The sequence below is a fragment of the Bradyrhizobium elkanii WSM2783 genome (assembly GCF_000472865.1).
GTDB lineage: Bacteria > Pseudomonadota > Alphaproteobacteria > Rhizobiales > Xanthobacteraceae > Bradyrhizobium > Bradyrhizobium elkanii_A.
The window spans coordinates 1-57055 of sequence record NZ_AXAP01000020.1; the positions used below are offsets into that span (position 1 = coordinate 1).

Annotated in this window: 57 protein-coding genes, 1 tRNA gene and 1 pseudogene (1 of these 59 cut by a window edge); 45 read left to right on the forward strand and 14 right to left on the reverse strand. The window is 64.0% G+C overall.

The window, feature by feature from the left end:
- The 5 genes from YY7_RS0118805 to YY7_RS0118830 all read right to left on the reverse strand — a co-directional run.
- A partial coding sequence (locus YY7_RS0118805; protein ID WP_196237293.1) for a transposase occupies window positions 1-260 on the reverse strand: 260 nt, incomplete at its 3' end.
- A gap of 90 nt (window positions 261-350) precedes the next feature.
- Window positions 351-635, reverse strand: coding sequence for a DUF2158 domain-containing protein (locus YY7_RS52165; protein ID WP_035690457.1), 285 nt, complete (start codon window positions 633-635; stop codon window positions 351-353).
- Window positions 636-747: 112 nt separating this feature from the next.
- Window positions 748-1662, reverse strand: a complete 915-nt coding sequence (locus YY7_RS52170) for an RNA polymerase factor sigma-32 (protein WP_080663775.1) — start codon at window positions 1660-1662, stop codon at window positions 748-750.
- Window positions 1663-2222: 560 nt separating this feature from the next.
- Window positions 2223-3590, reverse strand: a complete 1368-nt coding sequence (locus YY7_RS0118825; RefSeq protein ID WP_028164567.1) for a PQQ-dependent sugar dehydrogenase — start codon at window positions 3588-3590, stop codon at window positions 2223-2225.
- On the reverse strand, window positions 3587-4057 hold the full coding sequence (locus YY7_RS0118830) for a DUF2231 domain-containing protein (RefSeq protein ID WP_245287327.1): 471 nt from the start codon (window positions 4055-4057) through the stop codon (window positions 3587-3589). The genes YY7_RS0118825 and YY7_RS0118830 overlap by 4 nt, the downstream gene beginning before the upstream one ends.
- Window positions 4058-4552: 495 nt before the next feature.
- On the opposite strand from YY7_RS0118830, the gene YY7_RS0118835 reads away from it, so the two are divergent.
- Window positions 4553-5266 (forward strand): STN domain-containing protein, encoded by a 714-nt coding sequence (locus tag YY7_RS0118835; RefSeq protein WP_028164569.1) that lies wholly within the window; start codon window positions 4553-4555, stop codon window positions 5264-5266.
- Between the two features lie 272 nt (window positions 5267-5538).
- On the forward strand, window positions 5539-6093 hold the full coding sequence (locus YY7_RS0118840) for an RNA polymerase sigma factor (RefSeq protein WP_028164570.1): 555 nt from the start codon (window positions 5539-5541) through the stop codon (window positions 6091-6093).
- A 41-nt stretch (window positions 6094-6134) separates the two neighbouring features.
- Here the strand turns inward: YY7_RS0118840 and YY7_RS60475 are convergent, their stop codons facing one another.
- A complete protein-coding gene (locus YY7_RS60475) occupies window positions 6135-6314 on the reverse strand; it encodes a hypothetical protein (RefSeq protein WP_155255240.1) in 180 nt (59 codons plus the stop codon).
- A gap of 172 nt (window positions 6315-6486) precedes the next feature.
- Between YY7_RS60475 and YY7_RS0118850 the strand changes: the two genes are divergently transcribed.
- From YY7_RS0118850 to YY7_RS0118955, 22 genes and pseudogenes are all read left to right on the forward strand, one after another.
- Window positions 6487-7485: a FecR family protein gene (locus YY7_RS0118850; protein WP_245287328.1), complete on the forward strand. Its 999-nt coding sequence runs from the start codon at window positions 6487-6489 to the stop codon at window positions 7483-7485.
- 179 nt (window positions 7486-7664) lie between these two features.
- Window positions 7665-8468: a S1 family peptidase gene (locus YY7_RS52175; protein WP_051396799.1), complete on the forward strand. Its 804-nt coding sequence runs from the start codon at window positions 7665-7667 to the stop codon at window positions 8466-8468.
- A gap of 10 nt (window positions 8469-8478) precedes the next feature.
- The gene (locus tag YY7_RS0118860) at window positions 8479-8925 is read left to right on the forward strand and encodes a hypothetical protein (RefSeq protein ID WP_245287329.1); all 447 of its coding nucleotides are present in this window, start codon (window positions 8479-8481) and stop codon (window positions 8923-8925) included.
- 231 nt (window positions 8926-9156) lie between these two features.
- On the forward strand, window positions 9157-10896 hold the full coding sequence (locus YY7_RS0118865; protein ID WP_028164573.1) for a ShlB/FhaC/HecB family hemolysin secretion/activation protein: 1740 nt from the start codon (window positions 9157-9159) through the stop codon (window positions 10894-10896).
- Window positions 10896-12920 carry a DUF2341 domain-containing protein gene (locus tag YY7_RS0118870; RefSeq protein WP_028164574.1) on the forward strand — a complete coding sequence of 675 codons (2025 nt, stop codon included), beginning with the start codon at window positions 10896-10898 and terminating at the stop codon, window positions 12918-12920. The genes YY7_RS0118865 and YY7_RS0118870 overlap by 1 nt, the downstream gene beginning before the upstream one ends.
- Before the next feature lie 6 nt (window positions 12921-12926).
- Entirely contained in the window at window positions 12927-13331 is a 405-nt protein-coding gene (locus YY7_RS0118875; RefSeq protein ID WP_028164575.1) for an ExbD/TolR family protein, read from the forward strand.
- Between the two features lie 167 nt (window positions 13332-13498).
- A complete protein-coding gene (locus tag YY7_RS52180; protein ID WP_051396804.1) occupies window positions 13499-13831 on the forward strand; it encodes a hypothetical protein in 333 nt (110 codons plus the stop codon).
- Complete coding sequence (locus YY7_RS0118885) at window positions 13828-14565, forward strand: TonB C-terminal domain-containing protein (RefSeq protein WP_028164576.1); 738 nt, start codon at window positions 13828-13830, stop codon at window positions 14563-14565. Before YY7_RS52180 ends, YY7_RS0118885 begins: the two co-directional genes overlap by 4 nt.
- Before the next feature lie 47 nt (window positions 14566-14612).
- Window positions 14613-16490 carry a putative porin gene (locus tag YY7_RS0118890; protein ID WP_028164577.1) on the forward strand — a complete coding sequence of 626 codons (1878 nt, stop codon included), beginning with the start codon at window positions 14613-14615 and terminating at the stop codon, window positions 16488-16490.
- Window positions 16491-16492: 2 nt separating this feature from the next.
- Window positions 16493-17095: a hypothetical protein gene (locus YY7_RS0118895; protein WP_028164578.1), complete on the forward strand. Its 603-nt coding sequence runs from the start codon at window positions 16493-16495 to the stop codon at window positions 17093-17095.
- On the forward strand, window positions 17092-18150 hold the full coding sequence (locus tag YY7_RS0118900; RefSeq protein WP_028164579.1) for a peptidylprolyl isomerase: 1059 nt from the start codon (window positions 17092-17094) through the stop codon (window positions 18148-18150). The genes YY7_RS0118895 and YY7_RS0118900 overlap by 4 nt, the downstream gene beginning before the upstream one ends.
- An 8-nt stretch (window positions 18151-18158) precedes the next feature.
- Window positions 18159-18911 carry a hypothetical protein gene (locus YY7_RS0118905; RefSeq protein ID WP_028164580.1) on the forward strand — a complete coding sequence of 251 codons (753 nt, stop codon included), beginning with the start codon at window positions 18159-18161 and terminating at the stop codon, window positions 18909-18911.
- Between the two features lie 113 nt (window positions 18912-19024).
- Complete coding sequence (locus YY7_RS0118910) at window positions 19025-19561, forward strand: YbjN domain-containing protein (RefSeq protein ID WP_028164581.1); 537 nt, start codon at window positions 19025-19027, stop codon at window positions 19559-19561.
- 15 nt (window positions 19562-19576) lie between these two features.
- Window positions 19577-20071 carry a hypothetical protein gene (locus YY7_RS56655; protein ID WP_051396800.1) on the forward strand — a complete coding sequence of 165 codons (495 nt, stop codon included), beginning with the start codon at window positions 19577-19579 and terminating at the stop codon, window positions 20069-20071.
- Window positions 20072-20394: 323 nt separating this feature from the next.
- Window positions 20395-20502, forward strand: a pseudogene (locus YY7_RS65085) (transglycosylase SLT domain-containing protein); the annotation flags it as partial.
- 52 nt (window positions 20503-20554) lie between these two features.
- Window positions 20555-20857 (forward strand): hypothetical protein, encoded by a 303-nt coding sequence (locus tag YY7_RS65090; RefSeq protein ID WP_433994512.1) that lies wholly within the window; start codon window positions 20555-20557, stop codon window positions 20855-20857.
- 254 nt (window positions 20858-21111) lie between these two features.
- A tRNA-Gln gene (locus tag YY7_RS0118925) sits at window positions 21112-21185 on the forward strand.
- Between the two features lie 447 nt (window positions 21186-21632).
- Window positions 21633-22886: an ABC transporter substrate-binding protein gene (locus tag YY7_RS0118935; protein ID WP_028164582.1), complete on the forward strand. Its 1254-nt coding sequence runs from the start codon at window positions 21633-21635 to the stop codon at window positions 22884-22886.
- A 183-nt stretch (window positions 22887-23069) separates the two neighbouring features.
- The gene (locus YY7_RS0118940; RefSeq protein ID WP_028164583.1) at window positions 23070-23933 is read left to right on the forward strand and encodes a branched-chain amino acid ABC transporter permease; all 864 of its coding nucleotides are present in this window, start codon (window positions 23070-23072) and stop codon (window positions 23931-23933) included.
- Window positions 23933-24928 carry a branched-chain amino acid ABC transporter permease gene (locus YY7_RS0118945; RefSeq protein ID WP_028164584.1) on the forward strand — a complete coding sequence of 332 codons (996 nt, stop codon included), beginning with the start codon at window positions 23933-23935 and terminating at the stop codon, window positions 24926-24928. The genes YY7_RS0118940 and YY7_RS0118945 overlap by 1 nt, the downstream gene beginning before the upstream one ends.
- A complete protein-coding gene (locus YY7_RS0118950; RefSeq protein ID WP_028164585.1) occupies window positions 24918-25685 on the forward strand; it encodes an ABC transporter ATP-binding protein in 768 nt (255 codons plus the stop codon). Before YY7_RS0118945 ends, YY7_RS0118950 begins: the two co-directional genes overlap by 11 nt.
- Complete coding sequence (locus YY7_RS0118955; RefSeq protein WP_028164586.1) at window positions 25682-26398, forward strand: ABC transporter ATP-binding protein; 717 nt, start codon at window positions 25682-25684, stop codon at window positions 26396-26398. The genes YY7_RS0118950 and YY7_RS0118955 overlap by 4 nt, the downstream gene beginning before the upstream one ends.
- 106 nt (window positions 26399-26504) lie before the next feature.
- On the opposite strand, the gene YY7_RS0118960 is transcribed toward YY7_RS0118955, so the two are convergent.
- Window positions 26505-29651: a multidrug efflux RND transporter permease subunit gene (locus YY7_RS0118960; protein WP_028164587.1), complete on the reverse strand. Its 3147-nt coding sequence runs from the start codon at window positions 29649-29651 to the stop codon at window positions 26505-26507.
- Entirely contained in the window at window positions 29648-30817 is a 1170-nt protein-coding gene (locus tag YY7_RS0118965; RefSeq protein ID WP_028164588.1) for an efflux RND transporter periplasmic adaptor subunit, read from the reverse strand. Before YY7_RS0118965 ends, YY7_RS0118960 begins: the two co-directional genes overlap by 4 nt.
- 168 nt (window positions 30818-30985) lie before the next feature.
- On the opposite strand from YY7_RS0118965, the gene YY7_RS0118970 reads away from it, so the two are divergent.
- The 7 genes from YY7_RS0118970 (at window position 30986) to YY7_RS0119000 (ending at window position 37536) form a co-directional block, all read left to right on the forward strand.
- A complete protein-coding gene (locus YY7_RS0118970) occupies window positions 30986-31444 on the forward strand; it encodes a MarR family winged helix-turn-helix transcriptional regulator (RefSeq protein WP_028164589.1) in 459 nt (152 codons plus the stop codon).
- Between the two features lie 104 nt (window positions 31445-31548).
- The gene (locus YY7_RS0118975) at window positions 31549-31785 is read left to right on the forward strand and encodes a hypothetical protein (RefSeq protein WP_028164590.1); all 237 of its coding nucleotides are present in this window, start codon (window positions 31549-31551) and stop codon (window positions 31783-31785) included.
- A gap of 236 nt (window positions 31786-32021) precedes the next feature.
- Window positions 32022-34574 (forward strand): TonB-dependent receptor, encoded by a 2553-nt coding sequence (locus tag YY7_RS0118980; protein ID WP_028164591.1) that lies wholly within the window; start codon window positions 32022-32024, stop codon window positions 34572-34574.
- A gap of 11 nt (window positions 34575-34585) precedes the next feature.
- Window positions 34586-35275 (forward strand): Fe2+-dependent dioxygenase, encoded by a 690-nt coding sequence (locus YY7_RS0118985; protein ID WP_028164592.1) that lies wholly within the window; start codon window positions 34586-34588, stop codon window positions 35273-35275.
- Window positions 35272-36261 (forward strand): tonB-system energizer ExbB, encoded by a 990-nt coding sequence (gene exbB / locus YY7_RS0118990; protein ID WP_028164593.1) that lies wholly within the window; start codon window positions 35272-35274, stop codon window positions 36259-36261. Before YY7_RS0118985 ends, exbB begins: the two co-directional genes overlap by 4 nt.
- Window positions 36262-36264: 3 nt before the next feature.
- Window positions 36265-36735 (forward strand): TonB system transport protein ExbD, encoded by a 471-nt coding sequence (gene exbD / locus YY7_RS0118995; RefSeq protein ID WP_028164594.1) that lies wholly within the window; start codon window positions 36265-36267, stop codon window positions 36733-36735.
- Between the two features lie 12 nt (window positions 36736-36747).
- On the forward strand, window positions 36748-37536 hold the full coding sequence (locus YY7_RS0119000; protein ID WP_028164595.1) for a TonB family protein: 789 nt from the start codon (window positions 36748-36750) through the stop codon (window positions 37534-37536).
- 129 nt (window positions 37537-37665) lie between these two features.
- Here the strand turns inward: YY7_RS0119000 and YY7_RS0119005 are convergent, their stop codons facing one another.
- From YY7_RS0119005 to YY7_RS52195, 3 genes are all read right to left on the reverse strand, one after another.
- A complete protein-coding gene (locus tag YY7_RS0119005) occupies window positions 37666-38073 on the reverse strand; it encodes a hypothetical protein (RefSeq protein ID WP_130227807.1) in 408 nt (135 codons plus the stop codon).
- Between the two features lie 43 nt (window positions 38074-38116).
- Entirely contained in the window at window positions 38117-38797 is a 681-nt protein-coding gene (locus YY7_RS0119010) for a site-2 protease family protein (RefSeq protein ID WP_028164597.1), read from the reverse strand.
- A 111-nt stretch (window positions 38798-38908) separates the two neighbouring features.
- Window positions 38909-39826 carry a DMT family transporter gene (locus YY7_RS52195; RefSeq protein ID WP_051396801.1) on the reverse strand — a complete coding sequence of 306 codons (918 nt, stop codon included), beginning with the start codon at window positions 39824-39826 and terminating at the stop codon, window positions 38909-38911.
- 94 nt (window positions 39827-39920) lie between these two features.
- Between YY7_RS52195 and YY7_RS0119020 the strand changes: the two genes are divergently transcribed.
- Window positions 39921-40769, forward strand: a complete 849-nt coding sequence (locus YY7_RS0119020) for a LysR substrate-binding domain-containing protein (protein ID WP_028164598.1) — start codon at window positions 39921-39923, stop codon at window positions 40767-40769.
- Here YY7_RS0119020 and YY7_RS0119025 read toward each other — a convergent pair whose 3' ends face one another.
- From YY7_RS0119025 to YY7_RS0119035, 3 genes are all read right to left on the reverse strand, one after another.
- Window positions 40770-41516 (reverse strand): SDR family NAD(P)-dependent oxidoreductase, encoded by a 747-nt coding sequence (locus tag YY7_RS0119025; protein WP_028164599.1) that lies wholly within the window; start codon window positions 41514-41516, stop codon window positions 40770-40772. It lies immediately after the preceding gene.
- Window positions 41517-41533: 17 nt separating this feature from the next.
- Window positions 41534-42268, reverse strand: a complete 735-nt coding sequence (locus YY7_RS0119030) for an SDR family oxidoreductase (RefSeq protein ID WP_028164600.1) — start codon at window positions 42266-42268, stop codon at window positions 41534-41536.
- 153 nt (window positions 42269-42421) lie between these two features.
- Entirely contained in the window at window positions 42422-44230 is a 1809-nt protein-coding gene (locus tag YY7_RS0119035) for an IlvD/Edd family dehydratase (RefSeq protein WP_028164601.1), read from the reverse strand.
- A gap of 221 nt (window positions 44231-44451) precedes the next feature.
- Here YY7_RS0119035 and YY7_RS0119040 point away from each other — a divergent pair, with 221 nt between their 5' ends.
- The 13 genes from YY7_RS0119040 to YY7_RS0119100 all read left to right on the forward strand — a co-directional run.
- Window positions 44452-45513, forward strand: a complete 1062-nt coding sequence (locus YY7_RS0119040) for an ABC transporter ATP-binding protein (protein ID WP_028164602.1) — start codon at window positions 44452-44454, stop codon at window positions 45511-45513.
- A 157-nt stretch (window positions 45514-45670) separates the two neighbouring features.
- On the forward strand, window positions 45671-46993 hold the full coding sequence (locus YY7_RS0119045; protein ID WP_028164603.1) for an ABC transporter substrate-binding protein: 1323 nt from the start codon (window positions 45671-45673) through the stop codon (window positions 46991-46993).
- A 114-nt stretch (window positions 46994-47107) separates the two neighbouring features.
- Window positions 47108-48067, forward strand: a complete 960-nt coding sequence (locus tag YY7_RS0119050) for a carbohydrate ABC transporter permease (protein ID WP_028164604.1) — start codon at window positions 47108-47110, stop codon at window positions 48065-48067.
- A complete protein-coding gene (locus YY7_RS0119055) occupies window positions 48060-48968 on the forward strand; it encodes a carbohydrate ABC transporter permease (protein ID WP_028164605.1) in 909 nt (302 codons plus the stop codon). Before YY7_RS0119050 ends, YY7_RS0119055 begins: the two co-directional genes overlap by 8 nt.
- A 44-nt stretch (window positions 48969-49012) precedes the next feature.
- Complete coding sequence (denD, locus tag YY7_RS0119060; protein WP_028164606.1) at window positions 49013-49999, forward strand: D-erythronate dehydrogenase; 987 nt, start codon at window positions 49013-49015, stop codon at window positions 49997-49999.
- A 19-nt stretch (window positions 50000-50018) separates the two neighbouring features.
- Window positions 50019-50987 (forward strand): sugar kinase, encoded by a 969-nt coding sequence (locus tag YY7_RS0119065; protein WP_028164607.1) that lies wholly within the window; start codon window positions 50019-50021, stop codon window positions 50985-50987.
- Entirely contained in the window at window positions 50984-51631 is a 648-nt protein-coding gene (gene eda / locus YY7_RS0119070) for a bifunctional 4-hydroxy-2-oxoglutarate aldolase/2-dehydro-3-deoxy-phosphogluconate aldolase (protein WP_028164608.1), read from the forward strand. Before YY7_RS0119065 ends, eda begins: the two co-directional genes overlap by 4 nt.
- 54 nt (window positions 51632-51685) lie before the next feature.
- Window positions 51686-52852 carry an acetyl-CoA acetyltransferase gene (locus YY7_RS0119075; protein ID WP_028164609.1) on the forward strand — a complete coding sequence of 389 codons (1167 nt, stop codon included), beginning with the start codon at window positions 51686-51688 and terminating at the stop codon, window positions 52850-52852.
- Window positions 52853-53000: 148 nt separating this feature from the next.
- Window positions 53001-53201 carry a hypothetical protein gene (locus tag YY7_RS0119080; RefSeq protein ID WP_027579670.1) on the forward strand — a complete coding sequence of 67 codons (201 nt, stop codon included), beginning with the start codon at window positions 53001-53003 and terminating at the stop codon, window positions 53199-53201.
- A 130-nt stretch (window positions 53202-53331) separates the two neighbouring features.
- A complete protein-coding gene (locus YY7_RS0119085; protein ID WP_028164610.1) occupies window positions 53332-54531 on the forward strand; it encodes a CaiB/BaiF CoA transferase family protein in 1200 nt (399 codons plus the stop codon).
- A gap of 11 nt (window positions 54532-54542) precedes the next feature.
- On the forward strand, window positions 54543-55709 hold the full coding sequence (locus YY7_RS0119090) for an acyl-CoA dehydrogenase family protein (RefSeq protein WP_028164611.1): 1167 nt from the start codon (window positions 54543-54545) through the stop codon (window positions 55707-55709).
- 139 nt (window positions 55710-55848) lie between these two features.
- Window positions 55849-56985, forward strand: coding sequence for a thiolase family protein (locus tag YY7_RS0119095; protein WP_028164612.1), 1137 nt, complete (start codon window positions 55849-55851; stop codon window positions 56983-56985).
- Window positions 56982-57055: the 5' portion of a Zn-ribbon domain-containing OB-fold protein gene (locus tag YY7_RS0119100; RefSeq protein WP_028164613.1), read on the forward strand. 286 nt of this gene lie beyond the right edge of the window; only the first 74 of its 360 coding nucleotides appear in the window; its start codon is at window positions 56982-56984; its stop codon lies off the right edge, out of view. The genes YY7_RS0119095 and YY7_RS0119100 overlap by 4 nt, the downstream gene beginning before the upstream one ends.

Here is a 57055-nt window from a genome sequence, read left to right on the forward strand (position 1 = left end):
GTCTCCAGCGGCGTCGCATCCCAGACACCGTCCGCAATGAAATGGTGCAACTGGTCGTAGTTGCTCGTGGCAAGGCGTTCCGCCATCGGCTGAACGCTCTTGCGATCGCCCGGACCGATCAATCCCGCAACATACAGAGGACACATCCGCTGCCGGGTCTTATGACCCAGCCGGTCCAAGAACGGCATCAGCCAGCGTTCGAGTTCGTCTTCCCATCCCGGCATGGTCAGCCCTCCAAGAGCCGACCACCCATGAATCATTGAAAAATTGATTCGGGAATCCTATAAAACGCCGCAAAATCAACAATCTGCCAAAGTAGTGCTAATCCGCCCCACGATGTCTGTTTGGCATCAGAACTTTCGGAGGACCTGGACGGGGAAGGTCGCGTTGTTGGTCTGGCCGCTGCCGTCGGTCCAGAAGCAATCGACCTGATCGTCCTTGACCGTGTCGACCGTCATCAATGACCCGCCTGAGCGCAGGCGGACAAGATCGCCGGGGCGAAATTGGGGCATAGCGGGGCCGGCGGTCGAGATGCCCTGTGAAGCCGCAGCGGCAAATGCTTGAGCGAAGAAAGGTGCATTGAGTGAGAGGATCAAACCGGCACCGATCGAGAAGCGCTTCATCATCGCGAGCATGTCGCAGCCTCCGTGTCTTGCAGGGGACAATGAGGTGAGATCCTCATTCCGCCTCTAGAGCATTGAGCATGGTCTTTTCGGAAAACCGGTATCCACTTTTCCGGAGCATGCTCTAAATCTGCATTTCGTATTCCGCGCGTACCCGTTCATGACCCGACTCGTTCCTCTGCAGGCGGTCGCGTTGCGTGGGCGGCGGCACGCTCGTCGCGCCATCAGGCGTCAATCGATCGGTCCTCAGATAGCCGACCGCTGCGCGCTTCACTTTTTCAAAGGCGTGGTTCTCGATCTGCCGCACGCGCTCGGGCGAAATGTCCATCCGGCTCGCGAGTTCTGCCAGCGTGGGCGGGTTGTCGGTGAGGCGCCGCGCCTCGAAGACCTGTCGCTCCCGCGGTGTCAGCACCTTGAGCGCTGCTGAGAGTGCGGTCGTCTGCTGGGTCGTCTCGTCCCGCTCCACCAGTATCACTTCGGCGTCAGGGGAATTATCGACCAGCATCGTCTCCCATTCCGCCGTTTGTCCATCGTCGTCCATCGGCTTGTTCAGGGAAAAATCGCCGCGCAGCCGGCCGTCCATCTCGATCACGTCGGCAGCGGTGACGCCCAGGTGCTCGGCGACCACATTGGCAATTTCCGGCGTGAGCGAGGTCTGGTTGTTCGAGACTTTCCTGATTTCGCTCCTGAGGCGGAAGAACAGTTTTTTCTGAGCGGCGGTGGTGCCGATCTTGACGAGCGACCAGGAGCGCAGGATGTATTCGTGAATGCTCGCCTTGATCCACCATAATGCGTATGTCGAAAACCGCGAGCCACGGTCCGGCTCGAAGCGTTGTGCGGCAACGACCAGACCGACATTGGCTTCGGCGATGATATCGGCGAGCGGGAGACCATATCCGCGATAATGCCGCGCTACCTTGGCTGCAAGCCTGAGATGACTTTTGACGAGCGCATGCAGCGCGGCCTGATCGCCGAGTTCATGCCAACGGCGTGCAAATTGCTGTTCCTGTTCTGCGTCCAATAAAGAGTATTGTTCCATCGTAAAGGTTCCTATTTGCGCCCGACGCTTTGCGTCGAGTGCTGGTCGAGGCCCGCGCTATGTCGAGGCATTACGATCATTAGGGGCAGGCGTTGCATCGGTCTTTCGAGAGCGACGGTTTTTGCTGAAACGCACATTTCAGATCACTTCGGTCGAAGCCCGGAGTTTGTGTCGTGCCGAGATCGAAGCTCGGTCGGGGCCGGTAACGCACTGAGCTGTTCATGGCGATCACGCTCTCGCTTCGAGTTAGCTGCAAGCTGAACGTAGGCCACGCGTGGTCGGCGGGGCCACTAAACAGGCGTTTAATGAGTTCACGTCCGATTGAGAGGATGCTGCTTACAAATCGGTGAGCTTGCTGTGCTCGCAGGCAAGCGAGTTCACGCCGCGGTTATTTGTGAAGCGCAGGTTGGTCGAGGAGGGGAGGCGGCCGTGCGAATTCGCAAATGCGTGCGATCTCGCTCTTGCCATTGCTCGCGGGCCGCGCGCTATTCCGATGATGGCGGAGCCGGACGTCGCGAACGACGCCCGGCTCTGTCTTGCTCCTTGGGCTCCTCTAGCGCTTATGTGTCCGACTTGGTTTGGGCCGCTGGGCTCGTGGCGGACACCCGCCACACCGTGTTTCCGACATCGTCGGCGATTAGCAGCGCACCCGCCCGATCGATCGCGAGGCCAACCGGCCTGCCGCGCGCGCGATCGTCCGCATTGAGGAATCCGGTGACGACGTCCTGCGCAGGACCGGATGGCTTGCCGCCGCTGAACGGCACGAACACCACCTTGTAGCCGTTGAGCGGGGTTCGATCCCAGCTACCATGCTCGGCGACGAACGCGCCTCCATGATACTGCGCTGGAAGGTTGTTGCCGGTGTACATGGCGAGGCCAAGCGGAGCCACATGAGAACTCAGGGCATAGTCCGGCGCAATCGCCTTGGCCACGAGATCGGGGCGTTGCGGCTCGACGCGCGGATCGAGATGCTGGCCATAATAGCTGTAAGGCCAACCATAGAAGCCGCCATCCTGCACCGAGGTCAGATAGTCCGGCACGAGGTCGGGGCCGATCTCATCGCGTTCGTTGGCGATGGCCCAGAGCTTGCCGGTCTCGGGCTCCCACTGCAGCCCGGTGGGATTGCGCACGCCGCTGGCGAAGATGCGATGGGCGCCGCTCGCGCGGTCGATCTCCCAGATCGCGGCTCTCTCGTACTCGGCCTGGATGCCGTTCTCGGTGATGTTGCTGTTCGAGCCGACACCGACATAGAGCTTTGCGCCGTCGGGGCTCGCGAGCAAGGTCTTGGTCCAGTGATGATCGATAGGCCCGCCGGGAAGATCGGTCAGCTTGGTGCCTGATGCGGTGATGCTGGTTTGTCCATCCTCGTACGGATATCGGACGATCGCATCGGTGTTTGCGACGTAGAGATCGTGGCCGACCAGCGTAACGCCGAATGGTGAGTTGAGGTGGTCGAGGAATACGGTGCGCACATCGGGAATGCCGTCGCCATTGGTGTCGCGCAACAGCGTGATGCGATTTGCATCCTCGGCCTTGGCGCCGGCGAACCATTGCACCCAACCGGTGATGAGATCCTTGGGCCGGAAGACCGGGGCCTTCGGGCCATTGCTTTCGATCACCAACACGTCGCCGTTCGGCAGTACGTAAAGCGATCGCGGATGTTGGAACCCCGTGGCCAATGCACGGACCTGCAACCCTTCCGCCACCTTCGGCGTTTCGTCACCCCACGGAGCTGGCCGCGCAATCCTGATCGGCGGCAGCAGATATTGCTGCACCTCCGGCAAGTACGGATGGGCGCCGATCTGCCTTGCGGGATTCCCGCCGCTGTCGTCACAGCCCGCAAGACTCAAGGCCGCGGCGGCGGCAACAGCCACGGTGGCAAAGCGCGGCAGGTTCGCCGCACGGGCAAGATTGAACAAGCTGGTCATTTGGCTGCTCCCGCGCGATCGCCATAGGTCAAGCCCCAGCCTCCCACCAACAGCGACAGCAGGAGGATCGTGACGAGTCCCGAGAGCGCGAGGCCGGTCGGCACGACAGCGGTGTAACCATCGCGGCTGTGAACGAGGACATTCACGATCGAGAGCAGGATCGCGACGACATAAGTGAGTGCGCGAAACCAGGCCGGCCTCTGCCTGTCGATCAGGAGATCGATCACGGCGGCGATGGCCGCAAGCGCCGCGATCACCAATCCGGCCGCAATCAGCCAGACCGAAAATCTCTCCCACATCACCAGCGCAGTCCGCCAATAAGCGAGATCGGTGACGAAGGCGCCGATCAAATAGGCCACCGAAAACGGGAGCAGCATTTGATGAATGGCATGCCGGCGGGACGCAACCTCCGGCACCGCTTCAGTTTCGACTGTGGAGTTGGTGTAGGCCACCGCGATCTGTGTCATACTTCGATCCTCACCATCGTGTGCAAGTGCGCGGCAGTGCGCCGACGCCTGCTTTGCGAGGCAACTTTCGATCTGTTCGATATGTCGGAGCGCTTCGCAGCTCCCATACATTGCAAATGGGAAAGTGGGCGGCGCTTTCAAAAGCACGCGTTCGAAACTGACGGTAAATCCTCTGTGACCTTAACCGCTGAGCTCGGCCGGCTCGCGAAACCTATCCGAGCTGCTTCCCGCGTCATCGTCTCGAGGCGTGCGCTCGTTCGGCCGCGGCGGTATCGGCTGATGTGCCAAGGTCGGGCAGGTGACGCCGTCAGGCAATCTGTCATATGGTTGACATAGGAAGGTACGATGTGAGGACCGAGGGATGGCGCGACCTCCGGGATCTGCTTGCGCGAAATCGAAGGCCCTTGCGAGGAAGTAGCCGGCGAGACGGCTCAGTTGTCAGTGATGCTAAGTATTGGCCAAATCGCTTCGTCCCGGGCGCAAGTCCGGCAGAGGATGAACTTACCCCGCCTCGGCGCCTGGACCTTGGCGAAGGTCGCGGCGCTACTTGTCATTTTGGTAGGGGTTACCGTCGCATCTGGAAACGAGCGGACGCCGCCGGTCGGGCTCATGACGTTCAATATCCCGGCGCAGCCACTGATCGACGCGCTGCAGGCGTACAGCCAGCAGGCCGGCGTCCAGGTGATGTTCGAAACGACCTCGGCAGCCGGCTTCCGTTCGCCGTCGGTCAACGGCGAGTTTACGCCGCAGGCCGCGCTGCTGATGCTCCTGGCCGATACTGACCTGAGGGTTCGCTATAGCCGATCCAACGCCGTGACGCTCGCGCCGGCGTCCGTGCCGGATCCCGACGAGCCGCCCATCCATCCCCCAGTCTCCGCGGACATAACGCTTGGAACGTTACGTGTTCGCGGTACGACCGACGCTCCCGATCGCAATATGGGGGAATATATCAGCCTCCTGCAATCGGACATTCAGAAGGCGCTCAAGAAGGGCGGGCGGACCAGGCGGGGCGAATATCGGGTCGCGGTCAAACTATGGGTGACGCCGTCCTCGCGAGTCATAGACAGGGCCGAGCTCGACGGTTCGACAGGCGACTTTGATCGGGATAGCTCGATCGCCGAGAGCTTGCGTGGCCTGGTGTTGAGCCAGCAGGCGCCGCCTAACATGCCGCTCCCGATCCGCTTCATGATCTCGATCCATGCGCTGTAGGCGACCAATATAAGGGGTTGCCTCAAGCTCCGGCGACATCTTACTCGATGCTGGGGCGATCAACGATTCTTGGTGCGCAGCCGTTGCAAGCTTCCGGCTGAATGGCCGCGGTATCTTAATATTCCCGCATCTGTGGTTCGATTGCTGCAATCGCCGACCAGCTTGCGAGTGACTGATGTCCGTCACGCGAGTGTCATCCTCGGTGGATAGGGAAAATAGTGGGACTGACCGCGATCTGCGAAACGCAGGGCGTGGCGTTGCGGGGCTGGTAGGTGTCTGATTCGAATAGTAAATCTCTGCGAGAGACAGTCGCAGCTGATTACGAGGGCTTGGCCAGGCGTCTGACGCGTTGCCTTGGCTCCTCGGATTTTGCGCGCGAGGCGCTGCACGAAGCGTTTCTGCGAGTCGATCGAGTATCCGATGCGGTGCCGATTCATAGCCCCGTCGACTATCTGTTTCGTACCGCGCTGAATGTCGCCAAGGATCGGCGCAAAAGCGATCGGCACTTGTTGAACGCCTCGGAAATCGCGGCGATCATGGACGTCATCCCCGACGACCGTCCGGACCCGGCAATGGTGACGGAATCGCGCATCGAGCTGACGGAATTTCAGAAGGCTCTCGCGGAATTGCCCGCCCGGCGGCGCGATGTATTTATCGCGGCCCATCTTGATCATCAGCCCCACCGCGAGATCGCGGATCGGTTTGGCATCAATGTGCGCACGGTCGATTTCGACCTGCAGCATGCCATGGAGCATCTCAGCCGTCGGCTAGGCCGCACCGTTCTCCGGCGCCTCGGGCCGCGTCCAAAAGCGAAGGCCAGCGAGTAGCTTGCATCTTGGCAAGAGACGTGCTTGTCAGGCTGTCTAGATCATAATCCGATTGGACGGATCGGATCATGATCTCGTCTCTTTGTTTGAGCATGATCTTCGTGCGCAAACGCTTCGCGTTTGTCGCGAGGGAAAACCGGTTTCCACTTTTCCGGATCATGCTCCAGCGGCATTTTTCCAACGCGCACGGTTGAATGCCGGCGCGGATCGCGAATCTTCAAGAAAGATTTTGAAAGATGCACTTTCTATAGCGACAAAGAGCTTGAAAGTGCGGATAGGCTGCATTTTCGATTCAGTCTTCCTTTGCGTCAATCGTCTATAGAGCATGAGGATGCGGTATTTCTGAGTACGCCGAAGTCATTCGGCGGGAGAATCAACAAAGAGCGATTGGCCTTGACCGCAGGCGACGATATTCCTTCCGAGCTTGACCCGCTGCTGCGGCAGGCGCTTGCGTGGGTTATTCGCCTGCACTCCGGGTCGGCGACGTCGGACGATGCTGCCGCTTTGGCGCTTTGGCGGCGGCGTAGCGCTGAGCACGAGGCCGCCTTCCGCGATGCCGTGAGGCTGTGGCGCAGTTTCGGCGAGGCGACGCGCGTGCTCGCAAGCCAAGAGCTTGTGAATGTTGAACGCCGCAGTCCACGCGACGCTCGCGACAGGCTCAGCCGCCGGGCGCTGATCGGGGGCGCGATGGCTGCCGCCGCATCGGTGGCCGCCGGATACGTGGTCGTTCGTCCGCCGATGGGGCTATGGCCGTCTTTCGAAGAACTTTCGGCGGACTATCGGACCGGCAAGGGCGAACGACGCAACATCGCCTTGGCCGACAACGTCTCGCTGACGCTCAACACCCAGACCAGCATCGCCGTGCGATCCGAGCAGGGGGCTCCGCGCATCGAGCTGATTTCGGGCGAGGCCGCCGTCCAGGCGGAGCGCGACGCGCCCGCGCCGCTTATCATTGATGCCGCCGGAGGCCGCGTCACGACGCGTCGCGCCAGTTTCAATGTGAGATGTCTTGATCGTGCCGTCTCGGTGTCGTGCTTTGAAGGCGCCGTCGAAGTCGAATGGAAAGGACAACGCGTCGCCATTTCGGGCGAGCAGCAGATATCCTATTCGGCGGAGATGGGGCTCGGACGCGCCTCGCAGGCGGATCTGGAACAGGCGAATGGCTGGCGAAAGGGTCTTCTGATCGTTCGCGACTGGCCCGTCAATCGTCTGGTCCAAGAGATCAATCGCTACCGGCCGGGCAGGATTGTCGTTATGGACGAGCAGCTTGGGCACCGCATGATTTCGGGCACGTTCCATCTCGATCACCTCGACGACTTCATCGCTCAGGCCCACGGCCTGTTCGGCGCCACGGCGCGGACTCTGCCGGGAGGCATCGTGTTGCTGAGCTAGAGCATGATCCGGAAAAGTGGAGACCGGTTTTCCGAAAAGATCATGCTCAAATAAAGAATTAGAGCGGGATGACGATTCGAAGAAAAGTCATCTCGCTCGCGTCTTGAACGGACTCCGCGCCCCGCGACAAATTGTTCGAAAACGGGTCTGCCAGACAAATTGCAGGACAAGAGGATTCAATGATCAAGCCGCGACATGCGGATGGCATGCACCGGTGTCGCGGGTTGGCCACCGTCATCCGAGGCATTGCGGTCGGTTTCGGGCTGCTGGGGCTGACAACAGCGGCCGCCTGGCGCGCCGAGGCTCATGACATCGGCTGGGCGGTTGGGAATTTCGCGCCGCATCAGCAGCGGTCTGAGGTTTCGCCCCTGGCGCGCACGCAGGAGCCTACGGCGCCTAACCGCCAAAAGACCGGCACCGGCTTTTTTGTCGACGACAAGGGCCATATGTTGACCGCCCGTCATGCGGCGGAAGATTGCTCGCGGCTCATTGTCTTCAAGGAAGGCCGGGCGCTCGCGGCGCAGCTCGTGGCCTTGTCGCCCAGCGCGGATATCGCGCTGATCAAGGTGACGAAGACTCTGGGCCTGGCGGCGGTTTTCCCGAATACGGTCGGCGTGAGCACCAACGACATGGTGTTTGCCTCCGCTTACGATAAGCTGGCGACCAACCGCGGCATGTTTGCAAACGCGACCGTGGCGGGAAGCCCAGGCAGCCAGTCGGGTGTGCTGCAGATAGATACGGATGTCACCTTCGGCGCCAGCGGTGCGCCGGTACTGGACAGTCGTGGCCTGGTACAAGGGATCATAAGCCGCAGGACCGGATCGAGCCGTGTGGTCGCGGTGGGGGCAGGGGACGCCAAGAGTTTCCTCGCCTCCAAGGGAGTTCGTGTCGCGGAAGATGACCGATCCCAGATCGTCGCCACGACCTCGCGCGCCAGCCGAGCGGCCTCGATCTCGGCGCGGGTCACGTGTTTGCAGAATTGAGGCGAGACGGATGTGGCAGATCAGTTTGTCCAAGATAGCCGGTTGGGTTGCGGCGACAGCCATCGTGGCGACGTTTTCGCCGACGCTGGTTTTCGCGCCAGCGCGGTCGCAGGAATATCGCGAGGCGAGCAAGGCGCCGCCGCACTGGACTCAATTCGCGAAGCTGGTCAGGTATCGTTTTGAAGACTGGATGGGAGCGGATGACGAAGTCGGCAATCGTTTCCGGGCCTATCTTCGCGAACACCGCGGAAAAGAGGACGGGGCGCCGCAGATGCTCGAGGTGCGCGCCTGGCTCAATCCTGACGGCTCGGTCGAAAAGGTGACCTTCCCTCCGCTCAACAATGCGCAGGCCGACGCTGATCTGCGGAAGATCCTCACGCGGGGCAATGTCGGGGAGGCGCCGCCACCGGAAATGCTGCAGCCCCTGCGCCTGCGCCTGTTGCTGAATCTGAAATAGCATCACGACCGGGACGACGCCGGGAAAGCCCGATGCCGCGTGGTTTGCGCCGCGCGCTTCGCTGGTGATCCGCACGGCGCACGCGCTGTCCGCGAATCGTAAGGCGCGCAAAAATTTCTTAAGACTTTGATTCAGTCTCGTTCCGGCTCGATCGTCTGTTGAAGTGAGGCACCATGAACGCGGCATTCCGCCGTGTCGTCATGTGCGTGCCCAGGAGACGAGCGAGCACCCGTGCAATCTGAGATCGGTTACAAGCGTGGCGGACCTGCGTCCGCCCGAACGGTGTTGCTCGGCCTGAGGCCTGTCGTGTCGGTGATCGCCGGCGGTCTTTGCGCGCTGACGTGGGGTGAGGCAGGCGCGGCGCCGCAAAGAGCGCAGCAGCCGGCGAATGCCCCCAGGGCGCAGCAGCCCGCGAATGCGGACAATGCGGCGGCGCCGGCGCAACGCTTCGACATCGACGATTTCGCGGTGCAGGGCGCCGACAAGCTGCCGCAGATCGAGATCGAGGAGGCGATCTATCCGTTCCTCGGGCCGAACAAGAGCGCCGACGACGTCGAGAAGGCGCGCGCGGCGCTGGAGAAGGCCTATCGCGACAAGGGCTTTCAGACCGTGAGCGTGTCGGTGCCGACGCAGAATGCGCTGCGCGGGGTCGTCATTCTCAAGGTGGCGGAGATGAAGGTCGGGCGGCTGCGGGTGAAGAATTCGCGCTACTTCGACATCGAGCAGATCAAGGACCGGGCGGCCTCGCTGAAAGAGGGCACGCTGCCGAATTTCAACGATGTCACCAAGGACATCGTCGCGCTCAACCAATGGCCGGACCGGCGGGTGACGCCGGCGCTGCGCGCTGGCGTCGCGCCGGGCACGGTCGATGTCGACCTCAATGTCCAGGACAAGGCGCCGCTGCACGGCACCGTCGAGGTCAACAACGCCAACTCGCCGAACACGACGCCGGCCCGCCTCATCGCCACCGTGCACTACGACAATCTGTGGCAGCTCGGGCATTCCGCCAGCTTCACCTATCAGGTGGCGCCGCAGCGGCCGGGCGATGCCGAGGTGTTCTCGGGGTCGTATCTGGCGCGGATTCCCGACGTCGAATGGCTGAGCTTTCTGCTCTACGGCGTGAAGTCGAGCAGCAACGTCGCCACCGTCGGCGGCACCAACATCGTCGGCCCCGGCGAGATCATCGGCGGCCGCGCGGTGATGACCTTGCCGGGCCGCGAGAACTTCTTCCAGACGCTGTCGGTCGGGGTCGACTACAAGCACTTCGACCAGACCGTGGGATTGGGCACCGACAGCTTCGCCTCGCCGGTGACCTATTATCCGGTGGTCGCCAGCTACGGCGCGACGTTCCAGAACGAGACCTTCACCACCCAGTTCAACGCCGGCATCACCTACAGCCTGCGGCCGTTCGGCAGCGACTGGACCGAGTTCGACGCCAAGCGCTATTACGCCTCGCCGAGCTTCACGCACTTCAACGTCGACGTCGCGCACACCCAGGAGTTGCCGGAGAATTTCCAGCTCTGGGGCAAGGTGCAGGCCCAGGTCGCCGACGGCCCTCTGGTGTCGAGCGAGCAGCTCAGCGCCGGCGGCCTCAATACCGTGCGCGGCTATCTGGAATCCGAAGTGCTCGGCGATGACGGCGTGATCGGCAATCTGGAGCTCCGCAGCCCGGATCTCGGCCCGATGCTGCAGAAGGAGATGAAGGACGAGACCGGCCAGGGCGCGCCGCGTTTCACCACCTTCAACGAGTGGCGGCTGTTCGCCTTTGCCGACGCCGCGCATGTCAGCATCCAGAAGCCGCTGCCGGATCAGCAGTCGGCGTTCAACCTGTGGAGCTACGGCGTCGGCACCCGCTTCAAGGTGTTCAACGCCTTCAATGGCATGTTCGCGCTGTCCGTTCCGATGGTCAGCCAAACCTATACGCGCGCGGGCGACCCGCGCTTCAACGTTCGGCTCTGGGGTGAATTCTGATGATGATGGGATGGGACAAGATGCGGGCCATGGGGAGCGGTGCGAGGCGCGCGGCCGCGAACGCGGCGGCCATGCTGCTGTTGGCCGTGCTGGCGGTGCTGGCGCTGGCGGCGCCGGCGAACGCCTGGTGGAACGATGAATGGCAATTGCGCAAGAAGATCACGATCGATGCCAGCGCCGCCGGGGCCAACATCACCGATCCGATCGGCACGACGCCGGTGCTGGTGCGGCTGCACACCGGCAATTTCCGCTTTGGCTCCGCCAAGGACGACGGCTCCGACCTCAGGTTCGTCGCCGGCGACGACAAGACGCCATTGAAGTATCACGTCGAGAAATATGACGGGCTGCTCAGCGAGGCGCTGCTCTGGGTCGCGGTGCCGAACCTGCAGCCGGGGGCCAAGGCCGAGATCTGGCTCTACTACGGCAACAAGAAGGCGCTGGCTGCGGCCGACGCCAAGGCGACCTACGACCCCGACACGCTCTTGGTCTATCACTTCAACGAGCGCGGCACGCCGTCGCTGGACTCCTCGGTGTGGGCCAACAACGCCCAGAGCGTCGGCCAGCCGGCGGAAGGCGCGCTCATCGGCAATGGCGTGCGGCTGACCGGGCAGAACCCGGTGACGCTGCCGGCCTCGCCGTCGCTGACGCTGGCCGCCGGCAGCGCGTTCACCTGGTCGGCGTGGATCAAGCCGGCGGCGGCGCAGCCGAACGCGGCGCTCTACAGCCGCCGCGATGCGGCGGCCGGCAATGCGCTGGTGATCGGCCTCGACAATGGCGCGCCGTTCGTCGAGGTGACGACGGCCGGCGCCGCGCAGCGCAGCGGCACTGGGGCGCCGGTCGCACCTGGCACCTGGCATCATCTGGCGGTGGTCGCGAGTAACGGCCAGGTCACCTTGATGCTGGACGGCACTCCTTACGCGTCGGTCGCCGCGGCGTTGCCGGCGCTGAACACGGTGGCCCTGATCGGAGGTGACACGTCTGCAACCTCCAGTGCTCCGATCGCCCAGGCCGCCCCGTCCGCAGCCGCGCAGTCCCCTGCTGCGACGGCTGCGGACGGCAGCGCGGCGCCGGCGGCGGACGATGCCGCCGCCGCGGCGCCGGTCGCGGTCCCGGCGATGGCGGGCTTTGCCGGCGACGTCGACGAACTGCAGATCGCGAAGATCGCGCGGCCCGCCGGCTTCATCAAGTTCGCCGCGGTCGGGCAGGGCCCCGACCAGGCCAAGCTGATCGCCTTCAGCGTCGATGAGGAAACCGGCAGCTGGCTGTCGGGCTACTTCGCGGTGATCCTGAAGTCGGTCACGCTCGACGGCTGGGTGGTGATCGGCCTCCTGGTGATCATGGCGGCCTTGAGCTGGGTGGTGATGGTCGACCGCTCCGGCTATCTGAACCGCCAGGCCAAGGCCAACGCGGTGTTCATGAAGCACTTCCGCGCGGTCGCCGACGACCTCACCATCCTCGACCGCGGCGCGGATGCCGACGTCGCCACCCTCGGCGGCCGGCTGTCGGCGGCCGATGCCAAGGCGATGAAGGCCTCCTCGCTCTATCGCATCTACCACATCGGCGCCGAGGAGATCCGCCACCGCTTCCGGAATGGCGCCGCGCCGGTGCTGTCCGGCGCCTCGATCGCGGCGATCCGCGCCGCGCTCGACAGCGGCGTGGTCAAGGAGATCCAGCGGCTGAACCGGCTGATGGTGATCCTGACCATCGCGATCTCCGGCGGTCCGTTCCTCGGCCTGCTCGGCACCGTGGTCGGCGTCATGATCACCTTCGCGGCGATCGCGGCCTCCGGCGACGTCAACGTCAACGCGATCGCGCCCGGCATCGCGGCGGCGCTGGTCGCCACCGTGGCCGGCCTCGGCGTCGCGATCCCGGCGCTGTTCGGCTACAACTACCTGATCTCCAAGATCAAGGACCTGACCAGCGACATCCAGGTCTTCGTCGACGAGTTCGTGACCAAGATGGCGGAGTTCTACTCCGCCGACCGGCCGGACCCGATCGAGCACCACCGCATGGCCGCGGAGTAAACGGCGATGCAGATCCAGAGCGACTCCAAGCCGTATGACGACATCAACATCACCCCGATGTTGGACCTCGCCTACGTGCTGTTGGTGATCTTCATCATCATGACGACGGCGACCGTGCAGGGCCAGAAGGTCAACCTGCCGAAGGCCTCGGCCGCGCCGTCGCTGGCGACGCAGACCACCAAGGCGATCACGGTCGCCAACGACGGCAAGATCTTCCTCGACACCATTCCGGTGACCCTGCCGGAGCTCGAGCAGCGGCTGGTGCAGCAGAAGGCGCTGACGCCGGAGTTCCCCGTGGTGCTGCGCGGCGACGCGCAGGCCCAATACCAAAGCGTGATGGACGTGCTCGACCTCTTGGGCCGCATCGGCCTCAACCAGGTTGGACTCGCCACCAAACCGCTCGTGAAGTGATGCGATCGTCGATCCCGGTACCAACGGCTCTTCCTCACACGCCCATTCGGCGCAAACGCGCCTACGAGCGTGCGCTCGATGCGCTGCAGCGAGCGCTCGTCCGGCTGCGGCTGGTCGGGCCGGCTCTCGATAACCTTGCCTCCGATGCCACGAAGGGAGGGGATTGCGTGAGTTCTGTCGTTCTGCCGTTTCCCATTCGGGGCGAAGCGCTTCTGGTCAAGCTGGCGAACGAGCTCCGCGGCCGCGTCACCGCCGGAGAGCTGGAGGATGATCCGTTCCTGGCGACGATCTCGCGCGGCCGCCGGCCGCGCCTGTCGATCGACCGCGACGCCTATGTCGAGTTCAACGCCGAAGACGAAACCTTTCATCTGAAGATAGATGCCGCGCCTGTCCTGGCGCTGACGCTGGAGACGAAGGAATTCACAAGGCTTGTTGAATTCGTCTTTCAGTACTTCGCCGAGCGCGATCGCGGTCTGCGGCAGGTCGAGGTCGTATCGTGAGCAAGCTTCGGGACGATTGGAATCTGCCGGACGAGCCGTCAGATCGTCAGCGCTCTATATTCCGCAGCCCCGGAATGCGCTACGGCGCGGCGCTTGCGGTGATCGCTTTGCTGTTCGGCGGGGCAGGCTACTGGCTGTTCGGCGGGGACGATCTGCCGCCGCCGCGACAGGTCCGCGAGATCACGATCGTCAACATCACGCCGCCACCTCCGCCGCCACCGCCACCTCCGCCGCCCGAGCAGAAGATGATCGAGCAGCCGAAGATGGCCGAACCGGAGTTCAAGGAAGAAAAGCCGATCGAGAAGCCGCAGGACGAGCCGGTCAAGGACGCCAAGAACGACGAGCCGCCGGGGCCGCTGTCGCTTGACGCGCAGGCGACCGGACCAGGCGATCTCTTCAATCTCGGCGGCAAGCCGGGCGGCAATCCTTACGGTGGCGGGGGCGGTGGTGGCAGCCGTTGGGGCTGGTACGCCTCGATGGTGCAGGCGCAGATCGAATCCGCGCTGCGTTCCAACAACAGGACGCGCAGGGCGGTCATGGAGGTGCAAATCCGCCTGTGGGCCGACAGCACCGGCCGCATCAACCGGGTTCAGCTCGTGCCATCGACCGGCGATGCCGAACTCGACGCGCTGATACGTAACGACATTCTCGGCAGTCTGACGCTGCGCGAACCGCCGCCGAAAGACATGCCGATGCCGATGGTGACGCGCGTGACCGCGCGTCGGCCGAGCTAACGCGACGTTTGTCAAACACAACGGACTACAAGAGGACTGGGGACAACATGTTTGAGATTAATCCAGGTGCACGCCGGCGCACGGTGCTGCTCGCCGTTTCGCTGGCTGCGCTGTCCTGCGTGGCGCCAGCACTTGGCCAGCCCGCGGATGAGGCCGGCGCACCTGAGAAGAAGGTGGAGTCCAAGCGGCCGAAAGTGTCGGACGCCAAGCCGACCTCGCCGAATACGACGGTCAATCTTCTCAACCTCATGGTGAAGCGGAAGCTGCTGAGCGAGGATGAGGCGCAGTCGCTGATCAAGCAGGCCGAGGACGAAGCCTATGTGTCGCGCCAGGCCTCCAAGGACGCGACCAGCAAGGCCGATGAAGCCGCGAAGGCAGCGACCGCGGCCGCTGCGGCAGCCAATCCGCCCGGCACCCGGCACGTCACCTATGTGCCGGAGATCGTGAAGCGGCAATTGCGCGAGGACATCAAGAAGGAAGTGATGGCAAAGGCCGCGAAGGAGAACTGGGCCTCGCCGGGCGCGTATCCGGAATGGGCGCAGCGCATCCGCTTCTACGGCGACGTCCGCGCTCGTTATATGGGCAGCTTCTTCCCGACCGGCAACGATCCGGGGCTGATCAACTTCAACGCCATCAACTCAGGCTCGCCTTACAATCTGGGACCAGACAACCTCAACCAAATCCCGACGTACAACACCTATCAGAACCGCAACCAGGTGCGGCTGCGCGCCCGCCTCGGCATGGACGCCGACCTCACCAACGGCTTCGCAGCGGGCTTGCGGATCGCGACCGGCGAGAGCAACTCGCCGGTCTCGACCAACCAGACGCTGGGCGGCAGCGGCTCGAATTTCTCCAAATATTCGATCTGGCTCGATCGGGGCTTCCTGAAGTATCAGCTCCCGAACCAGGATGTGGTGGCGCAGGTCGGGCGTTTCGACAATCCGTTCTGGTCGCCGACCGATCTGGTCTGGTACCGCGAACTCGGCTTCGACGGCTTCGCCGTGCAGGCCAAGCAGGAGGTGATTCCGAACATTACGGCGTTCGGCGTCCTGGGCGCGTTTCCGATCTTCAATACCGACTTCAACGCGGGTACCAACGCGTCTTACGAGAATGGTGGTGGAAAGCTTCCGAGCCACGACAAGTGGCTGTTCGGCGCCCAAGGCGGCTTTGCCGCACGGTTCGACCCGGTCTCTGAGTTCCGCTTCGGCGTAGCCTATTACGATTTCGAGAACGTGCAGGGGCAGCTCTCCGAGACTTGCTTTGTCGGCTCGAGTTCGGATAGCTGCAGCTCGGATCTGTCGCGGCCGCTGTTTGCCCAGAAGGGCAACACCTACATGATGTTGCGCAACATCTACAGCGACGTCCACAATAATTTGGGCCAGAACCTTCAGTTTCAGTATTTCGGACTGGTCCAGAAATTCCGCCCGATCGTCGCCAGCGGATCGCTCGACCTCGGCGAATTCCATCCGTTCCACATCGTGCTCGACGGCGAATTTGTCTGGAACTCAGCGTTCAATCGCGCGCTGACGGTCCCCGGCACCGGGCTTGCGCCTGTGTCCAACGTCCCCGGCATCGCCATCAACAACCGCGCCGGTACCGCGAGCGGGTCGGTGCTTGGCCCGTTCAACGGCGGCGACATGGGCTGGATGGCGCGCGTCACGCTCGGCAACAAGGAGATCAAGCACTTCGCCGACTGGAACGTGCATGCCGGCTACAAATACCTGGAGTCGGACGCGACGCTCGATGCCTTCGCCGATTCCGATTTCGGGCTCGGCGGCACCAACCTCAAGGGTTACTTCCTCGGCGCCAATGTCGGTCTCAGCGAGAACGTATGGGCGTCGATGCGTTGGCTGAGCGCCAACAGCATCGCCGGATCGCCCTATGCCGTCGACGTCCTCTTGGTCGATCTCAACACAAAGTTCTGATCATGAAGATACGCATTCTCACGTTCACCATGGCGGCAGCCGTCGCGGTGGGTTCGCAGGTCGGACCCGCGCGCGCCGATGCCGAGACCGATCGGCTGCGCGAAGCCCTGCGCAGCGCCACCCTGCAGACCCGGCAACTGGAGGACCAGCGGACGGCGCTGCAGGCCAAGCTGGCGGACGCCGAGCGGGACAAGGCCGCGGCGAAAGCCCAGGTCGACGCCGCCAAGGCGCAGGTCCGCCAGACCGAGAAGCAGCATCGCGAGGCCGTCGACGAGTTCAACAAGCGCCTCGCCGAGCGCGACGAGACCTTGGAGAAATGGAAGTCGGCCTATGAAGAGGCGGCCAATGTCGCGCGCGACAAGGACGCGGCGCGGGCCAAGTTCGAGGGCGAGGCCAACGCCTACAAGGCCGCGACCAAAGGCTGCGTCGCCAAGAACGACCAGATGCTGAAGGCCGGCCGCGAGCTGTTGAAGCAGTACAAGAGCGTCACGATCGGCGACACCATCGTCGCGCATGAGCCGATGCTGGGGCTGCGGCGGGTGGAAATCCAGAACAACATCCAGGACAGCGGCGACAAGATCCTCGACCAGAAGGCAGAACAATGAAACGCTCTCTTTTCCGCGGCGCACTCCCGATCCGGTCCCTGCGCGTGTCGCTCATGGCAACGGCGCTCGCCGCGCTCCCGCTGGCCGCCTTCGCCCAGACGGCACCGCCGCCGGCGCCGCAGCGTCCGGCGCAGGCCGTCGCCAAGCCGAAGCCCGCGGCCCCCGCCGCCGCGGCTCCGCAGCCGGTGGCGACGACGCAGGGCGCGGCCGCCGCCAAATCCGGCGCCGGTGACGACGTGATCGCCCGGGTCGGCAGCATCAACATCTCGGCCGACCAGATCCGGGCCTATGTCGCCGCGCTCGGGCCGCGCGAGCGCGCCGCGTTCGGGCAGGATCCGAACCTGCTCAGCCAGGCGGTGCGCTTGATGCTCGCCAACCGCCTGGTGCTGCAGGAGGTCGCGGCCAAGAAGTGGGACCAGCAGCCGGCCATCGCCGAGCAGCTCGACCGGGTGCGCGAGAGCGCGGTCGCCGAACTCTATCTGCAGCAGGTCGCGACCCCGCCGGCGAGCTTCCCGAGCGAGGACGAGTTGCAGAAGGTCTATGATGCCAACCGGGCCTCGTTCCTGATGCCGCGGCAGTTCGAGCTGGCGCAGATCTTCGTGCCGCTGGCCAAGGACGCCGACAAGGCCGCCGAGGACAAGGCGAAGAAGACCGTCGAGGACATCCAGCGCAAGCTGAAGGCCCCCGGCGCCGACTTCGCCGCGCTCGCCAACGAGACCGGCGAGGTCAAGAATGGCGGCGAGCTCGGCTGGCTGGCCGAGACCCAGATCCGGCCGGAAATCCGCACCCAGGTGATGGCGCTCGCCAAGAACGCGATCGCCGAGCCGATCAAGCTGGACGACGGCTGGCACATCATCAAGCTCACCGACACCAAGGCGTCCTACACAAGGACCTTGCCGGAGGTGCGCGAGGTGCTGGTGCAGCAGATGCGCAGCGAGCGCGCCGCGATGCTGCGGCGCGCCTACCTCGCCGAGCTGCTGAAGCAGAATCCGCCCGTCATCAACGAGCTCGCGCTCTCCAGCCTGATCGGCGGCCCGACGCCGGCGGCGCGGTAATCTGTGCGATGGCCGCCGTGCCGCCCATCGCCGAACCGGCGCCGGACTGGAGGCTGACCGCTGGCGGGCTGCGGACGCTGCTTGCGATGTGCGGCTATCGCGGCGCCGTGCTCGCGACCTGGCGGCGGCATGGGCTGCCGGCCGGGTGCCGGGTCTGCCTGCAGTTCGGCGATCAGCTCGCGCGCGACGGCGACGGCCTGACCCGTGTGGTGATCCGCTGCAGCCTGGAGCTCAACGGCCATGACGCGCGCATCGGCGAGGTGACCTATTGGCAGATCCGCAAGGTGGTGCCGGCCACGGTCGATGGGCAGCGCGTCGATTTCGAGCTCGAAGCCGATCTGTTGCTCGGCACCATGATCCGGTTTGACGACGTGCTGGCGCAGGGGGCGGAGATGCTGCGCCATCTGCGGCTGCTGATCGCGGATGCGCGGCTGACGCTGGCGCATCTGCCGGTCAACGACCGGCTTGGCGAGGAGGCCCGTGCGCCGGTGCTGCGGATCGAGGCCCGCTTCGCCGCCGACCTCGCCGCCGGCCGCTCCGGTCTTGTGGTGCCCGATCCGCAAGACCCCGGCGGGCCGGCCACAGCATCGTCCCGCACGACCACGCGCCATGTCGGCCTCGGCCTCGCCGCCTGCGATTGCCTGACCGACCAGGTGCTGCCCGACCTGGCGCAGGCGGCGCGCGCCCTGATCGCGCAGGAGCGTTCGCCCGGGACGGCGCCATGGCCCTCCCAGGTGCTGCCCGCAAGCGCCGCCTTTTGATGCCGATGACGCAACGATTGTCGTCGGAACACTGCAACGTCTGCAACACACGCCGGCAGCATTCCGCTGCCATTTGACGATCCGCTCACCCACAACCTGTTACGGAGTTTTCCATGTCCGATGCCACGATCACCAAACTGACGCTCGACAGCCTGCGCGAACTGTTTCAGCTCGCCGGCTATCGCGTCGAGACCCTGACCGACCCGGTCGCCAACATCTCCTACCTGCGCTCCGGCACCAATGGGCTTGCCTTCGACGTCCGTTCCGGAAACCGGATCGCCGGCGACGAGCAGAGCTTCATCGACGTCGCCCTCATCGCCGTGTTGCAGGTGCAGGGCGAACTGCCGCTTGACCTGATCAATCGCTGGAATGCGACCCGCCGGTTCGCGCGCCTGCAGCTCAGCCCGCCGTTCCTCGCTCTGTCGCTCGATTTCTCGGTGGCGGGCGGCGTGACGCAGAACAATCTGCGGGCGCAGATCGAAATTTGGGATCACCTGGTGCAGCAGCTCGTGGCCTATCTGCGCGAAGAACTGGCCAATCTGGCAAAGGCCAAGGCGCCGAATGCGCCCGCTGCCAGCACAGCCTTGCAGACGCCCGCGACGGATCGCGATCGCGTCGCCGAGACAGACGTGCCCCACACGGTTCAGTAGCGGCGCCAGATGCGGATGAAGGCCGCTATCCATACCGGCGGAAGCCGCATCTTGTGGCGACGACGAAGCGCGCGCTGGTTCGGCGCAGCGCTCGGCGCGCTTGCCGTCTTGCTCGGCGCCAAGCCAATCTCGGCCAAGGCCGCAACCGACGTGGATGGCAGGCTGAACGCGGCCCCAGCGCCGGCGGCTTGGCAGGACTTCGCCAAGCGCCTGCAGCTTCGATTGCAGGAGCGCCTGGCGTCGGAATCGACGCCGGCGCTCCGCTTCCATGACGCGGTCGCAAGGCGCGCATCTGATGCCAGGGCGGCGTCCCCGTCGATTGTCGTGCGCGTATGGGTGATGCCCGATGGCAAAGTCCAGCGCATTGAGTTGGAAGGCCTCGACGACGACGCCTCGCATGATCTGTCCACGCTTCTGATCGGCGATGGCGTTGGCAGCACGCCGCTCGATATGCCGCAGCCGCTGCGCATGCGGCTCTCGTTGCGTCCGAAGACAGGCGTGGAGGATTGAACGTGCCGGCACCGGCATCGCAGCGATGGCGCGGCTTGGTGGCGGCAATGGCGGTACTATCCGCCGCGTTCATGACGGCTGCCGGCCGGGCGGAGCCAGCCGCGAACGATGCGAGTTTCGCCGTCCGTTACGCCGCGATCGAGATGCCTGCGGACACGGCTCCCGCACCGGGCCCGCCGTCTGCCGGACCGCTGGCTGGTTCTTCAGCTCCGGCCAAGCCCCAATCGCCGATGAACCGCAGCGACGCGCTGGCCTACTACCGCGCGCTGATCGAGAAGGAGGCCGGGCGGCAGGGACTGGCGCCGGCCATTGCCGAGGCGGTGATGGCGGTGGAGAGCGGTTATAGCCCCGGCGCAATCGGCGATGTCGGCGAAATCGGGTTGATGCAGATCCTGCCGTCGACGGCGCGCATGTTGGGCTTCACGGGAAGCAATGCCGAGCTCGCGATGCCCGAAAACAACATCCGTTACGGGGTGACTTATCTTGCGCAGGCGCCTTGCCGGCGGCGACCTTTGCACCGCGACCATGAAATATCGCGCAGGCCACGGGGAGACGCGCTTCTCCCATCTCTCGGTCAATTACTGCCTCGCAGTTCGCGCCAAGCTCTTCGCGCGCGGATTTCCCGTCACCGGCAGCGTCCCGGTGGCAACCTTCGGCAAGCCGGCGGGGCTAGGCGGCGGCTGCGGAAAGAAATGCCTTGGCACAGCCGGCATCGGCCGCGTCGATCTCGCAGGGCTCAATACGAGGCTCAATGCGATTGTCATGCAGGTGCGCAGCGGAAGGTGAGGGCGCTGGGCTCGGATGGCGATGAAGCGATAGCGCCACGCGCGTGTTACCCCTGCGAGCGTATTGTTAGCTCGTTGGCCGGCTGCACGCGCCGGCCGGCCGCATTTTTGCCCGGAAACACTTGCCATACCTGCTTGCCAAGGCCCGGACCGAACAGTAGAAGGACCTCGCAGCGAGGCGGCGATTTGCTATGGTCCCGCCCGCCGGCATTGCCCCGGCTATAGACTTAAGCTATTGAAGCCGTTGAGCAATTTTGGGGAATGGTGTAACGGTAGCACAACAGACTCTGACTCTGTTTGTCTTGGTTCGAATCCAGGTTCCCCAGCCAGATTGGCTAATCCCACAACAGCTTGATCCGAAACCGGCTTTCCACCGCAGGCGATCGGGCATCGAAGCAGCCGTTGGTTTCGATGTGGCCTAGATTCTTGCTCGCAGAACGCGAGACGGCTGCGGTCATCGCCGTCAGCTTTATGAGCACCTAAAGAGCAACTCCGTCACGCCTAACGCGGCGTCACACCCGCAGTGACGTGCCCACCTTACGCTCGAATGCGCACGCCGCACGTGCAGCGCTGAATTGCCTAGCGTTGAAGCAGCGATAGCGCGATCGGCTCGCGTGATGCGCATGCGGACTCGCACCTGGCTTGGCTTGCCGAGGTCAGGGTGCCATGCGATGCTGGTGTACCAAGAAAATTGGGGGCGGGGGCTGCAACGGCTCGTGCGCTTCCCATGCATAAAAAGCCCGGCATCGGGCAAGGGATAGTGGAGACGTTCGAAGATGAGATTTTCACATGTCATCGGGCTGTTTTCGGCTGCCGCCATGTCGGCCGCGCTGGTGGGCAATGCCGCGGCCCAAAGCAAGACCGTCAAGATCGGCGGCATCTTCCCGATGAGCGGCAATGCGGCGAGCATCGGCGTTCACGTCAAGCATGCGTTCGATGTCGCGCTCGACATCATCAACAACCCCCATCCCGAGCTCGGCAACTTCCCGCTCGCCAAGAATGGCGGCCTCGCAGGTCTCGGCGGGGCCAAGGTCGAGATCGTCTACGCCGATAACCAGGGCAGCCCCGCAACCGGGCAAAACCAGGCGCTGCGGCTGATCACGGAGGAAAAAGTGGTAGCGCTGACCGGCGCCTATCAGTCCGGCATCACGCTGACCGCGAGCGCGATTGCCGAGAAATACAACATCCCCTTCGTCAACGGCGAGTCGGTGGCGCCGAACCTCACCGAGCGCGGCTTCAAATGGTTCTTCCGCGTCACGCCGATCGCGACCGATTTCGCGCGGGTCTATTACGAATTCCTCAACGACATGAAGGCTGCCGGCGCCAAGACCGACAATATCGCGATCCTCCACGACAACACCGAATACGGCGCCTCCGTCGCCAACACCCTCACCACGGCGTTCAAGGAGAAGGGCATCGCGGTTGCGCTCGACGTCGCCTATGCCACCAACGCGACCGACGTGCAGAGCCAGGTGCTGCAGCTCAAGGAGAAGAAGCCCGACGTCGTCATCGCGATCTCCTATACGTCGGATGCGATCCTGTTCGCCAAAACGATGCAGGCGCTCGATTACAAGCCGCCGATGCTGCTCGCCGACGACTCCGGCTATTCCGACCCGTCCTTCATCAAGGCGGTCGGCAAGATCTCGCAAGGCGTCTTCAACCGCTCGTCCTGGAGCGTCGGTCCCGCGGGCTCGCCGACCGCGATCATCGCCAAGATGTACAAGGACAAGAGCGGCGATGACATGGACGATACCGTCGCGCGCCAGATGCAGGCGCTGTTCGTGCTGTGCGAGGCGATCGACCGCGCCGGCTCGACGGAACCCGCTAAGATCCAGGCCGCGTTGAAGGCGACCGACCTCAAGCCCGATCAGATCATGATGGGCTACAAGGGCGTCAAGTTCGACGACAAGGGCCAGAACATCCTGGCGTCCGGCCTCATCATCCAGCTCCAGGACGGTGAGAACTACGTCTCGGTCTGGCCGAAGGCGAGCGCCGAGAAGACGCCGATCATGCCCTACAAGGGCTGGTGATGCAGAGTGTTCACCTCTCCCATCGGGAGAGGTCGATTTTCGCAAGCAAATCGGGTGAGGGGTTATGCTCATCGATAGACCTGATCCCCTCACCCGGCGCTTCGCGCCGACCTCTCCCGACGGGAGAGGTGGTCAGGGGGCTGACGGCCAAGTGATTCAACCAAGAACAATACGCGCACATCCATGACCTTCACGCTTGTTCAGGTGATCGTCGGCGGCCTCTTGCTGGGAGCTGTCTACGCGCTGTTCTCCTCCGGGCTGACGCTGGTCTGGGGGATGATGAACGTGGTCAACTTCGCCCATGGCGATTTTGTCATGCTCGGCATGTATGTCGCGTTCGTCGTCTACACGCTGCTCGGCGGCGGGCCGCTCATCGGCGCGCCGCTCGCGACGCTGTTGCTCGCCACCCTCGGCGTCATCGTCTATTTCGGCCTGATCCGCGACATCATGAAGGGGCCGATGCTGGCGCAGATCCTCGGCACCTTCGGGCTGGCGCTATTGCTCCGCTATTCAGTGTTCTGGTGGTTTGGCGCAAACTTCCTGTCGCTGCCCGAAAACCTCGTCGGCGGCACCTTCGACATCTTCGGCATCCGCATCCAGGCCTCGCGCCTACTGGCCGGCGTGGTCGCGCTGGTGGTGACACTCGCCCTGCATCTTCTGCTGACGCGCACCACGCTCGGCTCGCGGATGCTGGCGGTCGCGGAGGATGCGACGGCCGCGCAGCTCATGGGCATCCGGCCCGACAGCATGCAGGCGATCGCCTGGGCGATCGCGGCCGGCGCCACCGGCCTTGCCGGCGCGCTGATCGCGACCTTCTTCTACATCGTGCCGACGGTCGGCGAGACGCTCGGCATCGTCGCCTTCGTCACGGTCTCGCTCGGCGGCTTCGGCAGCGTGCCCGGCGCGCTGGTCGCGGGGCTGCTGATCGGCGTGATCGAGTCGCTATCGGGCTATCTGATCGGCGCCGTTTACAAGGATATCGTGGTGTACTCGCTGTTCCTCGGCTTCCTCTGGTTCAGGCCACAGGGCCTGATGGGCAAGACGTGATGCGGCGCACGCTCTGGCTCCTGATCGCGCTTGCGCTGGTGGTCGCTTATCCGCTGGTGTTCACGACGCCGTTCCAGCAACGGCTCGGCGCGCTGGTCCTGCTCTATGCGATCGCAGCCTCGGCGTGGAACATCGTCGGCGGCTACGCCGGCCAGATTTCGGTCGGCCACGTCGTGTTCTTCGGCTGCGGGGCCTATGCCGCGATGGGCGCGTATACGCATTTCGCGCTGTCGCCGCTGGTCGGAATTCCCGCCGGCATCGTCTTTGCCGTGCTGATCGCGGCCGTGATCGGCCGGCCGACGCTGCGGCTGTCGGGCCACTATTTCAGCATGGCGACGATCGCGGTCGCCGAGCTCGCGCGGCTGATCGTTACCAACACCGAATATCTCGGCGCCGCCGTTGGCCTGAGCGGCCCGACTGTGGCGCGCAACGTGTTCGATCTCTCCTTCATCTCCGCGCTGCCGTATTACTATCTGTTCCTGGCGGTCCTGATCATCACGCTTGCCATCACCTGGTGGATGACGCGCAGCCGGATGGGTTTCTATCTGCGCGCGATCAAGGATTCCGAGCGTGCGGCGCGTTCGCTGGGCGCGCCTGCGAGCCGCATCAAACTTTACGCCTACATGCTGAGCGCAGGGCTCACCAGCGTCGCCGGCGCGCTCTATGCGATGATGTTCGGCTTCGTCGATCCGGAGTCCGGGCTCGGCATCCTGATCTCGGTGAAGATCCTGATCATGGCGGCGCTCGGCGGCGCCGGACTATTGTTCGGCCCATTCGTCGGCGCTGCAATCCTGGTGCCGCTCGAGGAAATCTCCAACAGCCTCTTGGGCGGCAAGGGCGCCGGCCTGACCTTCGTCGTCTATGGCGCCATCATCGTGCTGATCGCGCGCTTCCAGCCCGGCGGCATCCTGGCCCTGATCAATCGTCTGTGGGCGAAGCGTCGGGCCAAGCCGATGGATGAAAGCATCGCGCAAGAGGCCGGCCATGCTTCTTGAAGCGCGCGGGGTCACCAAGGCTTTTGGCAGCTTCAAGGCGGTCGATGCGGCCAGCGTCACGCTGGGGCAGGGCGATATCCTCGGCCTGATCGGGCCGAATGGCGCCGGCAAATCCACCTTCTTCAATTGCCTGACCGGCGATCTCGCGCTGACATCGGGCCAAGTGCTGTTCGAGAACCACGACATCACGGAGCTGTCGCCGGAGGCGCGCGCACGGCTCGGCTTGGCGCGCACCTTCCAGGTGCCGCAGACCTTCGAGGGCATGACAGTGCTGGAGAACGTGATGATCGGCGCCTTCCTGCGCACGCCGCATCGCGTCGAGGCCGAGACCAAAGCCCGCTCGGTGCTGGAGCAGGTCGGCATGATGCGGCTTGCGGATGCGCCGGCGCGCTCGCTCGGCACGCCCGGCCGCAAGCGGCTGGAGATCGCGCGGGCGCTTGCAACCGAACCCAAAGTGCTCCTGCTCGACGAGGCGATGGCAGGGCTGACGCAGCGCGAGGTGCAGCTTGCGATCGAACTGGTACGCGATATCCATCGCTCCGGCATCACGCTCGTGATCGTCGAGCACATCATGGAAGTGATCATGTCGCTGGCGAGCCGGGTGATGGTGTTCCACCAGGGCAAGGAGATCGCGCGCGGCAGCCCGCGCGAGGTGACGTCCAACCCGGCCGTCATCGCGGCCTATCTCGGCACCCGCGCCGCCAAGGTTGCCGCCGGCCACACCCCGATCGAGTTGATGGGCGGGCCGGCGACATGACCGGGCCGCTCTTGAGCCTCGAACATCTCGAAGTGCGCTACGGCGACCTGATCGGCGTCTCCGACGTCTCGCTGGAAGTGCCCGCGGGCAGCGTGGTCGCGCTGCTCGGCTCAAACGGCGGCGGCAAGACCACGACGCTGAACGCGATCGCTGGCCTGATCCCGGTGCATGCCGGCAGCATCCACTTCAACGGCGAGGCGATCGCGGGGCAGAGCGCGTTCGCGATCGTGCGCAAGGGCCTTGCTTTGTCGCCGGAAGGCTGGCGGCTGTTCGTGCAGCAGAGCGTCGAGAACAACCTTCTGCTTGGCGCCACCCCGCTGCAGGACAAGACGCGCATCAGGACGTTGCTGGAGCGCGTCTATGAGATCTTCCCGCGCTTGAAGGAGCGCCGCAGCCAGCGCGCCGGCACCATGTCCGGCGGCGAACGGCAGATGCTCGCCGTCGCCCGCGCGCTGATGAGCGACCCGAAACTGTTGATGCTGGATGAACCGTCGCTTGGCCTGGCGCCGGCCGTGGTGGAGTCGATGTACGAGACGTTCGGCCGGCTGCATCGCGAGGGGCTGACGATTCTGCTCGCAGAGCAATCGATCGAGCTTGCGCTGGAAGTCTCCGACTTCGCCACCGTGCTCCAGGTGGGCAGGAGCGTGCTCTCAGGCACCGCCGCCGCGCTGGCGCAGGACCCGCAAGTGCAGAAGGCATATCTCGGCGGCTAATGCGACTTTGTAGGATGGGTAGAGCGAAGCGAAACCCATCATCTTTTTCGCGGCGGCAACCAATCGGTTTCGCTTCGCTCTACCCATCCTACGGGCTACGAACAGCTCACTCCGCGGCTTCCTTGACGGAACGCTCTTCGCGCCGATGCTCCTCGTCCTCCGCATCCGTCGAGCTGCTCCAGCCCGCGAACATATTGGAGAGCTTGTCGAGATAGAGGTAGACCACCGGCGTCGTGAACAGCGTCAGCGCCTGGCTCACGATCAGGCCGCCGACCATGGCGTAGCCGAGCGGCTGGCGGATTTCCGATCCTGTGCCGGTGCCGAGCATCAAGGGCACGCCGCCGAGCAGCGCTGCCATCGTCGTCATCATGATTGGGCGGAAGCGGAGCAGGGCGGCTTGCCGGATCGCGGCCTCCGGCTCCAGGTGATCGTCACGCTCGGCCGCGATCGCGAAGTCGACCATCATGATGCCGTTCTTCTTGACGATGCCGATCAAGAGGATGATGCCGATCAGTGCGATCAGGCTGAAATCGAAGCCGGCCGCCATCAGGATCGCGAGCGCGCCGACGCCGGCCGAGGGCAGCGTCGACAGGATGGTGATCGGATGGATGTAGCTCTCGTAGAGGATGCCGAGGATCAAGTAGACGACCACCAGCGCCGCGAGGATCAGGAGCGGTACGGTGCTCAGCGATTGCTGGAACGCCTGCGCGGTGCCCTGGAAGCTCGAATTCAGCGTCGGCGGCGCACCCATCTCCACCATCGCCTTCTGCACCGCATCGGTCGCTTGTCCCAGCGCCACGCCCTGCGCCAGGTTGAAGCTGATGGTGATCGCCGGGAACTGGCCCTGGTGGCTGATCGAGAGTGGCCGCACCGGCACGCTGGTCCAGGTCGCAAAGGTCGATAGCGGCACCTGCTCGCCGGTCAGCGGCGACTTCAGATAGATCTTGTTCAGCGTGTCGATGCCGGCCTGCAGCTCGGGCAGCACCTCCAGGATCACGTGATAGCTGTTGAGCTGGGTGAAATATTGCGTCACCTGGCGCTGGCCGAACGCATCATACAGCGTGTCGTCGATGAGCTGCGGCTGGATGCCGTAGCGCGAGGCGGTGTCGCGATTGATCTTCAGCTCGAGCGTGGTGCCGTTGGTCTGCTGGTCGGTGGCGACGTCGCGCAGTTCCGGCAAGGTCTGCATCTTCGCGAGAATCTTCGGCGCCCATTCGTTCAGTTCGGCGAGATTGGCATCCTGCAGCGTGAATTCGAACTGGGTGCGGGTCGGCCGGCCGCCGAGGCGAACGTCCTGCGCCGCCTGCATGAACAATCTGGCACCTTCGACCTGCTCGAGCTTCGGCCGCAGGCGTGCGATGATCTGCTGCGCGTTGGCGGAGCGCTGGTCGCGCGGCTTCAGCGTGATGTACATGGCGCCGTTGTTGCCCGCCCGGCCGCTGCCGCCGATGGCCATGGCCACCGTCGCGACGTCAGGGTCGGCGAGCACGATCTTGCCGAGCGCCTCCTGCTTGCGCTTCATGTCGACGAAGGAAATGTCCTGGTTGGCTTCCGAGGTCGCAGTGATCAGGCCGACGTCCTGCTGCGGGAAGAAGCCCTTCGGGATGACCACGAACAGGTAGACCGACAGGCCGAGCGTCGCGAAGAAGATCATCAGCGTCGTGAACTTCCAGCGCAATGCGAGGTCGAGCACGTTTTGATAACCCCGCAGCATGGCGTCGAAGCCACGCTCGCTCATCTGGTAGAACCGGCCGTGCTTGGTCTCGCCATGAGCCCGCAGGAAGCGCGAGGCCATCATCGGCGTCAGCGTCAGCGACACGAACATCGAGACGAAGATCGTCATCGCCAGCACGACCGCGAATTCGCGGAACAGGCGCCCGATGATGCCTCCCATCAGGAGCAGCGGGATCAGCACCGCGACCAGCGAGATGCTGATCGAGACGATCGTGAACCCGATTTCGCTCGCGCCCTTGAAGGCGGCCGCCATCGGCTTCTCGCCTTCCTCGATATAGCGCGTGATGTTCTCCAGCATCACGATGGCGTCGTCGACCACGAAACCCACGGCAATGGTCAGCGCCATCAGGGACAGGTTGTCCAGCGTGTAGCCGAACACCCACATCAGTGCACAGGCGCCGAGCAGGGCGAGCGGCACGGTCACAGTTGGGATGACCGTGGCCCAGAAGCTGCGCAGGAACACGAAGATCACCATCACGACCAGCCCGATCGTGAGCAGCAGCGTGAATTGCACATCCTCGACCGCGGCGCGGATCGTGGTGGTGCGGTCGCTGATGACGTCGATTTTGATCGCCGGCGGGATCGCGGCGACCAGCCGCGGCAGGGTTGCCTTGATCTTGTCGACGGTGTCGATGACGTTGGCGCCGGGTTGCTTGAAGATGACCAGGAACACGCCGCGCTGGCCGTTAGCCCAGGCCGCCTGCTTGGCGTCTTCCGGGCCGGCGACGGCCTGGCCGATATCGCGGATTCGCAACGGGCCGCCATTGCGGTAGGCGATGATGACGTCGTTCCAGGGGGCGGCCTGCAGGAGCTGGTCGTTGGCGTAGATCGTATAGGCGCGGGTGTCGCCGTCGATATTGCCCTTGGGACTGTCGACGGTGGCGCTGGTGATGGCGGCGCGCACGTCCTCCAGCGACAGGCCCTTTGCCACCAGCTTGGCCGGATCGATCTGGACCCGTACCGACGGTTTCTGCTGACCGCCGATGATGACCTGGGCCACGCCGGAGATCTGGCTGATCTGCTGCGCAAGCTGCGCGTCGACGGCATCGCTCACCTCGGTCAGCGGCAGCGTCTCCGAGGTCGCCGACAGCAGCATGATCGGGGAGTCCGCCGGGTTGACCTTGCGGTAGGTCGGCGGCGACGGCAGGTTCTTCGGCAATTGGCCGCTCGCCGCGTTGATGGCGGCCTGTACGTCGTTGGCGGCGCCATCGATACTGCGATTGAGATCGAACTGGATGGTGATCGATGCGGTGCCGAGATAGCTCGTCGAGGTCATCTGGGCGACGCCGGGGATCTGCGCGAATTGGCGTTCCAGCGGCTGCGCCACCGAGGTCGCCATGGTTTCCGGGCTGCCGCCGGGCAAATTCGCGGTGATCTGGATGGTCGGGAAGTCGACCTGCGGCAGCGGCGCGACCGGCAGCAGCGGATACGCCACGAGGCCGACAAAAAGAATGCCGGCCATCAGCAGCGAGGTGCCGATGGGGTAGCGGATAAAGGGAGCGGAAATGCCGTAGCTCATTCCGGCTTCACCTTGGATTGCGTCGCATCCGAGCTCGCGACCGCGGTGCTGACGAGCACGCCGGGCGAGACTTTGTATTGGCCCGAGGTAATCACCTGCTGGCCCGGCGATAACCCCTCATCGACGACGGATTTGCCGTCGATCGAGTAGCTGACCTTGATCCGGTGCAGCTCCGCCTTGTTCTCCTGGCTGATAGTATACGCGTAAAGCCCGTCCGTGCCATGCTGGACGGCATCGTCGGGAACCACGGTCGCATCCTTCAGCGTCCGCACGAGAAGCCGCGTCGATACCGACTGGCCCGGCCACAGCGCGTGGTCCTTGTTCTCGAACACCGCCTTCAGGCGGATGGTTCCGCTGGTCGTATCGACCTGGTTGTTGATCAGCGCGAGAACGCCGGTGGACAGGAGGCGCTTGCCGTCGGTGGAGTAGGCGATGGTCTTCGGCGGGGAGGCCGCCAGCGCCGCCTTGATGTCAGGCAGTTGGTCCTCGGGCGCGGTGAAAATCACCGCGATCGGCTCGATCTGGGCGATCGAGACGATGCCGGTCTGGGTCGCGGCATTGACGATGTTCCCGACGTCGACCTGGCGCAGGCCGGCGATCCCCGTGATCGGCGCCTTGACGGTCGCGTAATCGAGCTGCGTCTGCGCATTCGTGATCGCCGCATCGTCTGCGGCGATCTGCGCCGTCAATTGCGCGACCATGGAGCGCTGAGTGTCAGTCTGCTGGCGCGTGGCGAACTCGCCGAGCCGGGTGAAACGCTGCAGATCGAGCTTGGCGTTGGCGAGATTCGCCTCGTCCTGCTGCTTCTTGGCCGTGGCCTGGTCGAGCGCGGCCTGATACGGGCGCGGATCGATCTCCACCAGGACGTCGCCCTTGTTGACCAGCTGGCCTTCCTGGAAGGCGATCTTCATGATCTGTCCGTCGACGCGGGTGCGGACCTGGACGGTGTTGAAGCCCTGCACGGTGCCGAGGCCGGTCAAATAGACCGGGAAATCGGCGGTTTCGACACCTGCAATCCGAACCGGGACGGGCGGACGGGCAACGGCGGCAGTCTTTTGCCCGTCAGCTTTGGTGTGTCCCACGCCATAGCGCTGCCAGCCAAAATAGCCCGCGGCGCCGACGGCGGCGACCAGCAAGAGCCAGCCTATCGTTCGTGACTTGGACATGCGCGCTCATGGGTTCGGAGACAATTATAGGTGTTTAAAACCGTTCCGGGGAAACCATATAATGCGTCAGCACTTAATGCGTACACACACTAACACTTGAGAATCCTAAACATTTGGAAAGGTTTAGGAGCGCGTTCCTGAAGCCTCGATCCGTCCGTTGAAACCGACATGTCGCTCGATCTGAAACGCCAGCTTGTTTCGCAGCTTGTCGAGAGTTCACGCCTGTTGCGTAACTATATCGACCATCGTGCGAAGACGCGTGGCACCACGCGCGCGCAATGGATCGTGCTGTTCCGGCTGCGGGAGCAGGAGGGGCTGTCGCAGGTCGATCTCGCCGATGTGCTCGAACTGCAGCCAATCTCGCTGGTGCGGCTGCTTGACCGACTGGTCGAGCACGGGCTGCTCGAGCGCCGGCCTGATCCGAAGGACCGCCGCGCCAACCGCCTGTTCCTCACCGATCGCGGCCGGCAGCTGGTCGACGATCTCGACAGCCTGCGCGATGCGATCGCAACCGACGTGCTGCGCGACATTCCCGGTCAGCGGATTGAGGCCAGCCTTCAGACGCTGCGGGACCTCAAGGATCGCATCAAGTCGCTCGGCGAAGGCCCGGACGTTGCGGTGAAATAAAGCACGTCACCTCGCCCGCAAGCGGGAGAGGGAGTTTCTCTCCCGGTTGAATCCGGACTCGATGTCGGTCATATCGCAGCCCGCGAGCGAAATCGGGGTGAGCGATGGACGAGCTGAACGGACGCATGATGGCCTGCCAGATCCTGATCACGGGATTGATCGCGCGCGTTGCCAACGAGCAGAAGGATCCGCTGCGTTTCCTCACCGATTTCCGCGACGAGATCAAAGCGGTGGTGAATGGAGTGAATATTGCAGGCGAGAACACCGATCGCGTGCGTCAGGTCGCACAGCGGACGGTGGACGAATTGTTCTCGCTGATGAAGCCGCCGAGCGCCGATTAAGCTTCGTTTACCGCCGAACTGTGCGGTGATTGATTTCGCAGCGGTTTTCCTGCTCTTTAGAATCGTTATTAGAATAGTTTGAAATAGTCAGATTAGAAGCGTTCTGATCTGGATCGATTCAAACGAGCGATCCACGCATTCGCGTTGACCCGAAATTTCGTCGCCGATACCACCGCCCCGAGACACATCGTCGCGTATCAATGCGCATAAATCAGAATTCATCGCGGGGGCGAGTGATGAGCAACATAAAGACGCCGAGGTCGCTGCGTTTCGAGGCGGCGGTCAACTCGGCCGGCGAACGGCTTGAGGGCTACTCGGGCAAGAAAGTGTCGACGGTTGCGGGCCTGATCGCGGTCGCATCGTTTTCCGGCGCCGAAGCGCAACAGCCCAATTTGCCGCCGGTGAATGTGGAAGCGCCCGTGGCGCGGCCGCGGCCGGCCAACACCAAGCCGACATCGGATCAGGTCCGCGCCCGCACCGCACTCAGGCGCGCGTCACGTCGCACGCAGCAGACGCGGGTTGCGGCCGTCCCTTATCCCAACGCCGGTGGGCTCAATGCCGATCGCGATCCCTATGCGGATCCTGCCGCGCCTTACAAGGTCGATCGCGTGCAGGCGTCAGGAAAGTTTCCCGAGCCGATCCTGAATACGCCGAAGACGATCACGGTGCTCTCCAGGCAAGTGCTGGACGACAAGAACGCCACCACGTTGCGACAGGCCGTGCTGAGCACTGCCGGTGTCACGCTCGGCACGGGCGAGGGCGGCAACGCCTTCGGCGACCGCTTCTTCATCCGCGGCTTTGATGCACGCAACGACATATTCATCGATGGCGTGCGCGACGCCGGCGTCAGCGTCCGCGAGAACTTCTTCACCGAGCAGGTCGAAATCCTGCGCGGCCCCGGCTCTTCATTCGCCGGCCGAGGCACCACCGGCGGCGCCATCAACATCGTCACCAAGCAGGCGACGACGGAGGGCAGCTTCTACAACATGGATACGACGTTCGGCACCGACCGCACCAAGCGCGTCACGCTCGACGTCAACCAGGTGATCAGCCCGACGCTTGCCGTGCGCGCGGGCGGCCTGTTCCAGGACGCGGGCGTTGCCGGCCGTGACTACGTGTCCGATGACCGCGGCGGCGGGTTCGTTGCGGCGAAGTGGACGCCGATCGATGCGGTGAAGGTGACTGCAGGCTACATTCACACCGATATTCACGGCCTGCCGGATTTCGGCGTGCCCTATTTCCGGCCGAGCACCGCGAGCAAGGCAGGCGGCCCGTTCCCGGATTTCGGCGTCAACCGCAACAATTGGTACGGCTTCACCGATCGCGACTTCTCGCAGGTGAAGCAGGATATCGGCACCATCAACGCCGAGGTGCAGGTCACGCCGGATCTTACGCTCAGCAACAAGACGAGGGCCTCGCGCTCGCTGTTGAATTACATCGGCACGCTGCCTGAGGCGCCGGTCCTCAGGAATCCGCTCATTTTCTCGACGTTGTCGGCCAATCCGCAGAGCCGCTATCAGACCACCGATACGCTGGCCAACCAGACCGAGGCCACCTACAAATTCGACACTGGCGGCTGGCGCCATACGGCGCTCGCCGGTGTTGAAGTGTCGCAGGAGCGCTCCAGCATCGACAAGTATACCGGCTTGAGTTCGGAAGCCATTGGCGCGCCGTTCTCGGGCACGGGCTCGGTCACGGGTGTCAGCGTGTTCAACCCGCAATACACATTCCTGCCGTTCGGCACGACCCCGACGCTCGCAGGTCTCCCGACCAAGATCGGGATCGACACCACGAGCGGCTACCTGCTCGACACCGTCAACTACAACGATCTCGTCATCCTCAACGGCGGCATCCGCTACGACAATTACAAGATCAACACGAGCGGCTTCGGCACGGTGAACGGCGTGCCCAACGTGTTCGGGACGCAGTCGGCCGAGTTCGGTCTGCCGAACTTCAATTTGGGCCTCCTGCTCAAGCCGCTTCCGATCGCGAGTGTCTATGCGGCCTATGCCACCTCTTCCAATCCCGTCGGTGCGGAGTTCGACGGCACCAGCACGGCGTATGGCGGTCTCTCGCCGGTGCTGAACGGCAACACCAATCAGATCTTCGGTCCCGAGAAGAACACGGCGATCGAACTCGGCACCAAATGGGAGTTGTTCGATCGGCACCTGTTGGTGACGGCGGCGTTGTTCCAGACGGAGAAGGATAACGCGCGTGAATCGGTCAATATCACGCCGGCGACCGCCACCGCATCCTGTCCCTATCCCGCGAACACAAGTGGCACCGTGCCCTGCATCAGTGCCGGCGCTGCCTACCGCATCCGCGGCATCGACCTCGGCCTTGGCGGCAAGATCACGGACAAATGGAGCGTGTTCGGCGGACTGGTGCTGATGCAGTCCGAGGTGACGAAATCGCTCGTTCCGCCCGCGAACACGATTCTCTACACCACCAATGTCGGCCTGCCGCTCGCCAACGTCGCGCATCAATCGTTCAGCCTGCTGACGAAGTACCAGCTCACGGACATGTGGGAGATCGGTGGGCAGGCGGTCTACCGTTCCAAGATCTATGGCGGCACGTTCCTCGCGGCGAACCAGGGCACGCAATTGCCGAGCTACTGGCGCTTCGATGCGTTCGCGGAGGCGAAGCTCAACAAGAACTGGAGAGTCAAACTGTTCGTGAACAACATCTTCAACAAGCTCTATTACGACGCGTTGTATCAGAGCCCGGCTCCGTTCGTGCTCGAGGCGCCAGGTCGCGCCGCCTATCTCGTCGTATCGGCACGGTTCTGAAACGACAGGGCATGCTGATTTGCGTTCCGAATGTGCTGAGCAAGACCGATGTGGCTGACTTCCGTCGCATCATGGATGCCAGCGCCTGGGAGGATGGACGTTCGACGGCAGGCGCTGCGTCGGCGCTGGTGAAGCGCAACGAGCAGTTGCCGCCGGATAGCGAGGTTGCACGCCAGCTCGGCAACCGCGTGCTGTCGGCGCTTTCGGCCAGTGCGCGCTTCATCTCGGCGGCGATCCCACTTAGAATCTTTCCACCTTTGTTCAACCGTTACGTCGCCACCGACGGTCATCATTTCGGTCTGCATGTCGACAACGCGGTGAGGGGAGACCATCTCACCGGCTTGCGGATACGCACCGACCTCTCGGTTACGCTGTTTTTATCGGAGCCGGACGAATATGATGGCGGCGAGCTCGTCATCGAAGATCTCTACGGCTCGCATGAAGTGAAGCTGCCGGCCGGCGACCTCGTTCTTTATCCTGCTTCTAGTTTGCATCTGGTCACGCCGGTGACGCGGGGCGCGCGGGTTGCGTCTTTCTTCTGGCTGCAGAGCATGGTACGGGATGCGCACGCTCGCAGTCTGATCTTCGATCTGGACACCGCTATCCAGGCCTTGGTGGAGCGGCTTGGGCGAGACGATCCCGAAACGGTCAAATTGACCGGCATCTATCACAACTTGATACGCCACTGGGCCGAAGTATGAACATTCTAACTACCCGCGCGACACTTCTTGCACTCTCCGTGCTGACGCTGGCCGCGCTGACGACACCGTCGTCGGCGCAGCAGCAGATGGCGCCCGCCGCTCCCGCTCCATCTGCGCCTGTCGCGCAACAGACTGCTCCCGCCGCGCCGCAACCACCGGCAGAGGCGGCGACGCCGGCGCAGTCACCCTCCGCCGCTGCGCCGGTTGCTTCGCAGGGAACTCAGGACGTCAGCGCGGCGCCCGCCGAAGGCGAGGGCAAGAAATCGGCGACCATCGCCGGACTGAAGGAACTGTCGCCCTGGGTGATGTTCTGGAATGCCGACATCGTCGTGAAGGCGGTGATGATCGGTCTTGCCTTTGCATCGCTGGTGACCTGGACGGTGTTCATCGCCAAGATGATCGAGCTTACCGTCGTGCAGCGCAAGTTGCGCGCCGCGCTCGCCAAGATCAGCGATGTGCGCTCGCTTGCTGAAGCGCAGTTCGCGCTCGGCGCCAAGGGCAGCGTGCTGTCGACCCTGATCGCCGCGGCGATGCGGGAAGGGCGACTGTCGGCCGGCATCTCCAGCGACGCCGGCATCAAGGAACGCGCGGCATCGAGCTTTGCCGAGATCGTGCGTGCCGAAGGCCGCCGCATTCGCGTCGGGATGGGCCTGCTTGCGACCATCGGCGCGACATCGCCCTTCGTTGGTCTGTTCGGCACCGTCTGGGGCATCATGAACAGCTTCATCGGCATCTCGAAATCGCAGACCACCAACCTCGCGGTGGTCGCGCCCGGTATCGCCGAGGCGCTGCTCGCGACCGCGATCGGCCTCGTCGCGGCGATCCCGGCCGTGATCATCTACAATCACTTCTCGCGGGTGACGAAGGGTTATCTGGAACTGGTCGGCCGTGCCTCGGGCGCGGCTGCGCGGCTGCTGTCGCGCGACCTCGACCGCACCAATGTCAGCGTGTCTGGCGGCGCACATTCGCGCACGGCGGCGGAGTAGGCGATGGCTGTCTCGATCGCGGATAATGACGGCGACGACGACGATTTCGCGGAATCGCACGAGATCAACGTCACGCCATTCATCGACGTCATGCTGGTGCTGCTGATCATCTTCATGGTGGCCGCGCCGCTCTCCACCGTGGACCTGCCGATCGATCTGCCGACGTCGAGCGCGACGCCGCAGAAGAAGCCGGATAAGCCGACCTATGTCAGCATCAAGTCGGACCTGACGCTTGCGATCGGCGAAAATGCGGTCAAGCGCACTGAGCTGGTGCATTCGCTCGATACCTTGGCCGACATGAGCAAGGATAAGTATGTATTCCTGCGCGCGGATCGCGCGGTGCCTTATGGCGAGCTGATGGGAGTGATGGAAATCCTGCGCTCGGGCGGCTACAACAGGGTCAAGCTGGTGACGCTCGAAGGTGTTCCCGGCGCGCCTGCCGCACCGCAAGCCGCCGAGCCGGCAAAACCTTGACGACGGACAGCGATGTCTGACCTCGATCTCGAGCAGAAGCCTTCCCGGCGGCTATGGATTTGCGCCGCAGTGGCGGCGCTTGCGCTGCATGTTGGCGGCGCGGCGCTGGCGCTTGCGAATTTGCGCGGCGATGACGTCGGCGACGGCTTGGGCGCAAATGCCGCCGAGTTCGCGGTGGAGATGGCCTCGCCCAAGGTCGAGGAGGAGAATCTGCCGCCGGGTCCCGACGCCGATGCGTCGCAGGCCGCTCCGCAGCTCTCCGAGCAGAAGGCCGAGGTCAAGGAGACCGACCTGCCAAAGGACGTGCCGCACGAGTCCGAAGACCCCGACCGCATCGTCACGCAGAACGACTCGAAGAAACCCCAGGAAGACGATCCCAAGGTCCAGGCCGTCCAGACCCAGGCTTCCGAGGAGGCGCCCGCCCAGGAAGCAACCGCGCGGCAGACGCTGGAGGAGAACGCGCCGGACGCCGAGCAGGCCAAGGCCCCCAATCGCGGCATCGGCAAGGACAGGCAGAAGCTGACCGCCGACTGGGGCCGCAAGATCAGCGCCTATTTCGAGCTCCACAAGCGCTATCCGCACAACAAGAGCAAGGCGACCACCGTGAAGGTCAGCATCGTGCTGAACCGCCGCGGCAACATCGTCAACGTCGCTGTCGCGGAGTCCTCAGGCGACCCGGCCTTCGATGACGCGGCCATCTCGATGGTCCGTCGCTCCGATCCCGTCCCCGCGCCGCCAGCCGAACTCACCGAAGACCAATTCGCCTTCAGCCTCGACGTGAACTTCAAGAAGCCGAAGTAACGGGTTGAGGCGCAGGGCGGATTAGCTCGTAGGATGGGTAGAGCGAAGCGAAACCCATCAGTCTCAAAGCACGCTGCGCGGATGATGGGTTTCGCTTCGCTCTACCCATCCTACGGCCGCAACGCGGCTCTAGCGCCAGAAATAGCGGATGCCGACGTAGACCACGACGAGGCAGGCGAAGATCAGCGCCACAGGCAGCGGCCGTTTGCCTGTCGGGCCTGATACCCCCGGCTTCTTGGCGGGGAGGCGGCGGAAGGCGGTGACATTGCCGCGGTCGGCGACCGGCTCGCGGGAGGGGGCGGGGACGTCGGGCGGCGTGCCGGCACCGCCCATCTCGGCATAATAGCTCTTGTACATCAGCTTGATGGTGGCCTCGCTCGCCTCAAGCTCCGGCATCTGCTCCAGCAGCTTGTTGTAGGTGCCGAGGAAGTTCTGCGCGTCGGCCGACAAGGACGACGTGCCGTTCAGCTTGGCGAGCATTTTCCAGGTCGCGAAGTCCGCTCTGGCACGGGTGTCCGCACGTCGAGCGATCAGCATATCGGCAGCTTTGATCAAGAGGCCCTCGCGATTTTTTCTCAACCTAGGCGTTGCCGGTGATGAGGAGAAGCGCACCTATCACATAGCCGGTCAGTGTCCGCAGTATCGCGGAAATAATATCAAGATTGAGACCAAGCTGCGAACCGAGGAGGGGCAGCAAGATCAAAAGCCCGATCAGGATCAGCAACCCGTAGGGCTCGAGGCGCGCGAGCGGCTCAGCGAGCGGCCGGGGCAAGAGCCCGACCGCCACCCGGCCGCCATCCAGCGGCGGGATCGGCATCATGTTGAAGATCGCGAGCACGATATTGATGAGGAAGGCGTTTTTGAGATTGTCCGCGACCCAGCGCGCGCTGTCCGGCGGGACGAATGGGAGTAAGTGGAATGCCAGTGCGGCAACCAGAGCGAGAATGATGTTGGTGGCGGGGCCGGCCAGCGCCACCCAGACCATGTCGAGCCGGGGATGCTTGAGATTGCGGAAATTGACCGGCACCGGCTTGGCATAGCCGAATAGGAAGGGCGACTGCGACAGCAACAGCACGGCGGGCAGGACCACCGTGCCGAAGGGATCGATATGCTTCAGCGGATTGAAGCTGACGCGGCCGAGCTGCCAGGCGGTGTTGTCACCCAGCCGGTGGGCGACGAAGCCGTGCGCCGCCTCATGGAAGGTGATGGCGATCAGGAGCGGCAGCACCCAGACGGAGATGGTGTAGAGGGAGATGTTCAAGGGGGATATCCGGTCGCGGCGGCGCCGCTCTCAACCACACATGATGGTTGCGGCCGGGTTCCGGCGCAAGGCGGAAATGCGCTGCGACGCATTAGCGTGGAATATCGGCCGTCAGCGTAGCTTCTGCACTGCCGGATCGGCCTCGACGACCTCCTTGGGGCCGGATTGCGTCGTCGCGATCCAGATGCCCGCGAACACGGTCACGATGCCAATCACCAGATTCCAGCGCAGCGGTTCGCCCAGCAGCGTGGCGCCGACGAGCGATGCCGCGATCGGATTGACGGTCACCGAGATCGCGACGCGGGTCGGCGTCGTGCGCTCCAGCGCGAATGCCCAGAGATAGAACGTCAGCGCCGCGCCGAAGGCGCCGAGATAGACCGCGCCGAACCATTGTGGGACACCGAAAGCGGCGACCGGGGCAAAACTGCCACGCGCGAGCGAGGCGAGGATAAGGCAGGCGGCACCGGCGGCCATGGCCATCGTCGTGAACGGGATGGGGCCGGAGCGGCGGATGAAGGGCCTCGACCAGATGCTGTAGAGCGCCATGCAGAGCGCGGCCGCGACCATCAGGAGATCGCCGCGCCAGGCCCCATCAGGCGCGGTGCTGAGGCCGGAGAGCAGGGCCATGGCGACACCTGTTATCGTCACCAGTACGCCCGTGGTCTTTCGCACCGTCAATTGCTCGCTGCCAAGCGCCGCGCCGACCGCCATCGTCAATAGCGGCAATGTCGAGAGCGCGAGCGCACCGCGCGCCGCCGTCGTGAAGATCAGCGATGCGTTGAACAGGATCGGGAACAGGGCGAAGAACAACAGGCCGAGGCCAATCACCGCCGGCCAGTCGCGTCGCGCCGGCCAGCTTCGTCCCTGTATCAGGACGAGCGGAAGCAGCAGCAGGAAGCCGATGCCGAAGCGGAACGCGCCGATGGCGAGCGGGTCGATGGCGCCCACGAGGTAGCGCGTTGCCCCGATCGACGTGCCGCCAAGCGCGCTCGAAAGCACCGCGGCCAGGACACCCCAAGTTTCGCCCATCCGGCTTGACCTCCTTTTCGGCTCTTGCCGACGGTAGGGGACACGCGATAATCGAGGAATGGAATTTATCTGATAGATAAAATCACGGTTCGTGATGAGCCTGGATCCTGATCTCCTGAAGGCATTCGTTGCGGTGGCGGACCATCGTTCCTTCACCCGTGCGGCCGTGGCGCTGAACCGGACGCAATCGGCGGTCAGCATGCAGGTGAAGCGGCTGGAAGAGCGGCTGCAGGCGGAGCTGTTTCATCGCACCAAAGCCAACGTCGATCTGAGCGCAGCCGGCGAGGGCCTGCTCGGCTATGCGCGCCGCATCCTCAGCCTGAACGAGGAGGCGATGGGCCGCGTCCGGGAGCACAAGGTAGAGGGGCGCGTCCGCCTCGGCGTGATGGACGACTACGGCACGCTACTGGTCCCGCCGCTGCTCGCCAGCTTCGTCGCCAATTATCCGCTGATCCATATCGAGATGGAGACGGGGCTGACCTCGTCCATGACCGACCGGCTCGGAGAGGCCTACGACCTCGTCATCGCCATGCACCCGGAAGGATGCGGCGAAGGCGAACTACTGCGGTGCGAGCAGGCGGTGTGGGCGGCGAGCCCGGAGCATCGCGTCGAGGAGCTTGATCCGCTTCCGGTGGCGCTTTACCCGCAGGGCTGCCTGTTCCGGAGTTGGGCGATGCAGGCGCTCGACGCTGCGAAACGGCCGTGGCGGCTCGCCTTCGTCAGCCACAGCCTCGCGGCGGTCGAGGCGATCGCGGTGCAGGGATTGGCCGTCACCGTGGTCAAGGCCGGCACCTTTCCGCCGCGGCTCCGGCGCCTGTCGGATCGCGACGGCATGCCGCCGCTGCCGCGCGCCGAGATCAGGCTGCATCGCGCCGCGAACCTGTCGCGCGCGGCGTTACTGTTGGCCGACCATCTGGTCGCGGAGCTCCGCCAACCGATTTAATTAGTAGGTCGCGCGGCCGCCTGAGATGTCGAACACGGCGCCGGTGGAGAAGGCGCAATCCTCCGACGCCAGCCAGGCGACAAGCGCGGCGAGTTCTTCCACCAGCACGAAGCGGCCTTTCGGGATCTTCGACAGCATGAAGTCGATATGCTGCTGCGTCATCTGGTCGAAGATCGCGGTACGCGCCGCCGCCGGCGTTACCGCGTTGACGAGGATATCGTGTTGCGCGAGTTCCTTGCCGAGCGATTTCGTCAGCGCGATCAGGCCGGCCTTCGACGACGAATAATGCGCCGCGTTGGGATTGCCTTCCTTGCCGGCAATGGAGGCGATGTTGACGATACGGCCGTAGCCCTGCTTGAGCATCGCCGGCACGATCGCCTTGCAGCAGATGAAGGGGCCATCGAGGTTGATGCGCAATACCTTGCGCCATTCCTCGAGGTCAGTCTCCCACACGGTCTTGTTGATGCCGGCGATACCGGCATTATTGACGAGGATGTCGATCTTGCCGAACGCCTTGAGCACTTCGTCGCGCACTTTCTCGACGCCGGCGGGATCGGTAACGTCGACCTTGAAAGCGGCCACCTCCGGGCCGATCTCCTTCGCGGTCTTCTCCGCCAGCGTGATGTCATGATCCCAGATCGCGACTTTGGCGCCGGAGGCGACAAAGCGATCGGTGATCGCGCGCCCAAATCCCTGCGCGCCGCCGGTGACAACCGCAACCCGGCCGGTGAGATCGTATTCGTTCATGGTGTGCTTCCTTGAAATTAGAGTGTCCAGCCGCCGTCGATGGCATGCGCGACGCCGGTGGTGAACGCGCTCTCGTCGCTGGCGAGATAGACGGCGAGTGCGGCGATCTCCTCGGCGGTGCCGAGCCGGCCCATCGGCTGGCGGGCGATGAACATGTCGCGCCCCTGCGGGCCCGCGGCGGCGGCGCGCTGTAGCATCGAGGGCGTCTCGACCGTGCCGGGGCAGATGCAGTTGCAGCGGATGCCTTTGGAAATGAAGTCGGCCGCGACCGAGCGGGTGAGGGCGGCCACCGCCGCTTTGGTCGCTCCGTAGACGTAACGGTTCGGCGCGGCCTTGAACACGCCGGCGGCGGAGGCGATGTTCACGATCGCGCCACCGCCCGCGTCCAGCATGCCCGGCAGGAAGGCACGGATCGTGCGGTGCATCGACTTCACATTGAGGTCGAAGGAGAAATCCCAGTCCTCATCGGAGCAATCGAGCACCGTGCCGTGATGGACGAAGCCGGCGGCATTGAGCAGGATGTCAGTCTTGCCGACGCGCTTGGCCATCGCCGCGACCGCAGCGGTGTCGCGCACGTCCAGCCGCGCCACCTCGGCGATGCCCCCTTGCTTGAGGAGCGCGAGCTTCTCCTCGTCGATATCGGTGGCGAACACGGTGGCGCCCTCGCGCGCAAAGGCCACCGCGCAAGCGCGGCCGATGCCCACGGCCGCTGCGGTGACGAATGCGCGCTTGCCCTTCAGGCGGTCTGACATGTTGTCTCCCTTCATTCTGCCCGTCATTCCGGGGCACGCGAAGCGTGAGCTATGATGTGCAATTGCACATCAGAGAATCCATTTGTCCGCTCGCGTTTGTGGCGCAATGGATTCCGGGTTCGCCGCTTCGCGACGCCCCGGAATGACCCCGACCTAGTGATTATCCCTGGCCACCCCGACCTTGCCGGCGATGTCCTGATAGCGGGTGGCGAGTTCGAGGCAGGCGCCCGTGGCCTGCTGGCCGACGGTGGCGCGATAGAGTTCCTGCCACGGCGTCTGGTTCGCCGGATAGCGGAAGCCGCCATTCGCCTTCAATTCGGCATGCCGCTTCTTCACCTCGTCGTCCGAGATCAGGATGTTGGCGGTGCCTTTGTTCAGGTCGATGCGCACCCGGTCGCCGGTCTTCAGGATCGCCAGCCCGCCATCGGCGGCCGCTTCCGGCGAGGCGTTGAGGATCGACGGCGAGCCCGAGGTGCCGGACTGGCGTCCGTCGCCGATGCACGGCAGGGACAGGATGCCGCGTTTGATCAGCGCCGCCGGCGGCTGCATGTTCACGACTTCGGCACCGCCGGGATAGCCGATCGGACCGGCGCCGCGGATGAACAGCATGCAGTGCTCGTCGATCTCGAGCGAGGGATCCTCGATCCGCTTGTGGTAATCCTCCGGCCCCTCGAACACGATGGCGCGACCCTCGAAGGCGTTCGGGTCCTTCGGGTTGACCAGATAGCGGTCGCGGAACTCCTTGGAGATCACGCTGGTCTTCATGATCGCGGAATCGAAGAGATTGCCGCGCAGTACCAGGAAGCCTGCGTCCTTCACCAGCGGCTTGTCGTAGGTCCAGATCACGTCGGCATCGGGCCGGGCTGCATCCTTGCAGTTCTCGCCCATGGTGCGGCCGTTGACCGTCACTGCATCTTCATGGATGCGTTTGTGCGTCATCAATTCGCGCACCACTGAGGGCACGCCGCCGGCGCGGTGATATTCCTCGCCGAGATAGAAGCCGGCTGGCTGCATGTTCACCAGCAGCGGCACGTCGTGGCCATATTTCTGCCAGTCGTCGATCGACAATTCGACGCCGACATGGCGGGCGAGTGCGTTGATGTGGATCGGCGCGTTGGTCGAGCCGCCGATCGCCGAATTCACCACGATGCAGTTCTCGAACGCCTTGCGGGTGAGGATGTCGGAAGGCTTCAGGTCCTCCCAGACCATCTCGACGATGCGCTTGCCGGTCTCATAGGCGATCTGGCCGCGCTCGCGATAGGGCGCGGGGATCGCCGCGCATCCTGGCAGCGACATGCCGAGCGCTTCGGCCAGCGAGTTCATGGTCGAGGCAGTGCCCATCGTGTTGCAATGGCCGACCGACGGCGCCGAGGAGGCGACGACGTTCATGAACTCCTCATAATCGATCTCGCCGGCGGCGAGTTGCTCGCGCGCCTTCCAGACCACGGTGCCGGAACCTGAGCGCACGCCATTGTGCCAGCCATTCAACATCGGCCCGCCCGACAGCACGATCGCGGGCAGGTTCACGGTCGCCGCCGCCATCAGGCAGGCGGGCGTGGTCTTGTCGCAGCCGGTGGTCAGCACCACGCCATCGAGCGGATAGCCGAAGAGAACTTCGACAAGGCCGAGATAGGCGAGATTGCGATCGAGCGCGGCGGTGGGCCGCTTCCCCGTCTCCTGAATTGGATGGGTCGGAAACTCCATCGCGATACCGCCGGCTTCGCGGATGCCTTCGCGCACCCGATGCGCCAATTCAAGATGATGGCGATTGCAGGGCGAGAGATCGTTGCCGGTCTGCGCAATGCCGATGATCGGTTTGCCGGACTGCAGTTCCTGCCGCGTCAGTCCATAATTAAGGTAGCGCTCGAGATAGAGCGCGGTCATGCCGGGATTGTGCGGGTTGTTGAACCATTCACTGGAGCGGAGCTTGCGTTTGGTGACTGGCGTAACGGGCTTGTTCATTGTTTCTCCCCGAGCGCAAAAGGCATGCTGCACTGCACTCAGCCTTGTTTCATTGACGCGACTTTATGCACGTCGACCGACTGTTCGCAATTGATTGAGCGCCGCGATATTCAACTTTGATCCAACGACATGGCGAAAAAATTCTGCTAAGAGGCAACTCAACTTGAAGAGTGGGCAGGGCCTTTATGGTCCTAACCGCCGCTAGAATCGGAGGGAAATGAATGGCGTCGGTGCAGATTAGCGACGTGCGCAAGTCGTTCGGTGGGTTTGAAGTCCTGCACGGCGTGACTGTTCCGATCGAGGACGGTGCGTTCGTGGTGTTGGTCGGCCCCTCCGGCTGCGGCAAGTCGACATTGCTGCGCATGCTGGCGGGACTGGAGAACATCACCTCCGGGACGATCTCGATCGGCAATCGCGTCGTAAACAACGTGCAGCCGAAAGAGCGCGACATCGCGATGGTGTTCCAGAACTACGCGCTGTACCCGCATATGACCGTTGCCCAAAATATGGGCTTCTCGTTGAAATTGCGGAACGCGAACCAGCAGGACATCACCTCCCGGGTCAAGAAGGCCGCCGAAATCCTCGCATTGACGCCGCTCCTTGAGCGCTTCCCCCGTCAACTGTCGGGTGGTCAGCGCCAGCGCGTCGCCATGGGGCGCGCGATCGTCCGCGATCCCCAAGTGTTCCTGTTCGACGAGCCGCTGTCCAATCTCGACGCCAAGCTGCGCGTCGCCATGCGCACCGAGATCAAGGAACTGCACCAGCGGCTGAAGACCACGACGGTCTACGTCACCCACGACCAGATCGAGGCGATGACGATGGCCGACAAGATCGTCGTCATGCATGACGGCATCGTCGAGCAGATGGGATCGCCGCTCGAGCTCTATGACAAGCCCGACAACCAGTTCGTCGCCGGCTTCATCGGCTCGCCCGCAATGAACTTCCTCAACGGGCATCTGAAAGCCAACGGTCAGGTTTATGTCGAGACCGAGGAGGGCGCCCGGTTGCCGCTGGCGACCGCGCCGACCGCTTCCGACGGCAAGCCGGTGGTTTATGGCATCAGGCCCGAGCATCTCGACCTCGCCAGTGACGGCATCGAGGCCGAAGTCATCGTCGTCGAGCCCACCGGTTCGGAAACCCAGATCGTGGCGCGCATCGGCAAGCAGGACATCATTGCGGTGTTCCGCGAGCGACACGACGTCAAGCCCGGCGAAAGGATTCATTTGCGGCCGCGGGCGTCGTCCGCTCACCTGTTCGACAAGGACACCGGCCACCGTCTTTAGAGCATGATCCGGAAAAGTGGAGACCGGTTTTCCGAAGAAGATCATGCTCGAACAAAGAGCTAGAGCGGGATGACGATTCGAAGAAAAGTCATCACGCCCTAGGCGGCCGGATTAACTAGCCCAAGCAAGACCATAAAATTAAGGGAGAAGACTTGAAATGAATAAGTTTACGACCGATCGCCGCTCGCTGCTCAAGGGCGGTGCGGGCCTTCTGGCAGCCGCCGCGACGATGTCGGGCGACGAACTGCTGGGCTATGCGAAGGCCTGGGCGCAGACTTCGCCGTGGAAGCCGGAGCCGGGGGCCAAGATCAACCTGTTGCGCTGGAAGCGTTTCGTCGAAGCCGAAGACGTTGCCTTCATGAAGATCGTCGACGCCTTCCAGAAGGCCAACAACGTCACCATCAACGTCTCCAACGAATCCTACGACGACATCCAGCCCAAGGCGTCGGTTGCCGCCAACACCGGGCAGGGCCTCGACATGGTCTGGGGTCTGTATTCGCTGCCGTTCCTGTTCCCGAGCAAATGCGTCGATGTTACCGACGTCGCCGACTATCTCGGCCAGAAATGCGGCGGCTGGACTGACTCCGGCAAGGCCTACGGCATGCTCAACGGCAAATGGATCGGGATTCCCGTTGCGGCCACCGGCGGCCTCGTCAACTATCGCGTCGCCGCGGCCGAGAAGGCCGGCCACAAGGAGTTCCCGAAGGATCTCGCCGGCTTTGCCGACCTCGTGAAGGGCATGAACAAGAACGGCACGCCGGCCGGCATGGCGCTGGGCCATGCTTCGGGCGACGCCAACGGCTGGCTGCACTGGGCGCTGTGGGCCCATGGCGGCAAGATGATCGACAAGAACAACAAGGTCGTCATCAACTCGCCGGAGACCGCCAAGTCGCTGGAGTACGTCAAGGGCCTCTACGAGAACTTCGTGCCGGGCACGGCCTCATGGAACGACAGCTCCAACAACAAGGCGTTCCTCGCCGGCCAGCTTCACCTCACCACGAACGGCATCTCGATCTATGTGACGGCGAAGAAGGAAAATCCGCAGATCGCGGAGGACATGAACCATGCGCATCTGCCGCCCGGCATCGACGGCAAGACGCGCGAGCTTCATCTCGGGTTCCCGATCCTGATCTTCACCTTCTCGAAGTATCCGCAGACCTGCAAGGCGTTCACCGCCTTCATGCTGGAGCCGGACCAGTTCAACCCCTGGATCGAAGCGGCGCAGGGTTATCTGTCCCACTTCCTCCTCGGCTACGACAAGAACCCGGTCTGGACCGCAGATCCGAAGACGACGCCTTACCGCAGCGTGGCGCAGAGCGCGTCGACGCCGGCCGGCGAGGCGCAGATGAGCGAGAACGCGGCGGCTGCGATCGCCGACTTCGTGCTCGTCGACATGTACGCGAACTACTGCACCGGACGCGAGGATACGAAAACCGCGATGGCTTCGGCCGAACGCGCGGCCAAGCGCATCTTCCGCTAAGCGAACGGCCGGCGCGGAGTGCCGCGCCGGCCTTGGATGTGAAGGTGATCGGGGCGACGCTCGGCCGTGGGGGGCACGGGCCGGCGTTGCCTTCGATTTGGAGTTGGAGACGGAATGAGCACTGTCCAGACATCGATGCCGGCGCAGACTGCCGCTGCCGGCGAGCAGTCACTTTGGTCAAGACTGCGCGCCAGCCGTAACTGGGCGGCGCTGTGGTTCATGCTGCCGGCCGCGGCCTTCCTGATCCTGTTCCTGGCCTATCCGCTCGGGCTCGGCATCTGGATGAGCTTCACGGACGAACGCATCGGCCGTGCCGGCGTCTTCATCGGCCTGGAGAACTATCTATGGCTGTGGGACGACGCGATCTTCTGGCTGTCGGTCTTCAACACGATCCTCTACACGCTGATCGCCAGCGTCATCAAATTCGCGATCGGCCTCTATCTCGCGCTGCTCTTGAACCGGCACATGCCGTTCAAGGCCATGATCCGCTCGATCGTGCTGATTCCCTTCATCGTGCCGACGGTGCTGTCGGCGATCGCATTCTGGTGGATCTATGACGCCCAGTTCTCGATCATCTCCTGGTCGCTGATCAAGCTCGGCCTGATTGAACACAACATCAACTTCCTCGGCGACAGCACCTGGGCCCGCGCCAGCGTCATCTTCGCCAATGTCTGGCGCGGCGTTCCGTTCGTGGCGATCACGCTATTGGCCGGCCTGCAGACGGTGTCGCCCTCGCTCTATGAGGCCGCGACGCTCGATGGCGCCACCAACTGGCAGCGCTTCCGCTACATCACCTATCCGCTGCTGACGCCGATCATCGCCGTGGTGATGACGTTCTCGGTGCTGTTCACCTTCACCGACTTCCAGCTCATCTGGGCTCTGACCCGCGGCGGGCCGGTCAATGCGACGCATCTGATGGCGACGCTGAGCTATCAGCGCGGCATCATCTCCGGACGGCTGGGCGAGGGCGCGGCGATTGCGACCGCGATGATCCCGTTCCTGCTCGCCGCGATCGCGATCTCCTGGTTCGGCATGCAGCGCCGCAAGTGGCAGCAAGGATCGAACAATGACTGATTCAGCCCTGCAAACCAAAGCGCCGGCGTCGGCCGTGAGCGACGATTCCGAGGGCATGAGCTATCTGGAGTCGCTGCCGCGGCGCCTGATCACGCTCTATCTGCCGCTGTTCATCATCCTCGTGGTGCTGCTGTTCCCGTTCTACTGGATGGTGCTGACGTCGATCAAACCGGACGAGCAGTTGATCGACATGGAGAAGTTCAACCCGTTCTGGGTTGTCCATCCGACCTTCAAGCACATCAGCAAGCTGCTGTTCGAGACGCAGTATCCGCGCTGGCTTTGGAACACGATGTATGTGGCTGTCGGCGCCACCTTCCTGTCGATCGCGGCCAGCGTGCTGGCGGCCTATGCGATCACGCGGCTGCGGTTCAAGGGCGCCGACACGGTCGGCATCCTGATCTTCTTCGCCTATCTGGTGCCGCCGTCGATCCTGTTCATCCCGCTGGCCTCGGTGATCCAGGCCTATGGCCTGTTCGACTCGCCGCTGTCGCTGATCCTGGTCTATCCGACCTTGCTCATTCCGTTCTCGACCTGGCTCCTGATGGGGTACTTCAAGACCATCCCCTATGAGCTCGAGGAATGCGCGCTGATCGACGGCGCCTCGCGCTGGCAGATCCTGGCCAAGATCATCGTGCCGCTGGCGATCCCCGGCCTGATCTCGGCCTTCATCTTCTCGTTCACGCTGTGCTGGAACGAGTTCATCTATGCGCTGACCTTCCTGCAATCGACGCCGAACAAGACGGTGCCGGTCGCGATCGTCAACGAGTTCGTCGACGGCGACATCTACAAGTGGGGATCGCTGATGGCCGGCGCGTTGGTCGGCTCGCTGCCGCTCGTGATCCTTTACGCCTTCTTCGTCGAGCATTATGTGTCGGCCATGACGGGAGCCGTGAAGGAATAGCGCAGGCGCCCATCTAGCCCTGAAGAACACGAAGGAGTTGGGTCTTGCACGTTCTGATTCTCGGCGCCGCCGGTATGGTCGGCCGCAAATTGACCGACCGTCTGCTGCGCGACGGCCGCCTCGGCAAGCAGGACATCACCAGGATGACCCTGCAGGACGTCGTCGAGCCTGCAAAGCCGGCCAACGCCTCGATCCCGGTCACGGTGGTGGCGTCCGACTTCGCCGATGCCGGCGCCGCGGCGCCATTGATCGCCGAGCGGCCCGACGTGATCTTCCATCTCGCTGCGATCGTGTCCGGCGAGGCCGAGGCTGACTTCGACAAGGGCTACCGCATCAATCTCGACGGCACGCGCTACCTGATCGACGCCATCCGCGCGGTCGGCGGCGGCTACAAGCCGCGGCTGGTGTTCACGTCCTCGATCGCCGTGTTCGGCGCCCCGTTCCCGGAAAAGATCGGCGATGAATTCTTCCACACGCCGCTGACGAGCTACGGCACGCAAAAGTCGATCTGCGAGCTTCTGATCAACGACTATACCCGCAAGGGCCTCTTCGACGGCATCAGCATCCGCCTGCCGACGATCTGCGTCCGGCCGGGCCGGCCGAACAAGGCGGCGTCGGGCTTCTTCTCCAACATCATGCGCGAGCCGCTCGCCGGCGAGGAGGCGATCCTGCCGGTGTCCGAGGACGTGCGGCACTGGCATGCTTCACCGCGGTCGGCGGTCGGCTTCCTCGTGCATGCCGGGACCATGGACCTCAATGCCATCGGCCCGCGCCGCAACCTCAGCATGCCCGGGCTCTCCGCCACTGTCGGCGAGCAGATCGCAGCACTCGAGCGCGTCGCCGGCAAGAACGTCACGGCGCGGATCAAGCGGGTGCCGGATCCGACCATCATCGGCATCGTCTCCGGCTGGCCACGCGACTTCGTCACCGACCGCGCGCTGAAGCTCGGCTTCACCACGGCCGAGAAGACCTTCGACGACATCATCCGGATTCACATCGAGGACGAGCTCGGCGGCAAGTTCGCCGCGTAGTGTTCGTCGGAGTGCGGTCATGACGCGGGTAGCCTCTATCGGCGAATGCATGATCGAGTTGAGGCAGGCGCAAGGCGGAGCCCAAAGCGGGCACCAGGGCGGCCTCTACTCCCGGGGTTACGGCGGTGACACCCTCAACACCGCCGTCTATCTCGCGCGCCTTGGCGTCGACGTCGACTACATCACGGCGCTCGGCGACGATGCGTTGAGCGAAGAGATGATCGCCACCTGGAAGGCCGAGGGCGTCGGCACCAAGCGTGTCGCCCGGCTCGCGGGCAAACTGCCGGGTCTCTATCTGATCCAGACCGACGAGAAGGGCGAACGAAAATTCTTCCACTGGCGCGAGAACTCGGCCGCGCGCAAGCTGATGCATTTGCCGGAGACCGAGGATCTCCTCAATTCGCTCGCGACCTACGATCTTGTCTATCTCTCCGCCATCACGCTCTCCATCTACGACGATTACGGGCGAGGGCGCCTGATGACGGCCCTGAAGCGCGCGCGCCTGCTCGGCACGCGCTTCGTCTTCGATACCAATTTCCGTGCCCGCGGCTGGCCCGATCTGGCCGAGGCGCGCAGCGCCTATAGCGCGGCGTTCGAGGCGGCCGACATCGTGCTCGCCTCGATCGAGGATTTGTTGCCGCTCTATCCGGGCGCGGGCACCGAGGCGCTGCTCGCGGGCATTCCGAGCCCGGAAGTGGTGCTGAAGCTGTCAGAGCCGGCCTGCGTGCTGCGCTTTGCCGGCGGATCGCGGGAAGTGAGGGCCGAGCCGGTGACCCAGCCGGTTATCGACACCACCGCCGCGGGCGATAGTTTCGCGGCCGCCTACCTTGCGGCGCGGCTTTCCGGCGCCGAGCCGCCGGAGGCCGCGCGGGCGGGCCACCGGCTGGCCGGCGTCGTGGTGTGCTATCCCGGCGCGATCATTCCGCGCTATGCCATGCCGCCGAAGAAAGTGCCGCGGCCGCCGAGTTCGCGCAGGGTTTCGCAATGACATCAGCCAAACAGGAAACGCTGGTCACGCTGTTCAGCCAGGCCAAGGTCATCCCCGTCCTCACGATCGAGCGGCGCGAGGATGCGGTGCCGCTGGCGCGCGCCCTGGTCGCCGGCGGGGTGGTCACTCTTGAGGTCACTTTGCGGACACCGGTCGCGATCGAGGCGGCAAAGGCGATCATGGCCGAGGTGCCGGACGCGATCGTCGGCATCGGCACGATCCTGAGCCCTGATGATCTGGCCCGAGCCGAGTCGCTCGGCGCCAAATTTGGGATCAGCCCAGGCGCGACGCCTGAGCTTCTGAAGGCGGCGGCGGCAAGCAGCCTGCCATTCGCGCCGGGGATCGCGACCGCATCCGAATTGATGCAGGCGCTGGCACACGGCTTGGATCTCGCAAAATTCTTCCCTGCGGAATCGTCAGGCGGTATCAAGGCACTTCGGGGGCTGGCCGGGCCGTTCCCGAATGCGCGGTTCTGCCCGACCGGCGGCGTCGGGGAGGCCAATGCCGCCACCTGGCTGGCGGAGCCCAATGTGGTCGCGGTCGGTGGGTCCTGGCTCTGCCCGCCCGCGGAGGTCAGGTCCAACAATTGGGCCGGCATAACCGCCATGTGCGACCGCACCATGAAATCGCTGAAAGCCGGGTGAAGTCCGGTTACGGATCAGCTACAAGCGATCAGGAACATTTTTGGGAGAACGGCCATGACAGCCAGCATCGTGGGGTGGGCCCACACGCCTTTCGGCAAATTCGACGCGGAGACCGTTGAAAGCCTGGTAACACGCGTCGCCAACGAGGCGCTGACTGATGCCGGCATTTCGGCCGGCGACGTCGACGAGATCGTGCTGGGACATTTCAACGCAGGCTTCTCGCCGCAGGATTTCACGGCCTCGCTGGTGCTGCAAGCCGATCCGCAGTTCCGTTTCAAGCCGGCCACGCGCGTCGAGAACGCCTGCGCGACCGGTTCTGCCGCTGTGCACCAGGGAATCCGCGCCATCCAGACCGGCGCTAAATTCGTGCTGGTGGTCGGCGTCGAGCAGATGACGCGGACGCCGGGGCCGGAGATCGGCCGCAACCTGTTGAAGGCGTCCTATTTGCCGGAAGATGGCGACACCGTTGGCGGTTTTGCCGGCGTGTTCGGCAAGATCGCGCAGGCCTATTTCCAGAAATATGGCGACCAGTCCGATGCGCTGGCGCTGATCGCCGCCAAGAACCACAAGAACGGCGTCGCCAACCCTTACGCGCAGATGCGCAAGGATTTCGGCTTCGAGTTCTGCCGCGCCGAGAGCGACAAGAACCCGTTCGTCGCCGGCCCCTTGAAGCGCACCGACTGCTCGCTGGTGTCGGATGGCGCCGCCGCGCTGGTGCTGACGGATGCGGAGACCGCCAAGACCATGGGCAAGGCGGTGAACTTCCGCGCCACCGCCCATGCGCAGGACTTCCTGCCGATGTCCAAGCGCGACATCCTGCAGTTCGAGGGCTGCACGGTGGCCTGGCAGCGCGCGCTGGAGCAGGCCGGCGCCAAGCTGGCCGATCTCTCCTTTGTCGAGACCCATGACTGCTTCACCGTCGCCGAGTTGATCGAGTATGAAGCGATGGGCTTGACGCCGCGCGGGCAGGGCGCCCGTGCGATCCAGGAGGGCTGGACGCTGAAGGACGGCAAGCTGCCGATCAATCCGTCCGGCGGGCTCAAGGCCAAGGGCCATCCGATCGGCGCCACCGGCGTCTCCATGCATGTTATGAGCGCGATGCAGCTCACGGGACAGGCGCCCGAGGGCATGCAGTTGAAGAATCCCGAGCTCGCCGGCATCTTCAACATGGGCGGCGCCGCGGTTGCGAATTACGTTTCGCTGCTGGAGCCGGCGAAGTAGGCTGCGGACTGCCGTAGGGTGGGCAAAGCGAAGCGTGCCCACCATCAAGCATTCCGCTCGTGACGGTGGGCACGCTTCGCTTTGCCCACCCTACAATGCGACGCATTTGCCGCGGTACGCCGCGGCGCAGACTTTCGGAGCGTGTATCATGGGTAACGAAAGCTCGTTGTCGCTGGACGAACTCAACGATCGCATCGCGATTCTTGAAGACAATATCAGGCAGCTCATCGAACAGGCCGCCGCGGCATCCGGCGAGCAGAACGAGGCGCGCATTGCCGACCGCATCAGCCAGCAGAATGATGAGCTCGAGCGGCTGATGAAGGAGCGCGACGCGCGGTCGACAAGATAATCCGCTACCCGCCGCGCATACGCCCATACGCGCCGCGCGCCTTGATCTTGCGGACGCCCTGCCGTTACTAGGTCCCCGGAAGCGATAACGCGGCCGTGATTGGCTGCCTTTCTGAGAGGATGACGAGGCCATGGGACCGCTGGATGGCATCAAGGTCGTGGACATGACGACCGTATTGATGGGGCCGTATGCGACCCAGACGCTCGGCGACTACGGTGCCGATGTCATCAAGGTGGAATCGCCCGACGGCGACGTCACGCGCCAGATCGGCCCGACGCGCCATGCCGGCATGGGTCCGGTGTACCTCAACACCAACCGCAGCAAACGCTCGATCTGCCTCGACTTGAAGAAACCGGCCGGGCGCGAGGCGGTGCTGCGCCTGATCGCGAAGGCCGATGTGCTCGTCTACAACGTGCGCCCGCAGGCGATGGCGCGATTGCAGCTCGGCTACGACGTCGTCTCCAAGATCAATCCGCGGCTGATCTATGCAGGCGTGTTCGGCTTCGGCCAGGACGGACCGTATGCCGCCAAGCCCGCCTATGACGACCTGATCCAGGGCGCGACGGCGCTGCCGGCGCTGATGGCGCAGACCTCGGACGGCGTGCCGCGCTACGTGCCAAACGCGCTGGTCGATCGCATCGTGGGATTGACCGCGGTCGGCGCGATCTGCGCAAGCCTCGTGCATCGCGACAAGACCGGGCAGGGCCAGCGCGTCGACATCCCGATGTTCGAGACCATGGCCGGCTTCGTCATGGGCGACCATATGGGCGGCCTCACCTACGATCCGCCGCTCGACCGCGGCGGCTACAAGCGGCACCTGTCGCCGGACCGGCGCCCCTACAAGACGAGCGACGGCTATATCTGCGTGATCGTCTACAACGACAAGCAGTGGGACAATTTCTTTACCGCGATCGGGCGCGACGATCTGCGCGGGGATTCGCGATTTGCGACCTTCGCCGGCCGCGCCGCCAATATCGATTGCGTCTACGCCGAGCTTGCGCGCATCCTCAAGACCAAGACCACCGCGGAGTGGAACGAGATTCTCGAGAAGGCCGACGTGCCGGTCATGCCGATGCACGATCTCGAGACCCTGTTGCAGGACCCGCACATCGTTGCAACCGATGTGTTTCCGGTCATCGAGCATCCGACTGAAGGTCGCATCCGCAGCATGAAGGTCTCGGCGCGCTGGTCGGAGACGACAGCCGAGCCGAAGCGGCTCGCGCCACGGCTCGGCGAGCACAGTGTGGAGGTCCTGCGGGAGGCTGGTTTCTCCGCAAGTGAGATCGCCGCCATGCTCCGGGACGGCGTCACCAAGACACTCGACAACTAGGACAGAGACAGATGGATTTTGCGCTCTCGGCCAACCAGGAATCCATCCGCGATGCTGTGGCAAAAATCTGTGCGCGCTTTGACGACGCCTATTGGCTGAAGAAGGACAAGGAGGGCGGCTACCCCGCCGACTTCCACCGTGCACTGGCGGAGGCGGGCTGGCTCGGCATCTGCATCCCCGAGGAATATGGCGGCTCCGGGCTCGGCATCACGGATGCTGCGATCATGATGCGCACGATCTCGGAGTCCGGCGCTGGCATGTCGGGCGCGTCAGCCGTGCACATGAACGTGTTCGGGCTCAATCCGGTGGTCGTGTTCGGCACCAAGGAGCAATGCCAGCGCATGCTGCCGCCGATCATCGATGGCCGCGACAAGTCCTGCTTTGCGGTGACCGAGCCGAACACCGGGCTCAATACTACCCAGCTCAAGACCCGCGCGGTACGCAAGGGCGACAAATACATCGTCAACGGCCAGAAGGTCTGGATCTCGACCGCGCAGGTCGCCAACAAGATCCTGCTGCTGGCGCGCACCACGCCGCTGGAGGAGGTGCGGACGCCGACGCAGGGCCTGAGCCTGTTCTATACAGATTTCGACAAGCAGCGCGTGACCGTGCACGAGATCGAGAAGATGGGCCGCAAGCCCGTCGACTCCAACGAATTGTTCTTCGAGAACTTTGAAATTCCGGTCGAGGATCGGCTCGGCGAGGAGGGCCGCGGCTTCGAATACATCCTGCACGGCATGAATCCGGAGCGCATCCTGATCGCGGCCGAAGCGGTCGGGCTGGGCAAGGTCGCGCTGTCGCGCGCGCAGGCCTATGCCAAGAGCCGCATCGTGTTCAACCGCCCGATCGGCATGAACCAGGCGATCCAGCATCCGCTCGCCAAATGCTGGATGGAGTTGGAGGCCGCGTGGCTGATGGTGCTGTCCGCTGGTTGGCACTACGACAATGGCCTGCCATGCGGGCCGGCCGCCAATTCGGCGAAGTTCCTCGCCGCCGAAGCCGGCTTCCGCGCCTGCGAGCAGGCGGTGATGACCCATGGCGGCTTTGGCTATGCCAAGGAGTATCATGTCGAGCGCTACCTGCGGGAATCCCTGATCCCGCGCATCGCCCCGATCAGCCCGCAGCTCATCCTGAGTTTTGTCGCCGAGAAGGTGCTCGGGCTGCCGAAGTCGTATTGAGGATGGCCGCGGTGATTCACCCTGTCATTCCGGGGCGACGCGAAGCGGCGAGCCCGGAATCCATCTGGCCGCATGCGAGGAGGCGCAATGGATTCCGGGCTCGCGTCTTCGACGCGCCCCGGAATGACGGAGAGCGACCATGAGCTTCATCACCGGTGTCGGGCTCACCTCATTCGGCAAGCACGAGGGCTCATCCTCGCTCGATCTCATGAGCAAGGCGGCTGAGCTTGCAATTTCGGACGCCGGCGTGAGGCGATCGGAGATCGATGGTATCCTGTGCGGCTATTCCACAGTCTCGTCGCATATCATGCTTGCGACCGTGTTCGCCGAGCATTTCGGCATTCGCCCGTCCTATGCCCATGCCGTGCAGGTCGGCGGCGCCACCGGGCTCGCGATGACCATGCTGGCGCATCATCTCGTCGATGCCGGCGTGGCGAAGCATGTGCTTGTGGTCGGCGGCGAGAACAGGCTGACCGGCCAGAGCCGCGACGCTTCGATCCAGGCGCTCGCCCAAGTCGGTCATCCCGATTACGAAGTGCCGCTGGGTCCGACCATCCCCGCCTATTACGGCCTCGTTGCTTCGCGCTACATGCACGAATACGGCGTCACCGAGGAAGACCTTGCCGAATTCGCCGTGCTGATGCGCAAGCACGCGCTGAGCCATCCCGGCGCGCAATTCCACGACCCGATCACGGTCGCTGACGTGATGGCTTCAAAGCCGGTGGCGAAGCCGCTGAAGCTGCTCGATTGCTGCCCCGTTTCCGATGGCGGCGCTGCGTTCGTGATCAGCCGCGAGCGGACCGGCGACATCGGCGTGCGCATCCGCGGCTGTGCGCAGGCGCATACGCATCAGCATGTCACCGCCGCGCCGGCTTTGAGTGAACTCGGCGCCGAGATCGCGATCGCCAAGGCCAAGGCGGTCTCCAGCGTTGCGATCTCCGATGTGCGCTATGCGGCGGTCTACGACAGCTTCACCATCACGCTGGCGATGCTGCTCGAAGATCTCGGTCTCGCCAAGCGCGGCGAGGCAGCCGCGCGCGTGCGCGCCGGCCACTTCAATCAGGACGGCGAGATGCCGCTCAACACCCATGGCGGCTTGTTGAGCTACGGCCATTGCGGCGTCGGCGGCGCGATGGCGCATCTGGTCGAGACGCATCTGCAGATGACCGGGCGAGCCGGCAACCGCCAGGTCCGCGACGCCTCGGTCGCGCTCTTGCATGGCGATGGCGGCGTGCTGTCCTCGCATGTCAGCATGTTCCTGGAGCAGGTGCGATGAGCGGCAAGCTTGCAGACTGGACCAGCGGCGCGGAAGCGATCGTCTACCAATCCTGCACCGCTTGCGGCGC

Coding starts and splice junctions, on each gene's coding strand:
- YY7_RS0119040 (WP_028164602.1), top strand. CDS start 44,452: ATGGCGTCGGTGCAGATTAGCGACGTGCGCAAGTCGTTCGGTGGGTTT.
- YY7_RS0118935 (WP_028164582.1), top strand. CDS start 21,633: ATGAGATTTTCACATGTCATCGGGCTGTTTTCGGCTGCCGCCATGTCG.
- YY7_RS0118875 (WP_028164575.1), top strand. CDS start 12,927: ATGCAGATCCAGAGCGACTCCAAGCCGTATGACGACATCAACATCACC.
- YY7_RS52195 (WP_051396801.1), bottom strand. CDS start 39,826: ATGGGCGAAACTTGGGGTGTCCTGGCCGCGGTGCTTTCGAGCGCGCTT.
- YY7_RS0118975 (WP_028164590.1), top strand. CDS start 31,549: ATGGACGAGCTGAACGGACGCATGATGGCCTGCCAGATCCTGATCACG.
- YY7_RS0119025 (WP_028164599.1), bottom strand. CDS start 41,516: ATGAACGAATACGATCTCACCGGCCGGGTTGCGGTTGTCACCGGCGGC.
- YY7_RS0119090 (WP_028164611.1), top strand. CDS start 54,543: ATGGATTTTGCGCTCTCGGCCAACCAGGAATCCATCCGCGATGCTGTG.
- YY7_RS0118950 (WP_028164585.1), top strand. CDS start 24,918: ATGCTTCTTGAAGCGCGCGGGGTCACCAAGGCTTTTGGCAGCTTCAAG.
- exbD (WP_028164594.1), top strand. CDS start 36,265: ATGGCTGTCTCGATCGCGGATAATGACGGCGACGACGACGATTTCGCG.
- YY7_RS0118860 (WP_245287329.1), top strand. CDS start 8,479: ATGTGGCAGATCAGTTTGTCCAAGATAGCCGGTTGGGTTGCGGCGACA.
- YY7_RS0119085 (WP_028164610.1), top strand. CDS start 53,332: ATGGGACCGCTGGATGGCATCAAGGTCGTGGACATGACGACCGTATTG.
- YY7_RS0119075 (WP_028164609.1), top strand. CDS start 51,686: ATGACAGCCAGCATCGTGGGGTGGGCCCACACGCCTTTCGGCAAATTC.
- YY7_RS0119050 (WP_028164604.1), top strand. CDS start 47,108: ATGAGCACTGTCCAGACATCGATGCCGGCGCAGACTGCCGCTGCCGGC.
- YY7_RS0119005 (WP_130227807.1), bottom strand. CDS start 38,073: ATGCTGATCGCTCGACGTGCGGACACCCGTGCCAGAGCGGACTTCGCG.
- YY7_RS0118985 (WP_028164592.1), top strand. CDS start 34,586: ATGCTGATTTGCGTTCCGAATGTGCTGAGCAAGACCGATGTGGCTGAC.
- YY7_RS0118945 (WP_028164584.1), top strand. CDS start 23,933: ATGCGGCGCACGCTCTGGCTCCTGATCGCGCTTGCGCTGGTGGTCGCT.
- YY7_RS0119080 (WP_027579670.1), top strand. CDS start 53,001: ATGGGTAACGAAAGCTCGTTGTCGCTGGACGAACTCAACGATCGCATC.
- YY7_RS0119045 (WP_028164603.1), top strand. CDS start 45,671: ATGAATAAGTTTACGACCGATCGCCGCTCGCTGCTCAAGGGCGGTGCG.
- YY7_RS0119000 (WP_028164595.1), top strand. CDS start 36,748: ATGTCTGACCTCGATCTCGAGCAGAAGCCTTCCCGGCGGCTATGGATT.
- YY7_RS0118965 (WP_028164588.1), bottom strand. CDS start 30,817: ATGTCCAAGTCACGAACGATAGGCTGGCTCTTGCTGGTCGCCGCCGTC.
- YY7_RS0119095 (WP_028164612.1), top strand. CDS start 55,849: ATGAGCTTCATCACCGGTGTCGGGCTCACCTCATTCGGCAAGCACGAG.
- YY7_RS0118825 (WP_028164567.1), bottom strand. CDS start 3,590: ATGACCAGCTTGTTCAATCTTGCCCGTGCGGCGAACCTGCCGCGCTTT.
- YY7_RS0118955 (WP_028164586.1), top strand. CDS start 25,682: ATGACCGGGCCGCTCTTGAGCCTCGAACATCTCGAAGTGCGCTACGGC.
- YY7_RS0118970 (WP_028164589.1), top strand. CDS start 30,986: ATGTCGCTCGATCTGAAACGCCAGCTTGTTTCGCAGCTTGTCGAGAGT.
- YY7_RS0119055 (WP_028164605.1), top strand. CDS start 48,060: ATGACTGATTCAGCCCTGCAAACCAAAGCGCCGGCGTCGGCCGTGAGC.
- YY7_RS52170 (WP_080663775.1), bottom strand. CDS start 1,662: ATGGAACAATACTCTTTATTGGACGCAGAACAGGAACAGCAATTTGCA.
- eda (WP_028164608.1), top strand. CDS start 50,984: ATGACATCAGCCAAACAGGAAACGCTGGTCACGCTGTTCAGCCAGGCC.
- YY7_RS0118980 (WP_028164591.1), top strand. CDS start 32,022: ATGAGCAACATAAAGACGCCGAGGTCGCTGCGTTTCGAGGCGGCGGTC.
- YY7_RS0118905 (WP_028164580.1), top strand. CDS start 18,159: ATGGCCGCCGTGCCGCCCATCGCCGAACCGGCGCCGGACTGGAGGCTG.
- exbB (WP_028164593.1), top strand. CDS start 35,272: ATGAACATTCTAACTACCCGCGCGACACTTCTTGCACTCTCCGTGCTG.
- YY7_RS0118900 (WP_028164579.1), top strand. CDS start 17,092: ATGAAACGCTCTCTTTTCCGCGGCGCACTCCCGATCCGGTCCCTGCGC.
- YY7_RS0118830 (WP_245287327.1), bottom strand. CDS start 4,057: ATGACACAGATCGCGGTGGCCTACACCAACTCCACAGTCGAAACTGAA.
- YY7_RS0118890 (WP_028164577.1), top strand. CDS start 14,613: ATGTTTGAGATTAATCCAGGTGCACGCCGGCGCACGGTGCTGCTCGCC.
- YY7_RS52165 (WP_035690457.1), bottom strand. CDS start 635: ATGCTCGCGATGATGAAGCGCTTCTCGATCGGTGCCGGTTTGATCCTC.
- YY7_RS0119030 (WP_028164600.1), bottom strand. CDS start 42,268: ATGTCAGACCGCCTGAAGGGCAAGCGCGCATTCGTCACCGCAGCGGCC.
- YY7_RS0118895 (WP_028164578.1), top strand. CDS start 16,493: ATGAAGATACGCATTCTCACGTTCACCATGGCGGCAGCCGTCGCGGTG.
- YY7_RS0119035 (WP_028164601.1), bottom strand. CDS start 44,230: ATGAACAAGCCCGTTACGCCAGTCACCAAACGCAAGCTCCGCTCCAGT.
- YY7_RS0118910 (WP_028164581.1), top strand. CDS start 19,025: ATGTCCGATGCCACGATCACCAAACTGACGCTCGACAGCCTGCGCGAA.
- YY7_RS52175 (WP_051396799.1), top strand. CDS start 7,665: ATGATCAAGCCGCGACATGCGGATGGCATGCACCGGTGTCGCGGGTTG.
- YY7_RS0118870 (WP_028164574.1), top strand. CDS start 10,896: ATGATGATGGGATGGGACAAGATGCGGGCCATGGGGAGCGGTGCGAGG.
- YY7_RS0118940 (WP_028164583.1), top strand. CDS start 23,070: ATGACCTTCACGCTTGTTCAGGTGATCGTCGGCGGCCTCTTGCTGGGA.
- YY7_RS56655 (WP_051396800.1), top strand. CDS start 19,577: ATGAAGGCCGCTATCCATACCGGCGGAAGCCGCATCTTGTGGCGACGA.
- YY7_RS0118960 (WP_028164587.1), bottom strand. CDS start 29,651: ATGAGCTACGGCATTTCCGCTCCCTTTATCCGCTACCCCATCGGCACC.
- YY7_RS0119065 (WP_028164607.1), top strand. CDS start 50,019: ATGACGCGGGTAGCCTCTATCGGCGAATGCATGATCGAGTTGAGGCAG.
- YY7_RS0119020 (WP_028164598.1), top strand. CDS start 39,921: ATGAGCCTGGATCCTGATCTCCTGAAGGCATTCGTTGCGGTGGCGGAC.
- YY7_RS0118835 (WP_028164569.1), top strand. CDS start 4,553: ATGAACTTACCCCGCCTCGGCGCCTGGACCTTGGCGAAGGTCGCGGCG.